This window comes from Amycolatopsis sp. SB7-3 (assembly GCF_041021335.1).
GTDB classification, from domain to species: Bacteria; Actinomycetota; Actinomycetes; order Mycobacteriales; family Pseudonocardiaceae; genus Amycolatopsis; species Amycolatopsis japonica.
Genome location: NZ_JBFPJQ010000002.1, coordinates 280,563 through 338,233, shown reverse-complemented (window position 1 = coordinate 338,233; position 57,671 = coordinate 280,563). Strand labels below are relative to the sequence as shown.

General features: G+C 70.1%; 46 protein-coding genes (1 of these 46 only partly in view). 28 read left to right on the top strand and 18 right to left on the bottom strand.

The features are described 5' to 3' along the window. Nucleotides 1-234: the beginning of an amidohydrolase gene (locus AB8M46_RS19765; protein WP_394361095.1), read on the bottom strand. It extends 1,377 nt beyond the left edge of the window; 234 of the gene's 1,611 nt are visible here — the first part of the coding sequence; it begins with the start codon at nucleotides 232-234; its stop codon lies off the left edge, out of view. 142 nt (nucleotides 235-376) lie between these two features. Here AB8M46_RS19765 and AB8M46_RS19760 point away from each other — a divergent pair, with 142 nt between their 5' ends. Both AB8M46_RS19760 and AB8M46_RS19755 read left to right on the top strand, forming a co-directional pair. Continuing rightward, complete coding sequence (locus AB8M46_RS19760; protein ID WP_394361094.1) at nucleotides 377-1,771, top strand: KamA family radical SAM protein; 1,395 nt, start codon at nucleotides 377-379, stop codon at nucleotides 1,769-1,771. 218 nt (nucleotides 1,772-1,989) lie between these two features. Further along, complete coding sequence (locus tag AB8M46_RS19755; RefSeq protein ID WP_394361093.1) at nucleotides 1,990-6,057, top strand: hypothetical protein; 4,068 nt, start codon at nucleotides 1,990-1,992, stop codon at nucleotides 6,055-6,057. Nucleotides 6,058-6,088: 31 nt separating this feature from the next. On the opposite strand, the gene AB8M46_RS19750 is transcribed toward AB8M46_RS19755, so the two are convergent. Next, nucleotides 6,089-6,637: a YceI family protein gene (locus tag AB8M46_RS19750; RefSeq protein WP_394361092.1), complete on the bottom strand. Its 549-nt coding sequence runs from the start codon at nucleotides 6,635-6,637 to the stop codon at nucleotides 6,089-6,091. 193 nt (nucleotides 6,638-6,830) lie between these two features. On the opposite strand from AB8M46_RS19750, the gene AB8M46_RS19745 reads away from it, so the two are divergent. From AB8M46_RS19745 to AB8M46_RS19685, 13 genes are all read left to right on the top strand, one after another. Next, a complete protein-coding gene (locus tag AB8M46_RS19745) occupies nucleotides 6,831-7,736 on the top strand; it encodes a LysR substrate-binding domain-containing protein (RefSeq protein ID WP_394361091.1) in 906 nt (301 codons plus the stop codon). Then, a complete protein-coding gene (locus AB8M46_RS19740; protein ID WP_394361090.1) occupies nucleotides 7,736-8,839 on the top strand; it encodes a mandelate racemase/muconate lactonizing enzyme family protein in 1,104 nt (367 codons plus the stop codon). The genes AB8M46_RS19745 and AB8M46_RS19740 overlap by 1 nt, the downstream gene beginning before the upstream one ends. Nucleotides 8,840-8,865: 26 nt before the next feature. Further along, a complete protein-coding gene (gene catA / locus AB8M46_RS19735; RefSeq protein ID WP_378416081.1) occupies nucleotides 8,866-9,717 on the top strand; it encodes a catechol 1,2-dioxygenase in 852 nt (283 codons plus the stop codon). Between the two features lie 26 nt (nucleotides 9,718-9,743). Beyond that, nucleotides 9,744-10,025, top strand: coding sequence for a muconolactone Delta-isomerase (gene catC, locus AB8M46_RS19730; protein WP_037337899.1), 282 nt, complete (start codon nucleotides 9,744-9,746; stop codon nucleotides 10,023-10,025). Nucleotides 10,026-10,114: 89 nt separating this feature from the next. After that, complete coding sequence (locus tag AB8M46_RS19725; protein WP_394361089.1) at nucleotides 10,115-12,553, top strand: ATP-binding protein; 2,439 nt, start codon at nucleotides 10,115-10,117, stop codon at nucleotides 12,551-12,553. A gap of 323 nt (nucleotides 12,554-12,876) precedes the next feature. Further along, complete coding sequence (locus tag AB8M46_RS19720; protein ID WP_394361088.1) at nucleotides 12,877-17,862, top strand: amino acid adenylation domain-containing protein; 4,986 nt, start codon at nucleotides 12,877-12,879, stop codon at nucleotides 17,860-17,862. Then, entirely contained in the window at nucleotides 17,859-24,692 is a 6,834-nt protein-coding gene (locus AB8M46_RS19715; RefSeq protein ID WP_394361087.1) for an amino acid adenylation domain-containing protein, read from the top strand. Before AB8M46_RS19720 ends, AB8M46_RS19715 begins: the two co-directional genes overlap by 4 nt. Further along, nucleotides 24,689-25,633: a threonine/serine dehydratase gene (locus AB8M46_RS19710; RefSeq protein ID WP_394361086.1), complete on the top strand. Its 945-nt coding sequence runs from the start codon at nucleotides 24,689-24,691 to the stop codon at nucleotides 25,631-25,633. The genes AB8M46_RS19715 and AB8M46_RS19710 overlap by 4 nt, the downstream gene beginning before the upstream one ends. Further along, the gene (sbnA, locus tag AB8M46_RS19705; protein WP_394361085.1) at nucleotides 25,620-26,615 is read left to right on the top strand and encodes a 2,3-diaminopropionate biosynthesis protein SbnA; all 996 of its coding nucleotides are present in this window, start codon (nucleotides 25,620-25,622) and stop codon (nucleotides 26,613-26,615) included. The genes AB8M46_RS19710 and sbnA overlap by 14 nt, the downstream gene beginning before the upstream one ends. Nucleotides 26,616-26,626: 11 nt before the next feature. Continuing rightward, entirely contained in the window at nucleotides 26,627-27,553 is a 927-nt protein-coding gene (locus AB8M46_RS19700) for an ornithine carbamoyltransferase (RefSeq protein WP_394361084.1), read from the top strand. After that, the gene (locus AB8M46_RS19695) at nucleotides 27,550-28,590 is read left to right on the top strand and encodes an ornithine cyclodeaminase (protein WP_394361083.1); all 1,041 of its coding nucleotides are present in this window, start codon (nucleotides 27,550-27,552) and stop codon (nucleotides 28,588-28,590) included. The genes AB8M46_RS19700 and AB8M46_RS19695 overlap by 4 nt, the downstream gene beginning before the upstream one ends. Nucleotides 28,591-28,606: 16 nt before the next feature. Continuing rightward, a complete protein-coding gene (locus tag AB8M46_RS19690) occupies nucleotides 28,607-28,969 on the top strand; it encodes a YrdB family protein (RefSeq protein ID WP_394361082.1) in 363 nt (120 codons plus the stop codon). Between the two features lie 12 nt (nucleotides 28,970-28,981). Continuing rightward, a complete protein-coding gene (locus AB8M46_RS19685; protein ID WP_394361081.1) occupies nucleotides 28,982-29,371 on the top strand; it encodes a nuclear transport factor 2 family protein in 390 nt (129 codons plus the stop codon). A gap of 12 nt (nucleotides 29,372-29,383) precedes the next feature. Here the strand turns inward: AB8M46_RS19685 and AB8M46_RS19680 are convergent, their stop codons facing one another. Together AB8M46_RS19680 and AB8M46_RS19675 are read right to left on the bottom strand one after the other, a co-directional pair. After that, a complete protein-coding gene (locus tag AB8M46_RS19680) occupies nucleotides 29,384-30,130 on the bottom strand; it encodes a dienelactone hydrolase family protein (RefSeq protein WP_394361729.1) in 747 nt (248 codons plus the stop codon). Nucleotides 30,131-30,173: 43 nt separating this feature from the next. Next, nucleotides 30,174-30,944: an MBL fold metallo-hydrolase gene (locus AB8M46_RS19675; RefSeq protein ID WP_394361080.1), complete on the bottom strand. Its 771-nt coding sequence runs from the start codon at nucleotides 30,942-30,944 to the stop codon at nucleotides 30,174-30,176. A 90-nt stretch (nucleotides 30,945-31,034) separates the two neighbouring features. Between AB8M46_RS19675 and AB8M46_RS19670 the strand changes: the two genes are divergently transcribed. After that, nucleotides 31,035-31,661 (top strand): CGNR zinc finger domain-containing protein, encoded by a 627-nt coding sequence (locus tag AB8M46_RS19670; protein WP_394361079.1) that lies wholly within the window; start codon nucleotides 31,035-31,037, stop codon nucleotides 31,659-31,661. On the opposite strand, the gene AB8M46_RS19665 is transcribed toward AB8M46_RS19670, so the two are convergent. Next, a complete protein-coding gene (locus AB8M46_RS19665; RefSeq protein ID WP_394361078.1) occupies nucleotides 31,652-32,785 on the bottom strand; it encodes an FAD-dependent oxidoreductase in 1,134 nt (377 codons plus the stop codon). The genes AB8M46_RS19670 and AB8M46_RS19665 overlap by 10 nt on opposite strands. Next, nucleotides 32,782-33,456: a TetR/AcrR family transcriptional regulator gene (locus tag AB8M46_RS19660; RefSeq protein ID WP_394361077.1), complete on the bottom strand. Its 675-nt coding sequence runs from the start codon at nucleotides 33,454-33,456 to the stop codon at nucleotides 32,782-32,784. The genes AB8M46_RS19665 and AB8M46_RS19660 overlap by 4 nt, the downstream gene beginning before the upstream one ends. A gap of 236 nt (nucleotides 33,457-33,692) precedes the next feature. On the opposite strand from AB8M46_RS19660, the gene rox reads away from it, so the two are divergent. Together rox and AB8M46_RS19650 are read left to right on the top strand one after the other, a co-directional pair. After that, nucleotides 33,693-35,120: a rifampin monooxygenase gene (rox, locus tag AB8M46_RS19655; RefSeq protein ID WP_394361076.1), complete on the top strand. Its 1,428-nt coding sequence runs from the start codon at nucleotides 33,693-33,695 to the stop codon at nucleotides 35,118-35,120. 68 nt (nucleotides 35,121-35,188) lie between these two features. Beyond that, on the top strand, nucleotides 35,189-35,569 hold the full coding sequence (locus AB8M46_RS19650) for a VOC family protein (RefSeq protein ID WP_394361075.1): 381 nt from the start codon (nucleotides 35,189-35,191) through the stop codon (nucleotides 35,567-35,569). Nucleotides 35,570-35,594: 25 nt separating this feature from the next. On the opposite strand, the gene AB8M46_RS19645 is transcribed toward AB8M46_RS19650, so the two are convergent. Continuing rightward, nucleotides 35,595-36,041 (bottom strand): Lrp/AsnC family transcriptional regulator, encoded by a 447-nt coding sequence (locus AB8M46_RS19645; protein WP_007034427.1) that lies wholly within the window; start codon nucleotides 36,039-36,041, stop codon nucleotides 35,595-35,597. Nucleotides 36,042-36,133: 92 nt separating this feature from the next. On the opposite strand from AB8M46_RS19645, the gene AB8M46_RS19640 reads away from it, so the two are divergent. After that, a complete protein-coding gene (locus AB8M46_RS19640) occupies nucleotides 36,134-36,997 on the top strand; it encodes a TIGR03619 family F420-dependent LLM class oxidoreductase (protein ID WP_394361074.1) in 864 nt (287 codons plus the stop codon). Nucleotides 36,998-36,999: 2 nt separating this feature from the next. Further along, nucleotides 37,000-37,425, top strand: a complete 426-nt coding sequence (locus tag AB8M46_RS19635; protein WP_378418947.1) for a nucleoside deaminase — start codon at nucleotides 37,000-37,002, stop codon at nucleotides 37,423-37,425. A gap of 254 nt (nucleotides 37,426-37,679) precedes the next feature. Here AB8M46_RS19635 and AB8M46_RS19630 read toward each other — a convergent pair whose 3' ends face one another. Further along, nucleotides 37,680-37,868, bottom strand: a complete 189-nt coding sequence (locus tag AB8M46_RS19630; protein WP_037337860.1) for a hypothetical protein — start codon at nucleotides 37,866-37,868, stop codon at nucleotides 37,680-37,682. A 25-nt stretch (nucleotides 37,869-37,893) separates the two neighbouring features. Between AB8M46_RS19630 and AB8M46_RS19625 the strand changes: the two genes are divergently transcribed. Continuing rightward, nucleotides 37,894-38,406 carry a CGNR zinc finger domain-containing protein gene (locus tag AB8M46_RS19625; protein ID WP_378428342.1) on the top strand — a complete coding sequence of 171 codons (513 nt, stop codon included), beginning with the start codon at nucleotides 37,894-37,896 and terminating at the stop codon, nucleotides 38,404-38,406. A gap of 160 nt (nucleotides 38,407-38,566) precedes the next feature. Here the strand turns inward: AB8M46_RS19625 and AB8M46_RS19620 are convergent, their stop codons facing one another. Further along, complete coding sequence (locus AB8M46_RS19620) at nucleotides 38,567-39,712, bottom strand: hypothetical protein (protein WP_394361073.1); 1,146 nt, start codon at nucleotides 39,710-39,712, stop codon at nucleotides 38,567-38,569. Nucleotides 39,713-39,938: 226 nt separating this feature from the next. Here AB8M46_RS19620 and AB8M46_RS19615 point away from each other — a divergent pair, with 226 nt between their 5' ends. Both AB8M46_RS19615 and AB8M46_RS19610 read left to right on the top strand, forming a co-directional pair. Then, nucleotides 39,939-40,694, top strand: a complete 756-nt coding sequence (locus AB8M46_RS19615) for an SDR family oxidoreductase (RefSeq protein ID WP_037337855.1) — start codon at nucleotides 39,939-39,941, stop codon at nucleotides 40,692-40,694. Between the two features lie 51 nt (nucleotides 40,695-40,745). Continuing rightward, entirely contained in the window at nucleotides 40,746-41,621 is an 876-nt protein-coding gene (locus AB8M46_RS19610) for a LysR substrate-binding domain-containing protein (protein ID WP_350598846.1), read from the top strand. Here the strand turns inward: AB8M46_RS19610 and AB8M46_RS19605 are convergent. Beyond that, nucleotides 41,618-42,082: a MarR family winged helix-turn-helix transcriptional regulator gene (locus tag AB8M46_RS19605; protein WP_394361072.1), complete on the bottom strand. Its 465-nt coding sequence runs from the start codon at nucleotides 42,080-42,082 to the stop codon at nucleotides 41,618-41,620. The two genes, AB8M46_RS19610 and AB8M46_RS19605, sit on opposite strands and share 4 nt — an antisense overlap. 94 nt (nucleotides 42,083-42,176) lie before the next feature. Between AB8M46_RS19605 and AB8M46_RS19600 the strand changes: the two genes are divergently transcribed. Further along, entirely contained in the window at nucleotides 42,177-43,259 is a 1,083-nt protein-coding gene (locus AB8M46_RS19600; RefSeq protein WP_394361071.1) for an epoxide hydrolase family protein, read from the top strand. 97 nt (nucleotides 43,260-43,356) lie between these two features. On the opposite strand, the gene AB8M46_RS19595 is transcribed toward AB8M46_RS19600, so the two are convergent. Then, nucleotides 43,357-44,082: a TetR family transcriptional regulator gene (locus AB8M46_RS19595; RefSeq protein ID WP_394361070.1), complete on the bottom strand. Its 726-nt coding sequence runs from the start codon at nucleotides 44,080-44,082 to the stop codon at nucleotides 43,357-43,359. A gap of 88 nt (nucleotides 44,083-44,170) precedes the next feature. Between AB8M46_RS19595 and AB8M46_RS19590 the strand changes: the two genes are divergently transcribed. Then, nucleotides 44,171-44,626: a glycogen operon protein GlgX gene (locus tag AB8M46_RS19590; protein WP_394361069.1), complete on the top strand. Its 456-nt coding sequence runs from the start codon at nucleotides 44,171-44,173 to the stop codon at nucleotides 44,624-44,626. A gap of 10 nt (nucleotides 44,627-44,636) precedes the next feature. On the opposite strand, the gene AB8M46_RS19585 is transcribed toward AB8M46_RS19590, so the two are convergent. The 7 genes from AB8M46_RS19585 to proB form a co-directional block, all read right to left on the bottom strand. After that, nucleotides 44,637-45,365 (bottom strand): VanZ family protein, encoded by a 729-nt coding sequence (locus AB8M46_RS19585; RefSeq protein WP_394361068.1) that lies wholly within the window; start codon nucleotides 45,363-45,365, stop codon nucleotides 44,637-44,639. Nucleotides 45,366-45,489: 124 nt separating this feature from the next. Continuing rightward, a complete protein-coding gene (locus AB8M46_RS19580) occupies nucleotides 45,490-46,095 on the bottom strand; it encodes a TetR/AcrR family transcriptional regulator (protein ID WP_394361067.1) in 606 nt (201 codons plus the stop codon). Nucleotides 46,096-46,123: 28 nt separating this feature from the next. Beyond that, nucleotides 46,124-47,167, bottom strand: a complete 1,044-nt coding sequence (locus tag AB8M46_RS19575; RefSeq protein WP_394361066.1) for a hypothetical protein — start codon at nucleotides 47,165-47,167, stop codon at nucleotides 46,124-46,126. Then, on the bottom strand, nucleotides 47,164-48,633 hold the full coding sequence (locus tag AB8M46_RS19570; RefSeq protein WP_394361065.1) for an FAD-dependent oxidoreductase: 1,470 nt from the start codon (nucleotides 48,631-48,633) through the stop codon (nucleotides 47,164-47,166). The genes AB8M46_RS19575 and AB8M46_RS19570 overlap by 4 nt, the downstream gene beginning before the upstream one ends. A 73-nt stretch (nucleotides 48,634-48,706) precedes the next feature. Continuing rightward, nucleotides 48,707-49,879: a pyridoxal phosphate-dependent aminotransferase gene (locus AB8M46_RS19565; protein ID WP_394361064.1), complete on the bottom strand. Its 1,173-nt coding sequence runs from the start codon at nucleotides 49,877-49,879 to the stop codon at nucleotides 48,707-48,709. A gap of 13 nt (nucleotides 49,880-49,892) precedes the next feature. After that, a complete protein-coding gene (locus AB8M46_RS19560) occupies nucleotides 49,893-51,143 on the bottom strand; it encodes a glutamate-5-semialdehyde dehydrogenase (RefSeq protein ID WP_394361063.1) in 1,251 nt (416 codons plus the stop codon). Next, a complete protein-coding gene (gene proB, locus AB8M46_RS19555) occupies nucleotides 51,134-52,246 on the bottom strand; it encodes a glutamate 5-kinase (RefSeq protein WP_394361062.1) in 1,113 nt (370 codons plus the stop codon). The genes AB8M46_RS19560 and proB overlap by 10 nt, the downstream gene beginning before the upstream one ends. Nucleotides 52,247-52,388: 142 nt before the next feature. Between proB and AB8M46_RS19550 the strand changes: the two genes are divergently transcribed. From AB8M46_RS19550 to AB8M46_RS19540, 3 genes are read left to right on the top strand one after another with little or no spacing between them, the layout of a single operon-like run. Then, the gene (locus AB8M46_RS19550) at nucleotides 52,389-55,532 is read left to right on the top strand and encodes an amino acid adenylation domain-containing protein (RefSeq protein ID WP_394361061.1); all 3,144 of its coding nucleotides are present in this window, start codon (nucleotides 52,389-52,391) and stop codon (nucleotides 55,530-55,532) included. Then, the gene (locus AB8M46_RS19545; RefSeq protein ID WP_394361060.1) at nucleotides 55,529-56,239 is read left to right on the top strand and encodes an alpha/beta fold hydrolase; all 711 of its coding nucleotides are present in this window, start codon (nucleotides 55,529-55,531) and stop codon (nucleotides 56,237-56,239) included. The genes AB8M46_RS19550 and AB8M46_RS19545 overlap by 4 nt, the downstream gene beginning before the upstream one ends. Further along, entirely contained in the window at nucleotides 56,236-57,330 is a 1,095-nt protein-coding gene (locus AB8M46_RS19540) for a hypothetical protein (RefSeq protein ID WP_394361059.1), read from the top strand. The genes AB8M46_RS19545 and AB8M46_RS19540 overlap by 4 nt, the downstream gene beginning before the upstream one ends. The last annotated feature ends 341 nt before the right edge of the window (nucleotides 57,331-57,671 follow it).

The window sequence follows — 57,671 nt, the reverse complement described above, 5'->3', positions numbered from 1 at the left end:
GCCGGTGAGGTGCAGGCCGGTCGCGGTGGCGTGTACGTGCGCGTCGACGAAGGCCGGGGCGACGAAGGCGCCGTCGAGGTCGACCGGTTCGGCGTCGGGATGCAGTGCTTCGGCCGGGCCGTCCTGTCCCACCCAGACCACGATGCCGTCGGTGATCGCCATGGCGGTGGCGTCGGGAGCCGAGGGGCTGTAGATGCGCCCGCCGAGCAGGAGCGTCGTTCGCGCGTTCGTCACCCTCCTGAGTTTGCAGCGTGCGGAAGCCCACGTGACCGGCGGGTCGGCAAGATTTCGACACACCACGCAGGACAGGAATATTTACGTCTTCCGAACGATGTGACAGGATATTTTCACGCGTTTCCGACGACGAGGAGTACAAGTGACTGCGATCCAGGAACCGACCTCGCCGGTGGCCGCCTACGATCAGCCCTACGACTACACCCGGGTCGAGCTGATCGAACCCGACTGGCGCCGCTTCCCCGGCTGGCACGACGTGACCGAGGCAGAGTGGCGCGACGCGCAGTGGCAGCGAGTGCACTGCATCCGTAACGCCAAGCAGCTGCGTGCCCTGATGGGCGATCAGCTCGAGGAGCGCTTCTACGAGGACATGCTCGCCGACCAGCGCGAGATGGCCACGATGTCGATGCTCCTGCCGCCGCAGATGATCAACACGATGGCGCCCAACGCGGGCACCGACCCGGCGAAGGTGACCGAGGCCTGGTACGACGACCCGATCCGCCGCTACATGCTCCCGGTGCGCAGCGACCGCGACACCGAATGGCCGAGCCATCCGCACTCCGAGCGGGACTCGCTGCACGAGGCGGAGATGTGGGTCGTGGAGGGGCTGACCCACCGCTACCCCACCAAGGTCCTCGCCGAGATGATCTCCACCTGCCCCCAGTACTGCGGGCACTGCACTCGGATGGACCTGGTCGGCAACTCCACCGAACAGGTCGAGAAGCACAAGCTCTCGCTCAAACCGGTCGACCGCCAGGACGCGATGATCGAGTACCTGAAGAAGACCCCCGGCGTCCGTGACGTCGTGGTCTCCGGCGGTGACGTCGCGAACGTGCCGTGGCCGCAGCTGGAATCGTTCCTGATGCGGCTGATGGACATCGACACCGTCCGCGACATCCGGCTCGCCACCAAGGCGCTCGCCGCCCTGCCTCAGCACTGGATCCAGCCGAAGGTTGTCGAAGGCCTCGAACGCGTCGCCGGCACCGCGCAGCGCCGCGGCGTCAACCTCGCGATCCACACCCACGTCAACCACGCCCAGTCGGTGACCCCGCTGGTCGCGGAAGCCGCCAGGACCGCGCTCGACGTCGGCGTCCGCGACGTGCGCAACCAGGGCGTGCTGATGAAGGGCGTGAACGCGACCCCGGCCGACCTGCTGGACCTGTGCTTCGCGCTGCAGGGCGAGGCGAACATCCTGCCGTACTACTTCTATATGTGCGACATGATCCCCAACGCCGAACACTGGCGGGTTTCCGTGCACGAGGCCCAGGAACTGCAGCATGCGATCATGGGCTACCTGCCTGGCTACGCGACCCCGCGGATCGTCTGCGACGTTCCCTACGTCGGGAAGCGCTGGGTCCACCAGCTCGCCGAGTACGACCGCGAGCTCGGGATCTCGTACTGGACCAAGAACTACCGGACCGGGATCGAGCACGAGGACCCGGAAGCCTTGCAGCGTCGGTACCCGTACTACGACCCGATCTCGACGCTGCCCGAAGCCGGCCAGCGCTGGTGGCGCGAGCAGCCTCCGATGGCCTGACCGGCCAGTTCATCAGGTAAGTCCCGGAGGGGGCGTTCAGGCTCATACGAGCTTGAACGCCCCCTTTGCTTTGCTGAACGTCGATCGGTTCACGCGAACGAGTGAAAGCTCGTCGGGCTCTGTGCGGCTGCGGGGACTATGGGCGGCATCTTTGGCCGAGTGACGTGATCTGCGGAGGTTTCGTGTCGCCCGATGCACTGCATCGCACGGTTCTGGTCGTGGACGTGGAGCGATTCAGCGGCCGGAAGAACCTGGAACAGAGGACCGTGCGCAGCGCCCTCTATGCGGCCTTGGCTCACGCGCTCGGCTCGCACTGGAACACCTGCCATCGCGAAGACCGGGGCGACGGTGTGCTTCTCCTGGCGCCGGCGGAGGTTCCGAAGCGGCTGTTCGTCGAGCAGGTGCCCGGTCGCCTGGTGAAGGCCTTGAACAGGCACAACCGGGCGCACGGGACCGGCGAGCAGATCCGGCTGAGGATGGCGGTGCACGCCGGGGAGGTTCTGCTCGACGCGCACGGCGCGACCGGCGTCGCGATCAACCACACGTTCCGGTTGCTCGACGCGTCGCCACTGAAAGACGCCCTCGCCGGGTCGGCCGGCGTGCTCGCGGTGATCACCTCCGACTGGCTGTTCCGTGAAGTGGTCTGGCACAGCGCCGCCGACGAGACCCGCTATCGGCCCAAACGCATCCGGGTCAAGGAAACGGAGGCGCTGGGGTGGATCTGCCTGCCGGACGACCCGTACCCGCCCGACGTCAGCCAGGCGGAGTGGCCGGCGGACGTCTGCCCCTATCCGGGTCTGCGTGCGTTCCAACCTGACCAAGCGCGGTGGTTCTTCGGCCGCGAAGCGACCTTGTCGGTGTTGATGGACAAGATCGATCACCGCGGCGGGCCGGTCTTCGTCGTCGCACCGTCCGGCGCCGGCAAGTCGTCGCTGCTTCGAGCGGGCGTGACGACCGCGGTGGCCGACAGTGGACGCCCGTGGCTGTTGCTCACCCCGGCGAAGAAGCCCTGCGAAACACTGGCACAGCAGGTCGCGCGGCTCATCGATGACAGCGTGGACACCGTGCTCTCGGCGGTCGGATCCGATCTCGCTCTCCTGGCGAGCATGCTGCCTGACGGGACCGTCGTCGTGGTGGACCAGTTCGAAGAAGTGTTCACTCTGTGCGCCGGCGAGGCGGAGCGGCGGCGTTTCATCGCCGCGCTGATCGCGATGCGTGCCGTTCTCGGGGTGCGAGGAGACTTCTACGACCACTGCCTCGCCGACGATCAGCTCGCGAAGTTCCTGCCGGCAAGCCAGTTCAACCTCCAGGCGATGACTCCGGCGGGGTTGCGCGCGGCCATCGAGCGGCCGGCTCGGCAAATCGGCGTCGACGTGGAGCCGAGTCTGGTCGAGGTCCTCCTGCACGAGGCCGGGACGGATGCGGGCGGGCTCCCCCTGCTGGCCCACGCGTTGGCCGTCACCTGGCAGCGGCGCACGGGCGACAAGCTGACCTTGGCGGACTACGACCGGACCGGGCGGATCCAAGGCGCGATCGCGGCTACCGCGGATGAGGCCTACGCGCGGTGTTCCACGGCCGAGCAGCGCGTGATCTTCCAGCACATCCTCATGCACTTGGTCGTGGTCAGGCACGACGCGCCGCCTGCCCGGCGGCGCGCGGATCCGGCCGACCTCGTCAAGGGTTTCGACGCACCGCGGACCGCCGAGACGGTTCTCGGCTGGCTGATCGAGAAACGTCTGGTCACGCTGGACGACAACGCCGTCGAGCTTTCCCACGAAGTGTTGCTGCGGGCGTGGCCGCGGCTCGGCACCTGGATCGAGACGGGCCGCAACGATCAGGTCATCCGGCAACAGCTGATCGAGGCCGCCGAACAATGGGAACGAGAAGGGAAACCGGTCGGATCGCTGTATCGCGGCGATCGGCTGGCCGTCGCGAGGGAATGGCAATCCAGGAGTGAGCACCGCGCCGCCCTCACGCCGCTCGGAGCGGCCTTCCTCGACGCGTCGACCCGGCACGAGAGCCGACGGACAAGAGTCCGTCGAACCGCGGTCGCCATGCTGGCCGTTCTCGGCCTCGTCGCGTCCGCTGCCGCCGTCTACGCCTTCCGGCAACGCGACATCGCCCACGAACAACGTGACGCCGCGATCTTCAACAAGGTCACCGCCGAGGCGAACCGGATACGGGCCATCGACGTGTCGCTCGCGGCCCAGCTCGATCTCGTCGCCCACCGGATGCGCCCGGACGATCCGGACACGGGCACCCACTTGATCGTCGACGCGAACGCGCCGCTGTCCGCCATGGTGCCCTCGGGCAGCAAGGGCGCCGGTGTCGTGGCGTACAGCCCCGACAAGCGAACGCTGGCCACCGGCAGCGGCAGCGGTGACAGACTCGTGCGGTTGTGGAACGTCGCTGATCCGGCCCGCCCGGTGCTGCTGAACGAAACCATCAGTCACGGCGAAGCGACCCGCGCGCTCGCGTTCAGCCCGGACGGACGCACTCTGGGCACCGGCGGCGCCGACAACACGGTGCGGCTGTGGAACGTCACCGACCCAGCCCGCCCCGAGGCGCTCGGCCCGCCGATCACGGGGCACACCAAGACGATCCGGTCGCTGGCGTTCAGCCCTGACGGGCGGACGCTGGCCAGCGCGGGCGACGATCGGACCGTCCGGCTGTGGAACGTCACCGACCCCGTTCGGCACGCGGGACTCGGCCCGCCGATGGCCGGGCACACCGACACCGTCTACTCCGTGGCGTTCAGTCCTGATGGCCGGACGCTGGCCACCGGCAGCGATGACCGGACCGTGCGACTGTGGGACATCGCCGCGCCGGACCGGGCCGAACCCTTCGGGCCACCGATGACCGGACACACCGGGGCCATTCATTCGGTGGCGTTCGGTCCCGATGGACGGACGCTGGCCAGTGCGAGCAACGACCGGACGGTGCGGCTGTGGAACGTCGCCGACCCGGCTCGCCCGGTGGTACTGGGCCGGCCGATCACGGGACATGCCGGCGCGATCTGGTCGGCGGCGTTCAGTCCTGATGGCCGAACGCTGGCGACCGGCGGCGACGACTACACCGTGCGGCTGTGGGACGTCGCCGATCCCGGCCACCCCACGCCCATCGGCGCGCCGATCACCGGGCACGCCGACGGCGTCCGATCGATGGCGTTCAGCCCGGACGGCCGCGTGCTGGCCAGCGCCAGTGGCGACCGGGCGGTAAGGCTGTGGAACATCCCCGACACCGTCCTGACCGGACATACGAGCGAAGTCAAAGCGTTGGCGTTCAGCCCGGACGGGCGCGTCCTCGCTACCGGCGGCGGCGACCGGACCGTCCGGTTGTGGACGACGGCCGATCGGCGGCAACTGGGCGGACCGCTCACCGGCCACCAGGGCGACATCAACGCCTTGGCATTCAGTCCGGATGGCCGTGTCCTGGCCACGGGCGGCGGCGACCGGACCGTGCGGCTGTGGAACGTCGCCGACCCAGCCCACCCCACGCCCATCGGCGCGCCGATCACCGGGCACGCCGACGGCGTCCGATCGATGGCGTTCAGCCCGGACGGCCGCATCCTGGTCACCGGCGGCGACGTGAAGGACGAGAACGCCGCGCGATTGTGGGACGTCACCGATCCGGCCAAACCCGTGCCGCTGGCCAGGATCGTGCTCGGACCGGACGCCAACGCCTTGGCGGTGGCAATCAGCCCAGACGGAAGAACCCTGGCGACGGGCACCGAATACAGCGACGTCGCGGTGTGGTTGTGGAACATTTCCGATCCGGCCAGGCCCACGTTGCTGACCGGACCCCTCAAAGGGCACCAGGACGACATCCGCCGGGTCGCGTTCAGCCCGGATGGGCGGACCTTGGCCAGCGGCAGCGACGACGAGCAGGTGCGGCTGTGGGACGTCACCGATCCCGCGCACGCCACACCGCTCGGCGAACCCCTCGTCGGCCACACCAACCCCGTCTCGGGGGTGGCGTTCAGCCCGGATGGACAGACGCTAGCCAGCAGCAGCAGCGACAACACCGTGCGGCTCTGGCGGACAACCGACCGGACGCAGACGGGTCAGCCGCTCACCGGCCACCAGGCCGACGTCGACACGGTGGCGTTCAGCCCCGATGGCGCCACCCTCGCCACCGGCGGCCGTGACCACACCGTGCGGCTGTGGGACATGACCGTGCCCCGGGCCATCCACAGCATCTGCGCCATCACGGGGAACACCCTCACTCGCGAGATGTGGGACGAGTTCGTGTCGGCCGAGTTGCCGTACAGCCCGCCGTGTTCCTGAGCAGGTTTCGGCCTGTTCGACTCCCGCGTGCTCAGCGCGCCGGACGACGGCTCGCGGCGACGGTCAGCTGCAGGGTCACCTTCGAGCCGACCATGAGCCGGGTGGCGAGGTTCTCGTTCACACCCCAGTGGAGGCGGTTAAGCGAAACGGCGCCGGTGAAGCCGGTCCGGACACCGTCCGGGCCCGGCCTGGCGTCGACCAGTTCGACGGCGATGCGGACCGGTTTCGTGACGCCTCGGATGGTCAGGTCGCCGATGACCTCGAACCCGCTGCCGCCGACGTGCCGGACGGCGGTCGATACGAAGGCGATGACGGGATGTCCTGCCACGTCGAAGAAAGCGGTGCGCAGATGGTCGTCGCGCTTCTCGTTGCCCGTGTCGATGCTCGCGGCCTTGATGGTGAGCCGGACGGAGGACCTGGCCGGATCGTCGCCGTCGAAGTGGGCGCTGCCCTCGAATTCGTCGAAATGGCCAGGCACCCGGCTTCCCATGGTGTGCCGGGCGATGAAGGCGAGCGTCGTACCGGCGGCGTCGAGCGTGTAGTCGCCGGTCAGTTCACCGAGTGGGGTCGTTGTCGTCACGCTGGGCTCCTGGCGGGTAAGGGAAGCGTTCTCGGCATTACGACGAAACCGCCCCGCCGGATGTGAGCCGCATCCGGCGGGCATGCTATTGATAATCGCTGTTTATCAATAGACCGCAATAAAGTCTTTGTCTTCGATGATTTTGCTTCCTACCGTGAACGAATCGGCGACAGAGGCAGGGAGGAGACGTCTCATGGAGCTTCGTCACCTGCGTTACTTCGTCACCGTCGCCGAGACATGTCACTTCGGCCGGGCGGCCGAGCAGTTGCACGTCGCGCAGCCCGCGCTCTCGCACACCATCCGGCAATTAGAGGACGAACTGGGTGTCGTCCTGCTGGCCCGGACCACCCGGCAGGTCCGGGTGACGCCGGCGGGTGAGTTCTTCCTCGCCGAAGCCCGGCGCGTGCTCGCGGGGCTGGACGTGGGTGTCCGCGGGGTCCGGCGCATCGGCGAAGGCATGCTGGGCCTGCTCCGGGTCGGGTTCACCGGAACGGCGGCGTCCTCGCATCTGCCGCATCTGGCCAGGGCGCTCGCGCGGCGGGTGCCACAGGTGGAGCTGGAGATCCGCGCCGATCTGCTCACGGCCGAGCAGTGCGAACGCCTGCGCACGGGCACGTTGGGGATCGGGGTGCTCCGTCCGCCGGTCACCGGGGACGACATCGACTTCCGGGTGATCGAGAGCGAACCGCTGATCCTCGCCGTCCCGGCCGACCACCGGCTGGCCGTCGAACCCGTCGTCGCGATGGCGGATCTGCGGACCGAACCGCTCGTGACCTACGACCGGCGCAACTCGGTCGTGTACGAAGCCGTCGCGCGCAGCTGCCGCGAGGCCGGGATCACGCCCCATCAGCTGCACGAAGCCTCCGGAACCGCGGTCCTGCTGGCGCTGGTCGCAGGCGGGCTGGGAGTCGGCGTGGTCCCCGCCTCGGCCCGTGCCCTCCCCCTGGCCGGTGTCGTGTTCCGCGATCTCGCGGGAGCGGCGACCGTGGAGCTGGCGCTGGCCTGGCACCGCGAGACCCCGTCCCCGCTCGTCACGACCGTCCTCGACGCGCTCGAGGACGTCTTTCCTTCCGTCGCACCGTCCACAGGGGGGACCTGATGAAGATCACGCGAGTCGAGGCGATCCCGTTCGCCATCCCGTACCGAAAGCCGTTGAAGTTCGCTTCGGGAGAGGTGCACGTCGCCGAGCACGTCCTCGTGCGGGTGCACGCCGACAACGGCATCGTCGGCGTGGCCGAAGCACCCCCGCGGCCGTTCACCTACGGCGAGACCCAGGCGGGCATCGTCGCGGTGATCGGCTCCCTGTTCGCCCCGCAGATCGTCGGCCTCAGCCTGCTCGACCGCGAAACGGTGCACACCCGGCTTGCCCGCACGGTCGGCAACCCGACCGCGAAATCCGCCATCGACATGGCCATCTGGGACGCGCTCGGCCGCAGCCTCGACGTGTCGGTGACCGAACTGCTCGGCGGCTACACCGATCGCATGCGCGTGTCCCACATGCTCGGCTTCGACGAGCCGTCCGCGATGGTCGCCGAAGCCGAGAAGATGCGCGACACCCACGGCATCAGCACCTTCAAGGTCAAGGTCGGCCGCCGTCCCGTGTCGCTCGACACCGCCGTCGTGCGCGCGCTGCGGGAGCATTTCGGCGACGGCGTCGACCTCTACGTCGACGGCAACCGCGGCTGGACCGCCGCCGAATCCGCCCGTGCGATGCGGGAGATGGCCGACCTCGACCTGCTCTTCGCCGAGGAACTGTGCCCGGCCGACGACGTTCTCGGCAGGCGCTGGCTCGTGGGGCAGATCGGCGTTCCGTTCATCGCCGACGAATCGGCGGTGACGCCGGCCGACGTCACCCGTGAGGTGCTCGGCGGCTCCGCCACCGCGATCAGCATCAAGACCGCCCGCACCGGCTTCACCCGTTCGCAGCGCACGCATCACCTCGCCGAGGGACTCGGCCTGGAGGTCGTGATGGGCAACCAGATCGACGGCCAGCTCGGCTCGCTGTGCACGGTCGCGTTCGGCTCGGCCTACGAGCTGACGTCCCGGCGTCCCGGCGAGCTGTCGAACTTCCTCGACATGAGCGACGACCTGCTCACCGAGCCGCTGCGCATCACCGACGGCGAACTCACCGTCCGTCCCGGTGCCGGCCTCGGTGCCGAGATCGATCCCGAAAAGCTCCGGCGTTACCGCCAGGACCACTGACGCCCACCACGAATCAAGGAGGATTCATGACCGCCATCCACGAGACGGCCACCGCGGCCGCGTCCGGCGCCAACGCGACCGAACGGTTCAAGAGCGACAAGTTCGCCGGGGTCGCCGGGACGCCCAAGGAACGGGTCAGCCTGCTGGCTCGCGAGGTGCTGGAGGCCGTGCACGGCACGATCCGGAAGCACAAGGTCACCTACGACGAGTACAACGCGCTCAAAGCGTGGCTGATCAGCGTGGGCGAGGACGGCGAGTGGCCGCTGTTCCTCGACGTGTGGGTGGAGCACGTCGTCGAAGAGGTCGCGACCGAGCACCGTGAGGGCAACAAGGGCACCATCGAAGGTCCGTACTACGTGCCCGACGCGCCCGAGCAGGGCGCCCGCGGTTCGGTCCCGATGCGCGAGGACGAGTCCGGTACGCCGCTCGTCTGGACCGGCCGGGTCACCTCGACCGACGGATCCGCGCTCGCGGGAGCGAAGGTCGAGCTGTGGCACGCCGACGCCGACGGCTTCTACTCCCAGTTCGCGCCGAACATCCCGGAGTGGAACCTGCGCGCGAGCTTCACCGCCGATGACGACGGCCGGTTCGAGATCCACACCGTGCGCCCCGCCCCGTACCAGATCCCGACCGACGGCGCCTGCGGCAAGCTCATCGCCGCGGCGGGCTGGCACGCGTGGCGTCCGGCGCATCTGCACGTCAAGGTTTCCGCGCCCGGCCACGAACTGCTCACCGCGCAGCTGTACTTCCCCGGCGACGAGCACAACGACGACGACATCGCTTCGGCGGTCAAACCGGAACTGGTGCTGGACCCGCGTCCGTCGGGCGACGGCGAGGCCATCGAGTACGGCTTCGTCCTCGACCCCGAACGTTCCTGACCCGAATGTCCTTTTTGGAGTGATCGATGCTTTACCACGTTCGCATGGACGTTCGCCTGCCGCCGGACCTCGATCCGGCGGAACGGACCGACATCATCGCGCGGGAAAAGGCGTACAGCCAGCGGCTGCAACGCGAAGGAAAGTGGCCGCAGATCTGGCGGATCGCGGGCGAATACGCGAACTTCTCGATCCTCGACGTCGCGGATCACGACGAGCTGCATACGCTTTTGTCCGGTTTGCCGTTGTTTCCCTATATGGACATCGAAGTCACGCCCTTGGCAGCGCATCCGTCGAAAGTCACGGGCTGAGGGTGCCGGACCGGCTGCGGACGGTCACGCGGCGGCCGGATCGGCCCGTTTTCCCCTGTCTCGCAGCGAAAGCGGATTAGCCTGCCGCAGTGGACGGTCAGCCTGGGACGAACCTGCTCGGAGAACTGCGGCGTGTGGCCGGACTGACGCAGGAGGAGCTGGCGGAACGCACCGGGCTGACGGTGCGCGGGATCAGCAACATCGAACGCGGCCGTGTCGCCCGGCCGCGGCGACGGTCGCTGGAGGCCCTGGCCCGCGGGCTGGGGCTGCGGAACGACCAGATCGCCGGATTCGTGCGGCATTACCTGCCGGACGCCGACCCCGCTCCGCGACCGGCCAGTGCGCCGTCTTCGGCTTCCGTGCCCGCCCAACTGCCGTCCGGCAGCACGTCGTTCACCGGACGGCGTGACGAGCTCGCGACACTCGACGACCTGGCCGCCGGCCGTGACCGGGCCGTGGTCGTCGCCGTCCTCGAAGGTATGGGCGGGGTGGGCAAGACGTCGCTGGCCGTGCACTGGGCGCAGTCGGTGCGCGCGGAGTTCCCGGACGGTCAGCTGTTCGCGAACCTGCGTGGCTACGGCCCGGGCGCGCCTGCCGACCCGGCCGAGGTGCTGCATTCGTTCCTGCGCGCGTTCGGCGTGCCGGGCGCGGAGGTGCCGGCGGATCTCGACGGCCGTTCGGCATTGCTGCGCAGCGTGCTGGCAACACGTTCGGTGCTCGTCGTCCTCGACAACGCGCGGTCCGCGGACCAGGTCCGGCCGCTGCTGCCCGGGCACACCGGCTGCGTCGTGGTCGTGACGACCCGCTCGACGTTGCAGGGGCTGGCGGTCAGCGACGACGCTCACCGGGTCACCGTGCCACCGCTCGACGAACACGAGTCGGTCGCGCTGCTCGGCCGGTTCACCGGCAGGGCCCGGCTCGGCGCCGACGAGACCGCGCTCGCCGAGGTCGTGTCCGGCTGCAGCGGGCTGCCGCTCGCGCTGCGGATCGTCGGCGAACGGCTGGCGCACGACCGCGGCCTGGCGGAGGTGGCCGCGGCGATGCGGTCGACGAACGACCGGCTCGACGCGTTCACCACGGAGGAGGCGAGGACGTCGCTGCCGGCGGTGTTGTCGTGGTCGTACGAAGCACTGCCTGGCGACGTCGCGAGTGCGTTGCGGCTGCTGGGTCTGCACCCCGGGCAGCACTGGGACGCGACCGCCGCGGAGGTGTTGCTGGACGCCGACGCGGCCGAGACGCGGCGGTTGCTGCGGGCGCTGGTGGCAGGGCATCTTCTGGAGCACCGGGTGGACGGCCGTCACGAGTTCCACGACCTGGTCCGCGACTACGCGCGCAGCCTCGCCGATCGTCGGCGGCCGGCCGCGATGCGCCGTCTCGCCGGGCATTACCTGTCCGGCGCGGCCGCCGCCGCGGACGCGATCGCGGCGAGGGATCCGAACCGGCGGCCGCTTCTGACCCCGGAGGTCGGCGGCCGGACGTTCGAGAGTCCCGAGGAGGCGGCTGCCTGGCTGGCCCTTGAGCTGCCCACGCTGCTCGCGATCGCCGAGGAGTCGGCGGGCGCGGGCGGCACCGCGTACGCCCGCGACCTGTCCACCGTGCTGTGGCAGGCACTGCGGCTCCACGGCCACTACGACGCCTTGCACACGCTGCACGGCTTCGCGCTCGCCGAGGCACGACGGGCCGGGGACCCGTTCGGCGAACAGCAGGCGCTGACCGACGTGGCCGCCATCTGCGCCCGCGTCGGCCGGTACGACGAAGCCGTCGAGAGGCTCACCGCCTGCCTCGAAGTACCGGGCAGCCGGACCGCGACCGCCCGCGCGCTCACCACGTTGGGCACGGTGTACGCCCAACTGGGCCGGTACCCGGAAGCGGCCCGGCACCTCCGGGAGGCCGTCGAACTGGCCCGCGAGGTCGGCGACACGCTCAACGAAGGCCGGGCGTACGGCAATCTCGGGTTCGTCCACGAGCATCTGGGCGAGCTGGACGCCGCCTTGGGGAGTTATCAGCGGGGGCTGGACATCGCGGAGCGGATCGGCGACAACGCGGCCGTCGCGATCTCCCTGCACAACCTCGGCGACGTCTACCGGGCGCTCGGCCGCTACGAGGAAGCACGTGAGCACCTCGACCGGTCGCTGATCGTGAGCCGGGCGGCGGGCCACCGCGAGGCCGAGGGCTACGCGCTGGTGTATCTCGGGCTGGTGCACCTGCACCTCGGCGACCCGGTGACCGGGCGCGAGTACGAGGAGCAGGCGCTCGAAATCGCCGCCGCGACCGGTATCCGTCCGCTGGAAACGCTGGCGCACAACGGCTTGGGCGACAACGCCCGGGCAGGCGGCGACCGTGCGGCGGCTTTGGCGCACTACCTGCGGGCCCGCGACGTCGCCCAGCTGACCAGCGAGCAGCACGAGGAAGCGCGGGCGCTGGACGGCATCGCGGCGACCTACGAGGACGCCGGCGAGACCGAAAAGGCCCGTCCGTACCGCCATCGCGCACGGGCCCTCTACGACGCCATGGGCATCCCCGGCTGAGCGATGAGCGATCACGCGTGATCAGAAAGCGCACACGCGTGATTGGAAGCGGAACTCGCGTGATTAGACGGCGAACACGATGATCGCTGCCCAATCACGCGAGATCGCCGTCTGATCACGGATGATCGCCGTTCAATCACGCGAGTCACGTCTTCGATCGCGGTCCGTGTGCCTGTGGTTCCGGTTGGTGAGCGGGGTTCGCCGACCGGAACTTCCGGCGTCGAAGTTCCGGTCGGTTGTTCATGGACCGTGCCGGTCCGGCCCCAGTTGAATCGGCCGAGGTCCACTTCGGACCGACTGGGGCGTAAAGGAGTTCGGCGGAGTTGCGGGCAGAACTGGGCAGGGCCGGCCGGGTACACGAGGCGTTCGAGGACCAGGCGGGCCGGACCCCGCACCGCGTGGCGGTCGTCGCCGGAGACCGGCGGACGACTTACCGGGAACTGGACGAGGCCGCGAACGCCGTGGCGCACGCGCTGCTGGAACGCGGGATGTCGCGCGGCGCCCTGGTCGGTGTGCGCCTGCGTCGCGGACCGTGGCTGGTGCCGGTACTGCTCGGCGTGCTGAAGGCGGGTTGCGCGTACGTGCCGCTCGACCCGGCCGCCCCGCGTGCGGCGGTCGCCGACATCGTCGAGGACTCTGGGCTGCGGCTGGTCGTGGTGGACGAACCCGGCGCGGACGAACCGGTTCCGGTCCTCGCCGTCGCGGACATCGACGTCACGCGCACCACCTCCCCCGGCGTCACCGGCGCGGATTCGGACCTCGCTTACGTGATCTACACGTCCGGCTCGACCGGACGGCCCAAGGGCGTCGAAGTCGAGCACCGCAACGTGCTCGCGTTGCTGCGCTGGGCGGCCGCCACCTACTCCGACGACGAACTGCGGGGCGTGCTCGGCGCCGCCTCGGTGTGTTTCGACGCGTCGGTCGCCGAGTTGTTCCCGCCGTTGGTCACCGGCGGGAGCCTCGTCCTCGCCGAGAATCTGCTGGCGCTGCCCGGTCTTCGCGACGAAGTCACGTTCGTGCAAGGCGTCCCGTCCGTGCTCGCCGTCCTGGCCCGCACGCCGCTGCCGCCTTCGGTTCGGACCGTCGCCATCGCCGGCGAACCGCTGAGCCGCGCGCTCGTCGACCGGATCCACCGCAACGACGGTGTCCGGCGGATCGTCAACTGCTACGGCCCGACCGAGGCAACCGTCAACTGTTCGTCGTACGAGGTCGGCCGCGGCGAACGGACCGACCCGCCGATCGGGACCCCGTTGCCCGGCGCGGAATTCTCCGTACGCGACCGGGACGGCCGTCCACTCGGTGACGGCGAAACCGGCGAGCTCTGGGTCAGCGGCGCGCTCGTGACCCGGGGTTACCTCGGACGGCCCGAGCTCACCGCGAGCAAGTACGTGACCGAGGACGGCGTCCGGCACTATCGCACCGGCGACCTCGTCCGGCGGCAGGACGGCGTCTACCACTTCGCGGGCCGTGTCGACGACCAGGTGAAGGTCCGCGGGTTCCGGGTCGAACCCGGCCAGGTGCAGGCCGTGCTGCTGACCCATCCCGCGGTCGGCAACGCGGTCGTACTCGCGCCGGCCGACGAATCCGGGGAACGACGGCTGATCGGGTTCGCCGAACCGGACGGCGATCGGCCGACCGAAGCGGAATTGCTCGCCTGGCTGCGCGCACGACTGCCCAGACACCTCGTCCCGTCCCGGATCGCCGTACTCGACGCGATCCCGCTCGGCACCACCGGAAAGGCCAACCGGGTGGCACTGGCGGCCTGGGTGTTCGATCGCGACGCCTCGGCCGAGTTCGTCGCTCCCCGCACCGACACCGAGCGCCTGGTCGCCGAAGCCGTCACGGCGGCCTTCGGGCTGGCGGACATCGGCGTGCACGACCGGTTCACCGATTCCGGCGGTCACTCGCTCGCCGCGGCGCGAGCGGTGGCGCGGCTGCGCGAAACCACCCACCGTGTGATCAGCCTGGAGGACTTCCTCACCGACGGCACGGTGGCCACCGTCGCGCGGCGGCTCGACGAAGCCCCGGTCGTCGAACCGGCGGCGGAACCGGTCAGCGACCCGCGTCGCGAGGTCTTCCCGCTCACCCACACGCAACGCGACCTGTGGACCCTCGCCCAGCTCAGCCCGACGGGCACCGCCACGACGGCCGCCTGGCGCCTGCGTCACCAGGGCCCGTTCTCACGCGAGGCGATCCAGAGCGCGGCGGACGCGCTGGTGGCCCGGCATCACGCGCTGCGCGGCACGGTCCAGGATCACGACGGCGAGCCGCGGTTCGTCATCGGCCCTCCGGCCCCGGTTCCTCTCGAGGTCCTCCAGGCAGGTGAGGAATCGGCCGCGGCGCGGCACGCGTTCGACCTGCGCACCGAATCCCCGTTGCTGCGGATCACGGCGCTCCGGGTCGCCGACGAAGTCACCGAGCTGATCGTCGTTTCCGACCACATCGCCACCGACGGCGTCTCGATCGGTGAGCTCATGACCGGTCTGGCGGGGGCGGACGCGCCGGAGCCGGGGGCGCAGATCGGCGACGTCGCCCTCCGCGAACAGGCACTCGTGCGGGATGACCGGCTGACGCGGTACTGGTCGGCCGAACTGGCGGGAGCGGTCCCTCCCGACGCGCTCTTCGACCGGCCCGTCCCCGGAACGCAGCGGTTCCTCGGCGAGCGGGTGACCGTTCCCTTGCCCGAAACCCTGCGCACGGCGGTGGACCGGCTCGCCTCGACCTCGGGGGTCACGCCCTTCGCGGTCTATCTGTCCGCGCTGGGCGTGCTGACCGGTTCGCTGGTGAACGGCTCGGACGTCCTTCTCGGGACGGCCGCGGCGCGGCGGGATTCCGCCGATCTCACCCATACGGTCGGCCCGCTGGTGGAGGTGCTCCCCGTCCGGCTGCGCCCGGATCCGGCTGGTTCGTTCCGCGACCTGCTGCGCTCCGCCATGACGACCACCGTGCGGGCCATCGACCACCGCGGCCTGTCATCGGGCGAGCTCACCGAACTCTGGGGCGGCGACCGTCCGGCCGGGATGCCGCTCACCCCGGTGTCGCTTTCCGTGCAGCCCGCCGGGCTGCCGGTGTCGGTACACGGGCCGGGCACCCGGCTCGACCTGCTCGGCGAACTGCCCACCGGCGGCAGCCACGCCCCGCTGACGGTCTTCGTCAACGAGCACGTCGACGGCGGTGAGCTGATCCTCGAGCACGATCCGGCGTTGCTCTCCCCCGCCCGTGCGCAGTGGTTCACCCGGTCCCTGTTGCACATCCTGCGGTCCGCACTGTCCACTCCGGACGCCGAATTGTCCACTTTGGACCTGATCAGCGACGACGAACGCGCGGAGCTCACGGAATGGGGCACCGGCGCCCCGCTGCCACCGTCCGACGCGGTCAGCGTCCCGGACGCGGTCCTGCGCCACGCCGAACGCGCACCGGACGCGCTCGCGGTGTCCACGCTGACCTACCGCGAGCTGGTCGCCCATGCCGACCGGGTCGCCCGTGCCCTGGTCGCGGCGGGCGTCCGGCGAGGAGACGCGGTCGGGGTTTGCCTGCCCCGCGACGAACTGCTCCCCGCGATGCTGCTGGCCGTGTGGCGGGCGGGTGCCGGGTATCTGCCGCTGGACCCCGACCTGCCGCCCGCACGGCTCGCCCAGCTCGTCACCGAGGCGGGTGTGGAGGTCGTCCTCACGCGCGGAAGCACCCGCGACGTCGCCTTGCCGGGCACGGTGCTCGACGCCGATTCGGTCCCCGACGCCGAGGCGGAGCTGGTCGTGCCGAGCGGTGACTCGCTGGCCTACGTGCTCTACACGTCCGGCTCGACCGGACGGCCGAAGGGCGTCGAGGTGACGCATGCGAACCTGCACGCCTTCGTCCGATCGCGCCGGCTGTCCCACGGCATCGCGCCGGGCGACACCGTGGCGGCGATCGCACCCTTGGCGTTCGACGTCTCCGTGGAAGAACTGTGGTGGCCGCTCGCCTCGGGCGCACGGTGCGTGATCGCCGACCGCGACCAGGCCGTCGACGGCCATCAGCTCGCCCGGTGGATCACCGAAAACGGCGTCACCGTCGCCGATCTGACGCCGACGAGCCTGCGGATGCTGCTCGCGGCGGACTGGCCGGGCGACCCGTCCTTGCGGCTGCTGCTCGGCGGTGAAGCGCTCGACACCGACCTCGCCGCACGGGTGTTGCCGCTGGTGGGCGAGCTGTGGAACGGGTACGGCCCGACGGAAGCGACGGTGGCGGCGACCGCGCACCGCGTCACGCCCGGCGACACCTGGGTGCCGATCGGCGGACCGACGCCCGGCGCCCGCCTGTCCGTACGCGACGTCGGTGGCAGACCCGTTCCGGCGGGTGCGATCGGCGAGCTGTGGATCGGTGGGAGCGGCGTCGCGCGCGGCTACCGCGGGCACCCGGAGCCGGCCGCGTTCGTCACCGAGGAGGACGGCCGCTGGTACCGGACGGGCGACCTCGTCCGATGGCGGCCGGAGGGCACGTTGGAGTTCCTCGGTCGCGCCGACGATCAGGTGAAGGTGCGCGGCAACCGCTTCGAGCTCGGCGAGATCGAGGCCGCCCTGCGGTCACTGTCCGATGTGGACGACGCGGCGGTCGCGGTGATCGCGGACGGCGTCGACGCCCACCTGGCCGGGTACCTCACGCCGGCGTCAGCGGACCCGTCGGCCGCCCAGCGACACGTCGGGCGGCTGCTGCCGGGATACATGGTGCCGAGCCGCTGGCTGACGCTCGATGCGCTTCCGTTGCTGCCCAACGGGAAGCTTGACCGGCGTGGGTTGCCTTCGGTGCCGTCCGCCACGGCCGCCGCGGCGGCTCCGCTCTCGGCGGACGAGGAAGTGGTCGCCGAGGTCTGGCGATCCTGCCTGGACGTCGGCGAGATCGGCCCGGACAGCGATTTCTTCGCCCTCGGCGGCCGGTCCCTGGCGGCGACGCGGGTGGTGGGGACGCTGCGTGAGCGGGCGGTCCGCCGGATCACCGTGCGGACGCTGTTCGACCATCCGGTGCTGTCGGACTTCACCGCCCAGCTGGGCGGCCTGCGCGCGGAACCGGCGGGTCCGGTCGAAGAACTGGTGGCGGTCGTCTGGGCCCAGACGCTGGGCCACGACCGGGTCGGCGCGCTGGACGACTTCCCGTCACTCGGCGGCGATGCGGCGAAGGCCGCCCAGGTGGCGGACCGCCTGTCGGCGGCGCTCGGTTTCCCGATCCCGGCGGGGAGCGTGCTGGAGCACCCGGTCTTGCGCGAGTTCGCCAAGGCATTGAACGCCATGGCCATGACGGCCCTCGAATCCGTGCCCACGGGCGGCACGGCATGACCATCGACCAAAGGCACCACATGACCGCGGCACCGCACCTTCCCAGCCTTCTCGCGCAGCGCGCCGCAGCCGCCTTGCGCGGCGACACCACTGAGCGCCCCACGCCGCTCTCCCCCGCGCAAGCCCGGCTGTGGTTCCTCGCCCGCTTCGAACCCGACGGGCACGCCTACAACATCCCCGTCACCCTCGAACTCACCGGGCCCGTCGACACCACCGCGCTCCTCGCCGCCGTCCGGGACGTCGCACGGCGGCACGTCGTCCTCCGCAGTGTCCATCGGGAGATCGACGGCGAACCCCGCGCCGTTCCCCGGTCCGCCGACGACGTTCCAGTGTCCACTGTGGACGTCCTTGGCACGGAAGCCGACCGGCCATTCGCCCTCGCCGACGAGCCGCCCATGCGGGCCACGCTCTTCCAGGCCGCGGAAGACCGCCACCTGCTGGAACTGACCTTCCACCACATCGCCATGGACGCCGCCTCGGTCGACGTCGTGCTCGAAGATCTCGCCGCCTGCTATGCCGCCAGGCTCGGCCTCCGTCCCGCGCCCGAGCCGCCGGACCGCCAGTACGCGGACTTCACGCCTCCCCAGCCGCACGAGGACGACCTGGCCTGGTGGTGCCGGCAGCTCGCCGGGACCGGGGTGCTGGAACTACCCGTCGACCGGCCGCGTCCCGTCGTCGCCTCCGGCGAGGGCGCCGAGGTGCCCGTCGAGATCCCGCCGGCGCTCACCGACCGGATCCAGGACGTCGCCAGGGAGACCGGCTGCACGCCTTTCGCCGTCCTGCTCGCCTGCTGGCAGGCACTGCTCGGACGTCTCGCGGGCACAGACGACGTCGCGGTCGGCGTTCCGGAATCGGGACGGCGGCAGCCCGGGTCGGAACGAGTCGTCGGCTGCTTCGTCGACACCCTCGTGCTGCGCACCGATCTCTCCGGCGTCACCACCGGCCGCAGCCTGCTCTCCGCCGTCCGCGACACCGTGCTCGACGCCTTCTCGCACCCGGACGTGCCCTTCGAGCGCATCGTCGAACGGCTCGCGCCCGAGCGGAGCCTCGACGCCTCGCCGATCTTCCAGGTCATGCTCAACGTCCTCGACGACCCGCCGGGTACGCCCGAGTGGCCCGGGCTCGACGCGCGGGTGCTCCCGGCGCCGGTGCGCGGCGTCAAATTCGATCTGAATCTCGCACTGTCCCAAGTGGACGGTGTCTACCGCGGTGGGCTGTCCTTCCGCACGGACCTGTTCGATCCTGGCACGGCCGAACGGATCGCCCGGTGGTTCGTCGCGCTCCTCGACGGCGTCACCGCCGACCTCGACCGGCCGGTCGCCGGCGTCCCCCTCGAAACGGTGACCGGTCCCGTGCTCGCCGGGCCCGCACCGGAAACCGCCGAGTACCCGCCGGTGCACGTGCTCATCGAGCGGACCGCCGACCGCGTCCCGGACGCCGTCGCCGTGGTCGGCGGGAGCGGTTCGCTGACCTACCGGCAGCTCGACGAGCGGGCCAACCGGCTCGCGCATCGGCTCCGTGAACTGGGGGTGACCGCGGACGAACCGGTCGGGATGTTGCTGGAGCAGGGCACCGACGTCGCGGTCGCGGTGCTCGGCATCATGAAGGCGGGCGGGGCGTACCTGCCGATGGACACCACCTACCCGCCGTCGCGCGTGGCCGCCATCCTTCGCACCGCGAAGGCCCGGATCCTGCTCGTCCAGCCAGGTCTGGACGTCACCGTTCCCGACGTCACCGTCCTGACCGTCGACGACGCCGTCGCGGGGCAGCCCGCCACACGGCCGGACGTCGCAGTGGCGGGACACGATCTGATCCACGTGATCTTCACTTCCGGTTCGACCGGCTCTCCCAAGGGCGTCGCGGTCGAGCACCGCAATGTCGCGCACTACCTCGCCGGGATGCTGCCCCGGCTCGGCGACGTGGCGGGCGCGTCGTTCGCAGTGGTCTCCACGCCTGCGGCCGACTTCGGCCTGACCTGCGTGTACGGCGCGCTCACCACCGGCGGCACGGTGCATCTGGTCGAGCGGGACACCGCGATGGATCCGGAGGCGTTCGCCGGCTATCTGGCGGAGCATCCGGTCGACGTGCTCAAGTGCGTGCCCAGTCACCTGGAACTCCTGGCGCGTCACGGAGATCTGGCCTCGGTGCTGCCGCGCGCGTTGCTCATCCTGGCGGGCGAGGCCTGCCCCTGGTCACTGGTCGAACGTGCCGAAGCGGCCCGTCCCGGGCTGCGCGTGCAGAGCCACTACGGGCACACCGAGAGCACGATGATCTCGATGACCTGCGACGTGGCCGCCATCCCCGGCCACGACCGCCACGGCTACGTACCGCTCGGCACGCCGCTGCCCGGCGTGGTCGGCTACCTCGTCGACCGCACCGGTGCGGTGGTGCCGCCCGGGATGACCGGCGAGCTGGTGATCGGCGGTCCGCAGATCACGCGTGGCTATCTCGGCGACGACACCCAGACCGCCGACCGGTTCCGGCCGGATCCGCTCGGCGCGGGTGTCCGGTGCTTCCGCAGCGGGGATCTGCTGCGTGTGCGCGCCGACGGCACCGTGCAGTTCCGCGGCCGGGCCGACGACCAGGTGAAGGTCCGCGGCAACCGGGTCGAGCTCGGCGAGGTCACCGCGGCACTGCGGGACGTCGACGGCGTTGCCGAGGCCGTCGTGCTGCCGATGGGCGACGGCCTCGACCGGCGCCTGGCCGCTTGGCTCGTCGGACCAGGGCTCGACGTGGCGACCGTACGCCGGACACTGCGGGAACGGCTGCCGGACTACATGGTTCCCGCCTCGCTGACCGTGCTGGATCGCTTGCCGCTCAACGCGAACGGCAAGATCGACCGCGCCGCGCTGCCCCAGGCATCCGCGCCCGCCCCGGCGGTGCGCCGCCCGGTCGCCACCCCGGCGGAACGGCTGGTCGCCCGCGTCTGGACGGAGGTCCTCGACCGGTCCGATGTCGGCGCGGACGACGATTTCTTCGCCGTGGGCGGCCATTCGTTCGCCGCGGTCCGGGTCGCCGGACGGCTCGGTGAGGCGTTGCACCGGGAGGTGTCGGTGCGGACGCTGTTCGAGTACCCGGTGCTCGCGGATCTGGCCGCGGTGCTGGAGGCCGACACCGGCGGGGTGTCCGGCGGCGCGCCGATCCCCGTGCGCCCCGATCCCGAGGCTCCGGCTCCGCTGTCTTCGGCGCAGGCCCGGCTATGGTTCCTCGATTTGTTGGAGCCCGGATCCGCCTACAACAGGGACATCGTGCTGCGCCTGCGCGGCGAACTGGACACCGACGCCCTGGCCCGCGCGGTGCGTGAGGTCGCGACCAGGCACGTGGTGCTGCGCAGCGTGATCGAAGACCGCGACGGCACCCCGATGGCCGTCCCGCTGCCGTCAGACGCGATCGAACTGTCCATTGTGGATGTAGATGACGTCGTGGCCGCGTATCGGGCCGAGGTGGAACGGCCCTTCGCGCTCGACCGTGAGCCACCATGGCGGGCGAAGCTGTTCCGCGTCGCCGACGACGACCACGTCCTGGCGATCACCATCCACCACATCGCCACCGACAACTGGTCGCGGGGCATCATCGGCACCGACCTCGCGGACGCCTACAGCGGCCGGACGCAGAAGCCGGTTCCCGTGCAGTACGCGGATTACGCGGCCTGGCAGGCCACGCGGCAACGTCCGGAAGACCTCGACTGGTGGTGCGAACGTCTCGCCGGGCTTCCGCCCCTGCTCACTCTGCCCACCGACCGGCTGCGGCCGCCGGTGGCCGCCTGGTCCGGCGGGCACGTCCGCTACACGCTCTCCGCCGGTCTCACCGCGACGCTCCGCCGTGTCGCCGGCGAGACGGGCACGACCCCGTTCATGGTGCTGCTCGCCGGCTGGCAGGTCCTGCTCGGCAGGCTCGCAGGCGCCGACGACGTCGCCATCGGTGTGCCGGAGGCCGGACGCCACCATTCGGGCGTCGAAGCCACGGTCGGCTGCTTCGTCAACACGCTCGTGCTGCGCACCGATCTGGGTGGCGATCCGACCGTGCGCGAACTCCTCGGCCGGGTCCGGGAGACCGTGCTCGGCGCGTTCGCGCACGCGGAAACGCCATTGGAAGCGATCATCGAGCGGCTCAGACCGGACCGCACGATGTCCGCGACGCCGCTGTTCCAGGTGCTGCTCAACGTCCTCGACCAGCCCGCGCCGGAACCGGTCATCCCCGGTCTCGACGTCACGCCGCTGCCCTCGGCCACCGAACGCGTGAAATTCGACCTCAGCATGGCGCTGGTCAACGACGGCGACACCTACTCGGGCGAACTCGCCTACCGGACCGATCTGTTCGACGCCTCGACCGCCGAACGGATCGTCGCGGACTTCCAGGACCTGCTCGAAGTCCTTCTGTCCGATGTGGACGCCACGGTCGGCGTCACGGTCGTCCCCGGCGAAACGGTCGTCCCCGCCGCGGCGAAGCGAGGAGGCGGCGTCCCGGCGACACCGTCCGAGCGGCGGGTCGCCCAGGTGTGGGCGCAGGTGCTCGAGGTGCCCGAGGTCGGCGTCGACGACGACTTCTTCGCACTCGGCGGGCATTCGTTCACCGCGGTGCGCGCGGTGCGGTTGCTCGACGAGCGGTTGCGCGTCATCGACCTGTTCCTGCGCCCGACCGTCCGCGAACTGGCCGCCTACCTCGACGCGGGCGAGGAGACCGGCGGCATGCTCCACCGTCTTTCCCCGGCGCGGGCGGACGCGGCGGAGGTGACGTTGATCTGCGTGCCGTACGGCGGCGCCTCGGCCGCGGTGTTCCAGCCCCTGGCCAACGAACTGGACGGCGTCGACGTCCGCGCGGTCGAACTGCCCGGCCACGACGTCGCCCGTCCGGACGAGGAATTCGGCACGATCGACGAGATCGTGGCCGCCCTCGCGGACGAGATCGGCCGGACGGTCACCGGGCCCGTCGCGGTCTACGGGCACTGCGTCGGCTCGGCGGTCGCCACGGCGCTGGCCGCGCGGCTGGAGGCCGACGGCCGGACCGTCCTGGGCGTGGTAGTCGCGGGCAGCTTCCCGGCCGCCCGTCTGCCGGGCCGTCTCTCCGCCTGGCTGCAACGGAAGTTCCCGCGCGAGCGGTGGGTGTCCGACCGGCTCTACCGCGACACGCTCCGCGCGGGCGGTGGCCTTCTCGACGACATGGACGAGAAGGCGAGCACCGCGATGCTGCGGGGCCTGCGGCACGACGCCGCGCAGGCCCAGGCCTGGTTCGGCCGCGAACTCGGCACCGAGACCCGGCTGTCCGCGCCGATCCTGTGCGTGGTCGGGGCGAGCGACCCGGCGACCGAGCTGTACCGGGAACGCCACCGGGAATGGGGTGCCTTCGCCGACCGCGTCGACCTCGCCGTCCTCCCGAAGGCGGGCCACTACTTCCTTCGCCACCAGGCCGCGGAGGTGGCCGCCATTCTGCGGACGCGGCTCACCCAGTGGGCCGCAGGGGAACTGCCGCCGCGGGTGGACGACGTCCCGGTGGCCGCCGGCCGCCGCGGGCTGCGGGCCTTCTACACGGTCGCCGGTGGCCAGGCGATGTCGATGATCGGCAACGAACTCAGCTCGTTCGCCCTCGGTGTCTGGGCCTACCAACGCAGCGGGCGGGTGTTCGACCTCGCGCTCGTGGTGCTATTGGCCCGGCTGCCGAGCATGCTGCTGACCCCGGTCGGCGGCGCGCTGGCCGACCGGTTCGACCGCCGCCGGATCATGCTGGCCTGCGATCTGGTGAGCGGGGCGGCGATGGTCGCGCTCGCCGTCCTCGTCGCGCTCGGGCGGTTGGACCTGCCGACGGTCTGCGTGATCGTCGGGGTGACGTCGCTGGCGTCGGCGTTCCACCGGCCCGCGTACCTCGCCGCGATCGCCCAGCTGGTGCCGAAGCCGTACCTGCCGCAGGCGAACGCGCTGGCCGATATCGGGATCGGGCTCGGCACCGTGCTCGGCCCGATCCTCGGCGGTGTCCTCATGGGACTGTCCGGCCTGACGTCGGTCGTCGTGGTCGACGCCGCGACCTTCGCCGTCGGTGTGGTGACGCTCCTGGCCGTGCGCTTCCCCGACCGGCTCTTCTTCACCCGGCAGGAACCGTTCCGCAAGGCGCTCACCGGCGGCTTCCTGTTCGTGCTGCGCCGCAAACCCCTGCTGGCGATGGTCGGCTATTTCGCCGTGGTCAACTACTTCACCGCGCTGATGTGGGTGGTCATCACGCCGCTGGTGCTGTCGATCGGGACACCCGGCGAGCTCGGGTTCGTCAGCGCCGCCGGTGGTGTCGGTGCCGCGGTGGGAGCCGTGGTGGTGATCTGGTGGGGCGGAACGAAACGCCGGGCCACCGGGATGATCGGGTTCGTCATCGGCTCCGGTCTCGGGGTGCTGCTGATGGGGGTCTGGCCGTCGGCGCTGGTCATCGCGGCGGGCCTGTTCATCCGGCTGGCCTGTATGAGCATCGGCAACGCGCACTGGCTGTCGATCATCCAGACGAAGGTCGGCCAGCATCTGCAGGGCCGGGTGCTCGCGATCAACGTCATGCTGGCCACGGCCATGTCGCCGCTCGGGTTCCTCACCGCCGGCGCGCTGTCCGACTGGTTCGGCCCGCTCGCCCGCGGGTTCGGCGCGCTGGATCCGGTCACGGCCAACGATGCCCACGCCGGGGTCGCCGCGCTGATGGTGTTCTCCGGGATCGCCCTGGTCGTCTGGGGTGTGCTCGGGCTGCGGTACCGGCGGCTGCGGGACATCGAGGATCTCCTGCCGGACGCCGCCCCGCCCACCGAGGTCGACGCCGACCTCGACCGCGTTCAGGCGCTGGCCGACCGGGCGGTGGCCCGATGACGCGTCTGGTGACCGGGGACGACGTCGCGTGGGCGGCCGACCGGATCCGGTACTCCGTGCGCCGCACCCCCGTACTCGGGCCGGTCGACGGTCTGTGGATCAAACCGGAGAACCGGCAGCGGACCGGTTCGTTCAAGGTCCGCGGAGCGCTCAACGCGGTCGCCGGGCTGACCGGTCACGTCCTGGCCCAGTCGTCCGGCAACCACGGCCGCGCGGTCGCCTACGCCGCGGCACGCCAAGGCGTGAGGGCCACGGTGGTGCTGCCCGAAACGGCGCCCGCGTTGAAGGTCGACGCGGTCCGCGCGCTCGGCGCCGAGGTGGTCGTCGTGCCACCGGGCGAACGGGAATCCGCGACGGCCGAACTGCTGGCCCACACCGGCGCCACCCTGATCACGTCGGCCGATTTCGCGGTGATCGCCGGCCACGGCACGGTCGGCGCGGAGATCGTCACGGATCTGCCGGACGCGGGCACGGTCCTGGTCCCGGTCTGCAACGGCGGCCTGCTCGCGGGCGTCGCCGTCGCGGTCAAGGCGTACTCGCCGGGCACGCGGGTCGTCGGCGTGGAGCCCGAACTCGCCGCGGACGCCGCCGACTCGTTCCGCACCGGCCGCCTGACGCGCTGGCCGGTCTCGCGGACCTACCGGACGATCGCCGACGGCCTGCGTGCCCCGGTGCTCGGCGAGCTGGCGTGGGAGCACGTCAAGACACTCGTGGACGACGTCGTCACGGTCGAGGAGGAGAGCATCGTCGCCGCGCAGGCGTTCTTGTTCGACCGGTTCGGCGTGGTCGCCGAACCGAGCGGTGCGGTGGCGACCGCCGCCCATCTGACCGGGCGCGCCGGGGCGTCGGGAAGGGCGACGGTCGCCGTCGTCTCCGGCGGGAACGTCGCCGCGCCACCACTGGGGGCGAGGAGAGAGCAGGTGTCCGTTGAGCACGGCTGAAATCGGCGGTGTGCTCGCCACGATCGGGAACACTCCCTTGGTCGCCCTGGACCGGGTCGTCCCACTGGCGGGTTCCCGGGTGTTCGCGAAACTGGAGAAGTTCAACCCGGGCGGCAGCGTGAAGGACCGGACCGCGCTGAACATGCTGCGCGGTGAGATCGGCTCCGGCAGGCTCGTGCCGGGCAGATCGGTGGTCGTCGAGTCCACGTCGGGCAATCTCGGTGTCGGCCTCGCCCAGATGTGCGCGTACTTCGGGCTCGACCTGGTGTGCGTGGTCGACACCCGCACGACCGCGCAGACCCTCGCGCTGCTGCGGGCCTACGGTGCCACGGTCGAGGTCGTCACCGCCCCGGTGGACGGCGATCTGCTCGGTGCCCGGATCGCCCGGGTGCGGGAGCTTCTCGCGCTGCTGCCGGACGCGTTCTGGCCCGATCAGTACGCGAATCCGCTCAACCCGGCGGCGCACGAGCACACGATGCGCGAGATCGTCGACGCGCTCGACGGCCGCGTCGACTATCTGTTCTGCGCGGTCAGCACCGGCGGCACGATGCGCGGCTGCGCCGACCACATCCGGCGGGAAGGGCTGAGCACGAAGCTGATCGCGGTCGACGCCGCCGGCAGCGCGATCTTCCACGTGCCGACGGAGGAACGCCGGATCCCAGGCCACGGCGCCGGACGGCGGCCGCCGCTGGTCGACACGTCCGCGGCGGCCGAGGTCGTGCACGTGACCGATCTTGAATGCGTGCGGGCCTGCCGGACGCTCGTCGCGCGCGAAGCCATCCTCGCGGGCGGTTCGTCCGGCGCGACCGTGGCGGCGCTCGCGAAGCTGCGTGACCGCATCCCGCCCGGCTCCCGGTGCGTGCTCGTCTTCCCCGACGACGGCAACCGCTATCTCGACACCATCTACTCCGACGCGTGGGTCCGCGGTCACTTCGGCGAAGTGCCCGACGTGACCGCCCGCGCCCTGGCCACCATCTCCTGAGGAGCCTTCCCTTGCGTCACCTCATCTCACTCGACGACCTCACCGACGACGACCTGCGCGCCATCGTCCGCCGGGCGGTCGTGCTGGCGGAACGGCCGCGCGCGACGTATTCCACTTTGGACGGTGCGGTCGTCGGCATCCACTTCCGCAAGACCTCCACCCGCACGCGTACCGCGTTCTCCGCGGGCGCGCTGCGGCTGGGCGCCCGGATCATCGCGTACGGTCCGAACGATCTGCAGACCAACACCGGGGAATCGATCGAGGACACCGGACGCGTGCTGTCGTCGATGCTGGACTTCCTGGTGGCGCGCACCGCGGCCGATCCGGCGGAGCTGCGGGCCATCGCGGCGCAGGACCGGATGGCGGTCGTCAACGCGATGAGCGCCGACGAGCATCCGACCCAGGCGCTGGCGGATCTGACGACGATCGTCCAGCGCTTCGGCCGCGTCGACGGCGTCCGCATGCTGTACGTCGGTGAAGGAAACAACACGGCGGCGGCTTTGGCGCTGGCGCTCAGCCGGTTCCCCGGCACCGAACTGCACCTTCGCACCCCGCCGGGCTACGGCGTCGACCCGGACGTCCTGGAGCGCGCGGGCAAGCACGCCGCCCGGCATGGTTCGTCCCTTGTGGAGCGACACGACGTCCTCGACCTGCCCGGCGGCGTCGACATCGTCTACACCACCCGATGGCAGACCACGGGAACGGCCAAACCGGACCCCGATTGGCGCACGGTGTTCGCGCCGTTCCAGGTGACCGCGGACCTGTGGCGGACCAGCCCGGACGCGGTGTTCCTGCACGACCTGCCCGCGCACCGGGGCGAGGAGGTCACGGTCGACGTGCTCGACGGGCCGCGTTCCATCGCCTTCGCCCAGGCGGAGAACAAGTTGTACAGCGCGATGGCCGCGCTCGAGTGGTGTGGCGGGGAGGATCTGGCATGAGCTGGTTCGACGTGGCCGACAGCGGCCTGTCCGGTGCGGGCGAGGTGACGATGCTATCCCGCGAAGAGGTACGTAAGTGCCTGACGAACCTCGACCCGGTCGGCGTCGTCCGCGAGACACTGACCGATCACGACCGCGGCGTCGGTCTCCTGCCCGCCGAGGCGTACTTGCGCTGGGAGAACTCGCAGGGCGCCTACACCCGGTCGATCGGGATGCCGGGCGCGGTGCGGTCGTCGTACGGCATGAAGATCATCAACGCCAGCGTCTCGAACCCTGCCAGCGGGCTGGAACGCGCGGGCGGAATCGGCCTGTGCTTCGACGCGGAGACCGCCCGTATCACCACGATCATGGAAGCCGGTCTGCTGAGCGCGGTCCGGACGGCGGCGGTGAGCGCCGTGGGGGTGGACGCGCTGGGCTACGGCGGCGCGGTTTCGCTCGCCGTCGTCGGATGCGGCGCGCAGGGCCGGATGCACGCGGCGCTGCTCGCCGAACGGCTGCCGTCACTGCGCGAGGTCACGCTGTACGACCGGTCTCCGGAGGCCGCGCGGGCCTTGGCCGCCACCCTGCCGGCGGGGATTTCGGCGCGGGTCTGCCCGACCGCGCGGGAGGCGGTGTCCGCGGCCGGGATCGCCGTGTTCACCACCACGATGGACGTGGGTTACGTCGAGCCGGATTGGGCGTCGCCGAGCGCGTTGCTGATCAACGTCTCCCTCGGCGACCTGACGGACGCGGCGTTCCGTGACGCGGCGGCGGTGTACGTCGACGACGTGGACCTGGTCGCCGACAACCCGCGCCGGCCGCTGGGCCGCCTGATGGCGGAAGGCATGTTCGGGCGCCCGCGTTCCGGCGGGTCCGCACGTCCCCTCGACGGCACGCTGGGCGGAATCCTCACGGGACGGCACAGCGCGGACGGGGTCGCGTCGCCGTATGTGGTGCTGAACCCGTTCGGCATGGGAGTCCTCGACGTCGCGCTGTACGCGGCGGTCTCCGCGCAGGCCCGGGCGGAAGGTCTCGGTACCGTTGTCCACCTCGGCTGAGGACACGGGGGAAGCCATGAGCGAGCAGCTGTCCGAACCACTCCACGGTGTGCGCGGTGCCGCGCTGCTCGTGCGGTTCCTCCTCGAACTCGCCCTGCTGACCGGTGCGGCGGTCGTCGCCTGGCGGCTGGGGCCGGACGGATGGCGGTGGGCGGCCGTGGTCCTCGCACCGCTCGCCGTCGCGGTGTTCTGGGGACTGTTCCTCGCCGAGAAGGCACGCGTCGTGCTGGCCGAGCCGGTCCGGTTCGTCCTGGAAACGGCGCTGTTCCTGGGCGTCGGAGCCGGGTTGATCGCCGTCGGGCTGACCTGGCCCGCCGTCGTCGGCGCCGCACTGTGGGCCGCCGACCGGATTATCCTCGCCGTCACCGGGAACGAGTGAACAGGAGCGGGTGTGACCGACGACGTGGCCGGCCGGGTGATCAAGGCCGAGCAGGACCGGATCCGATGTCTTCTCGACGTGGATCGCGACACCTACGACCGTTTGCACGCCGAGGAGTACCGGTTGTGCAACCCGACCGGCACCGTGTGGACGAAGGCCGAGTACCTGGATCTCCTCACCACCGGGCGGGTCGTCTACCGGGAACTGAGGCTGATCGGTGACGTGGACGCCATCGTCGGCACCGACGTCGTCGTCCTCCGCTACCGGTGCGTCATCGAACTCACCGTCGACGGCGCGGACATCCCACCGCACGAGGCGTGGCACAGCGACGTGTACACCGATGCCGGCGGCACGTGGCGTTGTGTCTGGTCGCAGGCCACCGGCATCTTGGATCTCCCTTGAGACCCGAAGAACTCAGGCCTTGAAGGTGCTTTCAAGGAGTGCGAGCAGCCGCTCCCAATGGCGCCGCGATCCGGCGGCGTCGAAGGCGTCGGTGTCGGACATGGTGTAGCCGTGGACGGTGCCGAGGTAGATCTCGCAGCTGTAGTCGACTCCGGCGGCGTCGAACGCGTGGCTGATCTCGGTGATCGCCTCGGGTGTCATGTCGCCCTCGGCGAGGCCGAGGTGGACTTTCGCGGCGAGGTCCGGGATCCGCCGGTGCGGGCTGTCGGGTTGGTCGGTGACGAGGGCGCCGGGATGGAATCCGGCGACGGCGGCGACCAGGTCGGGGTGGGCCGTCGCGGTGCGCATCGCGAGGACCGCGCCCATGCAGTAACCGATCGCGGCGACGGGCCCGGCGCCGACCTCGGGCTGAGCGGTGAGGAAGTCGAGGTAGGCGCCGGCGTCGCTCAGGGCGCGTTCGGTGGTGTGCGCCTCGATGAGCGGCATGATCTGGCCGAACAACGTGGGCCGGTGTTCGGCGGTGATGTGCTCGGGAAGGTCGAACACCGGCGCCGGGCGGTGCCGGTAAAAGACATTGGGAACGAGGACGTAGTAGCCGTGATCGGCCAGTTCGCGGGCCATGTCCCAGAGGACGGGGCGTGGCCCGAACGCGTCCGGGTACAGGAGGACACCCGGATGCGTTCCGCCTTCCTCGGGGTAGGCGGCGAAGGCGTCGGACCGGCCGTCGGGTGTGGGGATGCTCAGTGTGGTGGCGGGAATGGCGGTGCTCGCTTTCTCGTCGGCTTACCCCGAACGTAGACGATCAAGCCCGGCTCAGGCGCAGCCGATCGGCCAGCCCGGCCGAGGTGAACGCGGCCACCAGCTCGTCGCGGCCTTCGGTGAAGTGGTTCCAGCTGTCGATGTGCACGGGGACGACCGTGCGGGCGCCGAGGATGCGTGTCGCCTCGGCGGCGAGCTCGCTGTCGAGGACGAGCAGGGCGCCGTCGAAGACCGGCTTCAGACGCGGGGCCCCGGCGAAGAGCACGGCGGTGTCGACCGGCCCGAATCGTTCCGCGACCTGCCGGACGACGTCGAGTGAGGCGTTGTCGCCGCTGACGTAGACCGTCGGCAGGCCGTCGCCGGTGAGCACGAAGCCGACGACGTCACTGCTGACCTTGTCCGCCGAAGGTCCGTGGACCGCGGGTGCGGCGGTCACGGTCACGACTCCCCCGCCGGGCCGGTCCAGTTCGACGGTCTCCCAGTTCTCCAGCCCTTTCGCGGTGCCGCCAAGCCTTCCCGCACCGCTGGCCGTGGTGAGTGTCAGCGGTACGTCGGCGAGCAGTTTCCGGCCGGAGTGGTCGAGGTTGTCCGGGTGCTCGTCGTGAGACAGCAGGACGGCGTCGAGGTGGCCGAGGTCCGCGGGGTTCGCCGACGACGGCGCCGTCTTGGTGAGGCCGGGTCTCCCGTTGGGCCTCGGGTAGTAGCCGGGCTCGTCGAAGGTCGGGTCGGTCAGGAACCGCAGACCGCCGTACTCGATCAGGGCGGTCGGCCCGCCGAAGACCTGGACGGAGAGCTGGTCGCTGATCTGGTTCATCATCCACCTCACGGATAGGTACTGTTCTTTCCGTGAGTGACCTTATCCAGTTGTCACGGAAGACCGCAACTACTTCCATGAGAGTTTCTCATGGATGAAGTCAGCGCCTACCATGAGAACGTGGACGACACCGCTGCCCTTCCTCCTGCCCCGGGCGCCGAGCAGTACGTCGCGCTGGCGCTCGCCAACACCACGATCGCACTACCCGGCGGCCAGCTCACCGATTTGCTCGGCACTCCGGCCGCCGCGACGGACTGGCTCGCCGAACAGGGCCTCGCCCCGGTCGACGCCGGTCTTCAGGAGCTGTGCGCCGGCCTGGTCCGCTCGTTGCGTGAACAGGTGCGGATCCTGCTCGCGTCGCGCGCCTGTTCGGATCCGGCTCCGCAGAGCGCCCTCAACGCCGTCAACGAGGCGCTGAGCAAGGCGCCCACCGCCGAACTCCTGCGCTGGGACCCGGCGCGGGGGCTGTACCGCACCGCGTCGCATCCGATCACCCAGATCGTCGAGCACGCGTTGGCGACCCTCGCCGCCAACGCCGCGGATCTGCTGACCGGGCCGGACGCGGAGCGGATCGCGGCCTGCGGTTCCCCGCCGTGCACGCGGTTCTTCCTGCGCAACGGACGGCGCCAGTGGTGTTCCGTGCGCTGCGGCGACCGGGCCCGTGCCGCCCGCGCCTACGCCAGGCGCTCGCAACCGGCGGCGTCGGCTCAGCGGTAGGACGCGAAGCGCTCCAGCAACGGCTTCGGGGAGTCTTCGGCGAAGCACAGGACGAGGCTTTCGGCAGACTCCGCCGCCGACGCCTCACTACGCGGGAACAATTCCGTCTCATAGGCCTTCAGTGCGGCTTCGACGTCGCCGGGATGCGCGACGAGAGCGAGGCCGAGTTCGGCACCGTCGAGCATCGCGAGGTTGGCCCCCTCGCCGGCGAACGGCGACATCAGGTGGGCGGCGTCCCCGAGAAGGGTGACACCGGGCACCCGATCCCAGCGGTGACCGATGGGCAGCGCGTGGATCAGCCGAGGGACCAGTTCGCCGTCGGCGTTGGCGATCAGCGCGCGCAGAGCGGGGTCCCAGCCATCGAAGTGGTCCAGCACGGCGGCCTTCGCGGCCGTGGTGTCGCGGAAATCGATGGTGGAGATCCAGTCCTCGGCGATCTTGAGCGCGATGTACACGTGGAGGCTGCCGGTGCTGTCGTGATGCCCCAGAAGTCCTTTGCCCGCACCGAGTGCGAAGAACATGCCGTCGCCGGCGAGCGCGGCGCTCGCGGGGTGGCGTTCCCTGGCGTCGTGAAGGTGGATGTCGACGAAGGAGATGCCCTCGTAGGCCGGTTCGGCGTCGGAGAGCAGGCGGCGGACCTTGGACCACGCGCCGTCTGCACCGATCAGCAGGTCCGTCGTGAACGACGTGCCGTCGGCCAGGGTCACCTCGTGCCTGCCGTCGCCGAGCGGGCGTGCCCCGGTGCTTTTGGCGTTCCAGCGCACGGTGCCGTCGGGCAAGGAGCCGAGCAGCAGGTCGCGGAGGTCGCCTCGGGCGACTTCGGGGCGGCCGCCGTCTCCGTCGTCGGTCTCGTCGAGGTGCACGACCGCGTGCCGGTCGAGGATGCGCATGGCCTCGCCGCCGGTGTGCACGAGCGCGCGGAACTCGTCGTGGAGCCCGGCGGCCCGCAGCGCGGCCTGTCCGGAATCCTCGTGGATGTCGAGCATGCCGCCCTGCGTGCGGGCGGACGGCGACGCGTCGAGGTCGAAGACCGCGGCTTCGATGCCGTTGACGTGCAGGACGCGGGCCAGGATGAGTCCGCCGAGGCCGGCGCCGATGATCGCGATGGGGTGGTGTGTGGTCATGTCGGGTTCCTTTCCGGCGGCAGGCCGGTGTGCGTGATTCCGGTGATCAGCACCCGCAGTCCCCACGACATCCGCTGCTCGGGCCGTCCGGTGAGCAGGTCGGCCGCGTGGGCGGCGATCTGGGGGTGGGTCGTCTCGTCGGCGTCCCGCACGGCGCGGGCCAGTGCGTCCCAGTCGTCCGGCGAGTCCTGCTCGGCGTGCTCGGCGGCGGTCGATGTCGCGTGCTGCAGGAGGATGTCGATCCCCCAGGCGCGCCGCTCGGCGGGCACGTCGCCCTCGGCGAGCAGGGCGAGCAGGTTCTCGACCAGGCCGAGGTAGTTCTCGCCGCTCGGGCGGGCCACCAGCGCGGACAGGGCGAGACCGGGGTACTCCAGCAGCGTCGTGGTGTAGGCCGTGAGCAGCCGTTCGAGCCGGTCGCGCCAGGAGCCTTCGGCCGGCGGCGGGGTGATGGTGCCGAGGAGTTCGTCCAGGATCGCCGCGTGCAGTTCCGCGGTGTTGCGGACGTAGACGTAGAGCGAGGCTGCGCCGGTGTCGAGTTCCTGCGCCAGCCGTCGCATCGTGACCTTCCGCAGGCCTTCCTCGCGCAGGATCGCGACCGCGGCGGCGACGATGCCGTCGCGGGTCAGCGCGGGTTTGGCCGGTCGTTCCCGGCGGCTCTTCGAAGGTGCCATGTCTCCATACTAACGAACATGTTCGTTACGAACAAGTTCGTCACTGGTCACAGCGGTGCCCTGCTGCCTCTAACGGGGGTTTGTCCGTCCACCGCGGACTGAAAACGACAACGGCAGAGAGATCGACTCTCCCTGCCACTTCTAACGTATAACGCACCTGGGGGCTTGCGGCAAGACCCCGGTCATGCCGCAGAATCCCCCGCCGGACCACACGAGCTCGACAATCGGGGGAACTTTTGATCGACGTGATCATCGCCGGCGGCGGACCGACCGGCATGATGCTGGGCGCCGAACTGCGGCTGCACGGCGTGCGGGTCGTCGTCCTGGAAAAGGATCTGGAACAGTCCAAGGTCGTCCGTTCGATGGGCCTGCACGCGCGCAGTATCGAGGTGATGGACCAGCGCGGTCTGCTGGAGCGCTTCCTCGAACACGGCAAGAAGTATCCAATCGGCGGCTCCTTCGCGGGCATCATCAAGCCGGCGCCGGTGCTGGACAGCGCGCACGCCTACATCCTCGGCATCCCCCAGACCGTGACCGACCGCCTGCTCATCGAGCACGCCGCCGAGGTCGGCGTCGACATCCGGCGCGGCTGCGAAGTGGTCGGCCTGGCACAGGACGAGGACGGCGTGGACGTCGAACTGGCCGACGGGACGAGGCTGCGTTCGCGCTACCTCGTCGGCTGCGACGGCGGCCGCAGCACGGTGCGCAAGCTCCTCGGGATCGACTTCCCCGGCGAGCCCGCCACCGCGGAGACACTGCTCGGCGAGATGGAACTGACCGAGGACTGGGAAACGGTGCTCGCCGTGATGACCGAGGTCCGCAAGACCCAGCTCCGGTTCGGCCTCTCCCCCATCGGCGACGGGGTGTACCGGGTCGGCGTGCCCGCCGAAGGCCTCGCCGAGGACCCGCGGATCCCGCCGACCTTCGACGAGATCAAACGACAGCTCAAAGCGGTGGCCGGAAGCGACTTCGGCGTGCACTCGCCGCGCTGGCTCTCCCGCTTCGGTGACGCGACGCGGCTGGCCGAGCGCTACCGGGTGGGACGCGCGTTCCTGGCGGGCGACGCGGCGCACATCCACCCGCCGGTCGGCGGGCAGGGACTGAACCTCGGCGTGCAGGACGCCTTCAACCTCGGCTGGAAACTCGCGGGCGCGGTCAACGGCTGGGCGCCGGACGACCTGCTGGACACCTACCACACCGAACGGCATCCCGTTGCCGCCGCGGTCTTGGACAACACCCGCGCGCAGATGCAGCTGATGTCGCTCGATCCGGGTTCGCAGGCGGTCCGGCGGCTGCTGGCGGAACTGATGGACTTCGAGGACGTCAGCCGGTACCTGACCGAGAAGATCACCGCGACCGCGATCCGCTACGACTTCGGCGAGGGACACGAACTGCTCGGCCGCCGCATGCGCGATCTGGAGCTCAAGCAGGGCCATCTCTACGGCCTGACCCGCGGCGGCCGCGGCCTGCTGCTCGACCAGACCGGCTCGCTCTCGGTGCGGGGCTGGGCGGACCGGGTCGACCACGTCGTCGACACCAGCGAGGAACTCGACGTACCGGCGGCACTGCTGCGCCCGGACGGACACGTGGCCTGGGTGGGCGAAGACCAGGACGAGCTGGCCGAGGCGTTGCGCCGGTGGTTCGGAGAGGGCGAAGTCCTCTAGCGCGCCCGGTCCGGCGGTTATTGGCTGGTGGCGTTCCGAATCCGACGCCACGACAGGAGTTGATGACCATGGCCGGACGGGTCGTGCATTTCGAGATTCCGTTCGAGGACGGCGAACGCGCACGCGGCTTCTACCGGGAGGTCTTCGGCTGGAAGGCCGACACGATGCCCGGGATGGACTACACGATGGTCGCTTCGGGGCCGACCGCCGAGACCGGCATGCCCTCGGAGCCGGGCTACATCAACGGCGGCATGCTGGCGAAGGAGTTCAGCCCCGCGTCGGGCCCGGTGATCGTGCTCGACGTCGACAGCGTCGACGACACGCTCGCGATCATCGAGAAGCAGGGCGGCTCGACGCTCGTCGGCCGGACCGCGGTCGGCGACATGGGTTTCTCCGCGTACTTCAAGGACACGGAAGGCAACGTCATCGGGCTCTGGGAGACCGCGTGAGCTCAGGGGCCCGTGGCCGATACGGTCACGGGCCCTGCGGCCCGCGATAGGGCAATGTCTGGTTGTAGACGATGTTGGTGTTCGTGCTCCCGAACAGCGCGAGCTCGTTGACGATCTCCTCCAGCCGCCCCATCGACGGAGCCGCGATCTTCAGCGAATAGCAGTCGTCACCGGTCGTGCGGAGGCATTCGAGGATCTCCGTGCGCTCGGCCAGGAGCTTGTGCAACGGCGCGTGCTTGCTGCCCGGATACTTCAACCGCACCACCGCCAGCACCACGTATCCGGCCTTCTCCAGGTCGACCTCGGCGCGATAGCCGGTGATCACCCCGGCCGACTCCAGCCGCTTGACCCGTTCCGTCGTCGCCGACGCGCTCAAACTGACCCGCTTCCCCAGTTCGGTGAGCGGAAGGCGTCCGTCCTTCTGAAGCTCCACCAGGATCGCCCAGTCCGTCGCGTCGAGAGTCTCGGCCATCCGGGGAGAATACCGGCAGATCCACGGCGGAAGCCGTCATACGCCGGGAAAGATCCCTTCCCGGTCTTCCGCCTCGTCGATAGCCTTGACCTGTGCGAATAGGTGTCAACGTCCCGAACTTCGGCCCGGGGACCGACCCCGGGATCCTCCGCGGCTGGGCCACCACGGTCGAAGGCCTCGGCTACGACCTGCTCATGGTGTCCGACCACGTCGCCATCACCCCCGACGTCGCCGAGCAGTATCCGGCGCCGTTCTACGAACCGTTCACGACGCTGTCGTGGCTCGCCGGCGTGACGACCCGGATCCGGCTGGGCACCACCGTGCTCATCGTCCCGTACCGGCATCCGCTGCTGATCGCCCGCATGGCCGCGAATCTGAACCAGCTCAGCGGTGGACGGCTCGTGCTCGGCGTCGCTTCCGGCTGGGCACGTCAGGAGTTCGAGGCACTCGACGTCCCGTTCGAGAAACGGGGACGGCTGACCGACGATCACCTCGACGCCGTGCGGAAAGCCTGGGCCGACGACGCCGACTACCGCGCCGGCGAGATACCGATCTGGGTCGGCGGCAACAGTGACGCCGGCATCCGCCGCGCCGTCCGGGTCGGGGACGCCTGGCATCCGCTGCGGGCCACCCTCCCCTGGCTCACCGAAGCGCTCACCAGGGTCAAGACCATCGCCGACGCGCACGACCGGCCGGTCCCCGCGTTCGCGCCGCGGATCCTGCTGAACGTCACCGAACACCCGGTCACCACACCCGATCGCGCGGCCGGGGAAGGCACGATCGAGCAGATCATCGACGACCTCGACCGGCTTCGCCACCTCGGCGCCGAGACGGTCGTACTCGACCCGTTCTCCGGCGATCCCGAAGAGACCCTGCGGCCGGAATCCGCGTGGCAGGCTTTGGCGACCGTCGCCGCCCACTGGGAACTGGGCCGATACCGAACCGAACAGGACTGATCATGACCGACGAAGACGAGAAGTTCCTCCGCCGCGCCATCGAGCTGGCCGCGAAGTCCCGCGCCGACGGCGATCCGCCCTTCGGCTCACTGCTCGTCGGCCCCGACGGAGCGGTGCTGGCCGAGGACCACAACACCACGGTGTCCCAATCGGACATCAGCCTGCACCCGGAGCTGAAACTCGCCGTGTGGGCCGCGCGCGAACTCGAACCCGCCGTCGCCGCGGCGACCACGATGTACACCAGCTGCCAGCCGTGCGGGATGTGCCAGGGCGCCATCGAACGCTCCGGCCTGGGTCGCGTCGTGTTCGCCCTTTCCGGCGAACAGGTCACCGCGCTCAAACCGCCGGCCACGGCGCCGCCGGTTCGGCTGGAGGGTCCTGCGTTGTACGACGAGGCGCGCGTCCCTGTCGAGGGCTACTACACCTAGAGCCGGGCGGTTAGGGCCGAGGCTGTCTTAGGCGCCTAGTGAATGTGGGTGGCCGTTGGCCGCAGGTCCGTGAAGGCCTCCTTCCCTACCCTGAAGGTAGGCAAGGAGGCCTTCACGGACTACACGATCGCCACCGCAGCCACAGTGGCACCACCGGCCCTAGCAGATTCGCGTGAAGGCCCCCTTCCCTCGGCTGAGCCGAGGAAAGGGGGCCTTCACGCGCTGCAGGCGGCGCGTCTCGTGAGTGGTCACCGTCAAAGCCGAGCCGACCCCAGCTGCGACCTCGTCGCCCCGATCACCACACCGTCCACCCGCGCGAGCCAGCTCCCGCACAGACACCGGACGTACTCCAGCCTCCCCTGGGAGACCCGCTGGGACGTCGTCGCGCTTCCAGGCAGTTCGGCCAGCGGCCAGCCGCACCGCGGGCACTTGTTCGCTTCCATACCCCGATCGTGCTGTAATGAGTCAATGCACTTCAACCCTTACGGCGGGGCGGCCGCGCAGATCGCCGCCGAGCTGGTCAACCTGGGCGACGCCGCCGACCCGGCCACGCTCACCGCGATCTTCAAAGACCGCATGACCGTCTCCGCCGTGAAGGACCACGAAGCGACCGAAATCGTCGCCTGGACCAAGAGACTCCGACGAGTCTTCGAAGCCGACCCGGCCACCCGCGTCGACCTGGTCAACGCCCTGCTCCACGACTCCGCGTCCAAGCCCTACATCTCCACCCACGACGGCAAAGCACCCCACCTGCACTACGTCGACGCACAGGCCGGCACCGCACCCCGGGTCCGGGCCTACACCGCCGGCGGACTCGCACACCTTGTCTGCGACGCCCCGGACCGCTTCGGCGTCTGCTCACGCGAAGGCTGCGACACCGTCTACGTCGACGTCTCCCGCAACGGCCGCCGACGGTTCTGCTCGACCCGCTGCGCCACCAGGGTCCACGTAGCCGACCATCGCACCCGGCAGGCAAGCTAGGGCGTGTTTCACGAGCCAAGTTCGCGGTCTTCGCGCCCAGGCGGTCCCTGACGGCACGGGCGGATGCGGCCGAGTACGACCCGGTACGAGGCCGATCCGCCCGCACCGTCAGGAACCACCTGGATCACGAAGCCCATCGAACAGACTCGTGAAACACGCCCTAGATCGCGTACCGCCACGCAGTCAGCGCGTGCGCCGAGAACCACGCCCCCAGCACCACCCATGCCACCGCAGCCGCCACCGCCGTCACCGTCCGCCGCTTCGACAACCCGATCGCGATCGGCACCAGCACCGGGAAAGCGGGCAGGATGAACCGGATCTTCGCGTCCGGCAGCCCCCGCGTGCCGATCGCCAGCAACAACACCCCGGCACCGTAGAGCGTCAACGGCCATGGCACCCGGATGAACGCCGCCACCAGCACCAACGCCACCGCACCCAGCAGCAGCAACACCGTCAGCGTGCTGAACACCGACTCGTCACCGGTCAACCGCGCCAGCACCGAATCCGCGGTCTCCGCACCGAAGTCGAACTCGGTGTTCCAACCCCGCAACTCGATGTCCTGCCAACCGGTCCAACTCCCCGTCCGGTACACGACGAACCCCAGATACCCCGCCACCCCCATCGGAGCGATCACCGCACCCGCGAGCGCCCACCAGCGCTTCTCCCCACGCCGGAAGACCTCGATCAACGCCGCCGCGACCACCACCGCGACCAGCACCACCGCCGTCGACCTCGACAACCCGGCCCCGAAAGCACAGAAGCCGGCCAGCAACCAACGCCGTTCCAGCACCCCCACCAGCGCCCATACGGCGAGCGCACAGAACACCGCCTCCGTGTAAGCCATCGAGAACACGATCGCCATCGGCGCACCGGCCCACAACGCCACCAGCAGCAACCCGGTCCGATCACCCCGATCCGGCGACACCGCCCGCCCGATCCGGATCAACCCGCACGCCAGCACCAGCCCCGCCAGCACCGACACCGTCAGCGCCGCCGTCACGACATCGGCACCGAGCCACATGACCGCACCGACGAGCTTCGGATACAACGGGAAGAACGCCATCGGCGCGTCCGGATACGGCTGCCGCGCCGCGTCCAGCGTCCCCGGCAGATCCGCGTACCCGTGCACCGCCAGCCGCAGATACCACTGCCCGTCCCACGCCGTCAGCCGATCGGTCAACGTCGCACCGCGCCGGGCGGCCAGCAGATCGAGCAACTGGACACTCGCCGTGCGGATCACGAGATACAGCAGGATCGCCCTCGGATAAGGCGACCGCGCCAGTCTGTCGAGGACTCTCTCGAACACACGCGCCGGACGCCCCCGCCGGGACGCCTCCTCGGGGGCAACGGGCTGATCAAGGTCGTCGACTTCTCGGAGCACGATCAGAGTGTCCACAATGTGAAGTCAGCTCGCCGTTCGATCACGAAGATTCCCGGCTCCACGCAGGTGGGAAAGCCCACAAGCCCCGCTTGTGACCCCACCTCGATCTTGTGTTTCCCAGCCCCCGCCCCCGGCTCCTACGTTCGAAGTCATGAGCGAACAGAACCTGAACGGAACAGTGGCGATCATCGCCGGCGGCGCGAAGAACCTCGGCGGACTCCTGTCCACCACCCTCGGCGAAGCCGGCGCCAAGGTCGTCGTCCACTACCACGGCGACGCCTCCGCCGCCGACGCCGACAAGACCGTCGAGGCCGTCCGCGGTTCCGGCTCCGAAGCCGTCGCCGTCCAAGGCGACCTCACCAAGGTCGCCGACGTCCGCCGCCTCTTCGACACCGCCGTCGACACCTTCGGCGGCGCCGACATCGCGGTCAACACCACCGGCATGGTCCTGCGCAAACCGATCCTCGAAACCACCGAAGAGGACTACGACCGCATGTTCGCGGTCAACGCGAAAGCCGCCTACTTCTTCATCCAGGAAGCCGGACGGCGCCTCGCCGACAACGGCAAGATCATCAGCCTCGGCACCTCACTGCTCGCGGCCTTCACGGACGGCTACTCCACCTACGCCGGCGGCAAAGCCCCGCTGGAACACTTCACCAGGGCCGCCGCCAAGGAGTTCGCCGACCGCGGCATCTCGGTCAACGTCGTCGCCCCCGGCCCGATGGACACCCCGTTCTTCTACCCGCAGGAAACCCCCGAGCGGGTCGAATTCCACAAGTCCCAGGCCAAGGGCGGACGACTGACGAAGATCGAGGACATCGTGCCGATCATCCGCTTCCTCGCCACCGACGGCGGCTGGTTCACCGGCCAAACGATGTTCCCGAACGGCGGCTACACCACGCGCTGACCCTTACCCTGACCAAGACGCCGTGGACCGGAAACGAGGGGGAACATCGGGGTGGGCCTGGACCTGTACAAGCTGAACCACCTCATCGCCGTCGCGGAAGAAGGCAGCTTCACCCGCGCGGCGACCCGGCTGCACCTGAGCCAGCAGGCGCTGTCGACCTCGGTGCGCACGCTCGAGCGGGAAGTCGGCGTCCCCCTGCTCGAGCGAAGCGCCACCGGGGTCACCGTGCTCCCCGCCGGCCAGGCACTGATCGCCGACGCCCACCTGCTGCACGGTATCGCCGACTCCGCCGTCCAGCGCGCCCGCCGTATCGGCCGGAGCGAACCGGAACGACTCCGCGTCGGCCACACCCCCGCCGTCACCGGCGACGAGGTCACCGCCCTGTTGCGCAAACACCAGCCCGACCCCGACCTCGTCATCGACGTCAACCAGCGCTACCCCGACGAACTCGTCGCGCAGCTGCTCGGCGGACAACTGGACCTCGGCCTCGGCCGCGCGCTGACCCTCGCGCACGGCCTGGTCGGGACCACGCTGATCCGGCAGCGGCTCAACGTCGCCGTCGCCGCCGGTCACCGCCTCGCCGACCGCGAGAATCTCGGGCTGAGCGACCTCGACGGCGAAGAGATCACCGTCTGGGGCCATCCCGGCCGGTCCGGTTACACCGACCTGCTCGTCAACCTCTGCCGCGACGCAGGATTCGAACCACGCGTCCGCCGCAACCCCATCCAAGGGACACCACCGGTCACCGCCGTCCTCGACAGCGACGCGGTCGCCTTCGTGACCGCGCCACCAGGCCCCGCGGCGGGCGGCGCCGTCCTCGTCCGGGAGTTGCTTCCGGCCGTCCACGTACCGCTACAGGCCCTTTGGCCCCAGCACAGCACTTCTGACGCCCGTCAGGCGTTTTTGGCTTCCGCTCAGGGGTTCTAGCCGGCCTCACCGCTCCGCCGGTCGTGGTGATCCAGCAGCTTCGACAGCAGCTCGGTGAACCGCTTCCGCTCGTCGGACGAAAGCGGTGCCAGCAGTTCTTCCTGGCGTTCGGCCAGCTGTTTCTCCAGCCGTCGCAGCTGCCGCTTGCCCGCCGTGGTCAGCGAGACGACGTTGCGCCGCCGATCAGCCGGATCCGGGGCACGCTCGACCAGTTCGCGCTCGGCCAGCTCGTTGATGGTCGCGACCATCTCGCTCACGTGGATGCCGCTCCGCCGGCCCAGCGCAGCCTGGCTGGCTGGCCCGAACTCGTCCAGCGTCGCCAGCACGCGGTAGTGGTAGCCGCGGGCGTCGGCCGCGGAGAACCCGTCGGTCACCAGGCGATGCGCGTGGTTCGCGGTCTGGGTGAGCAGCCAGCTGGGCAGGTTTCGCCAGCCGCCACGCGGTTCCGAGGGGTCGTCCATGTGACGAGCATAACGAATCGTTGGGCGCCCGAACGATTGCGGTATCGTTGGGTCACCAAACGTTTAGCGCCCCAACGAACCGAGGAGATCCGCCGTGATCAAGCCCTTCCGCATCGACATCCCCCAGGCCGACCTCGACGACCTGGCCGACCGGCTCGCCCGCACCCGCTGGCCCAACGAGGTCGCCGACGCGGGCTCGGACTACGGATTCCCGCTCGCCCGGCTCAGAGAACTCGCCGAATACTGGCGAACCGGCTACGACTGGCGCGCCCACGAAGCCGAACTCAACAAGCTGCCGCACTTCACCACCGAGATCGAAGGCCAGAACGTCCACTTCGTACACGTCCGATCGGAGAACCCGGACGCCCTCGCATTGGTCCTCACCCACGGATGGCCCGGATCGTTCCTCGAGTTCCTGGGCATGATCGAGCCGCTGGCGCGCGATTTCCACCTGGTGATCCCCTCGATTCCGGGTTACGGCTTCTCGGGGCCGACCCGGGAACGCGACTGGAGCGTCGAGCGGATCGCCCGGGCCTGGGCCGAGTTGATGCGCCGCCTCGGCTACGAGCGCTACGGCGCCCAAGGCGGCGACTTCGGCTCAGGTATCTCGACAGCGCTCGGCGCGGTGGCACCGGAGCACGTCGTCGGCGTGCACGTGAACTACCTGCCGACCCGACCGGATCCCGAAGCCGGCATCGAACTGTCCGAAGAGGACGAAGCACGCCTCGACAAGGTCAAGCAGCTCATGGCGAATCGGCCGCCGTATCAGGCCCTGCAGGTCGCCACCCCGCAGACCATCGGCTACGCGTTGACCGACTCGCCGGTCGGCCAGCTGGCTTGGATCGCCGAGCGTTTCGCGCAATGGACGGACCCGCGCACGCCGGTCGACGACGACCGCATGCTCACCGACATCTCGCTGTACTGGCTGACCGCCACCGCGGCTTCGTCCGCACGCCTGCACCACGACGCCGGCAAGGTGGCTCTCCCCTGCCGCGTGCCGCTCGGCGTCGCCGTGCTCCCGCATGACATCACGCGCTCGGTTCGTCCACTCGCCGAGCGATTGTTCGACATCAGGCACTGGTCGGAATTCGACCGTGGCGGCCACTTCGCGGCCATGGAGGTTCCGGATCTGCTGGCCGCCGACATCAAAGATTTTTTCCTCGGCTTTGCCGAGTAGCTGGGGTTTTAACGTCGCCCAGCCGTATAGGTCGTTATACACTTAGAGGAAACCCTCAGGTACATCTCTATCGATGGCACTGAGTGCCAGATAGGAGCTACGACTCGTTCAGGGCGGCGTTGACCTTCGCGATGACGGCGTGCAGCGGTGTCGCCGTGGTCATCACCGCCACCACCGTCGTTTCGGCCGCGGGCTCCTCTCCCCTGAACGCGTCGATCACCAGCGCGAAGGCCTCCCCCGCGCTGGCGGTGATGTCGTCCTGTCCGCCACTACGCAGCCAACGCCGCAGCACATGGTTGTTGGCCGCCGCGATCGCCGCGGCGGCCACCGCCGCCCTCAGGCTCGCCGTCTCGTCACCCTGCTCGGTGAACCGCGCCCGCAGGTAGCGGGCGAGCACGCGCTGATAGCGGTCGACGGTCGCGACCTCCTTGTCCCGCAGGGACGGCACCGTCCGGGTCAGGGTGAACCGTTTGAGCGACACGTCGAGTTCGGCGGCGTAGGAGTCGAGGACCAGACCGACGGCCTCGCAGGCCACCTCCACCGGATCGCGATCCGGGTCCGCGGCGGCGAACGTCTCCTCCATCTCGGCCACGATCTCGTCGTGGTTGGCGAAGAGCACGTCGTCCTTCGCGTCGAAGTACCGGAAGAACGTCCGGCGGCCCACTCCCGCGGCGGCCGCGATCTCGTCCACCGTGGTGGCCTCGTAGCCCTTGGCCACGAACAGGTCCACGGCCGCCGCGGCGAGCGCACGACGCAGTTTGCGCCTCCCCGCGGGGGTGGCGCCGGCTCGGGTCACCGGCGCTCGGCGCGGCGAATCGGTCATAGCGGGACGGTAGCAGCCACTTGCTAGTGGCACTGAGTGCCGTTAGGCTGTGCCGAGCCCCCACTCCCCCGCTCGGAAGGCGCCGATGATGTCGCTGGACCACCAAGTGCTTCCGGTCGAGTCACGCTCGATCCGCCCCCGCGGCGACGCCTTCTACGGCCGTCTCTTCGGCTGGTCGCTGAAATGGCGGGGCCCGCAGCCGTTCCTGGCGCTGGAAGGCGGGATCTGCGCGGTCACGCTGCCCAAGATCAACGGCGCCCAGGTCCTCTCCCGGCTCGCCGACACCGGCTGCGGAGGTCCCGCCTTGGCGGTGCTGACCCAGCAAGGCCCGCGCGTGGCCATCCTCGCGGAGACCGACGGCTTGATTCCCCCGCGGATCTCCCTGCCGCAGCACGTCGAAGTACTCGCCTGGGGCACGCTGCTCCCCTTGCCCACCGACTCCGGGCGCGCCGAGGCCCACGCCGAATGGCTCTCGGCGCCGGACCCTCGGCAGCGCTGGCTTCCCAGCCTGGACGCGGTCCTCGCCGCCGTCCGGCCGCGGTAGCGCCCGCTGTTCACGCCGCCACCGACGCCTGCGCGGAAACGAGAAGTGCTCCACCGTCCGATTCGGACAAGGTGATCTCGAGGGTCGCGCCTTCGGCCAGCGGCGGCAGGTCGCTCAAGGTCACGCGGCCGATCAGCCGCTGGCCGCGGCGCGCGTGCACCACACCGGAACGCCGGACCTCGATCCCCGACCGATGCCATACGCGGACGCTGCCCGCCGTCGTCGTCCGGCCGCGCCACCGGCTCGCACACCAGGCCGCGAGCGCGGCCCCCGCCGTGTTGCACAGGACGTCGTCCAGCGAGCCCACGCGGCCGGCGTCCTGCCAGACCTGAAGACATTCGATCGACACGGACACCAGGAAAGCCGACAGAACGACCCGTGACACGGGCTTCGCCCAGCCGAAGCGCACCGGCACCAGGATCGCGAGCGGCATCAGCAGGAAGACGTTGCCCGCCAACTGGAACAAGGCGAGTTGCGGACGGTCGCTGAAGACGGGCAGGACGTCCGCCAGCAGGTGAAGACTCACCGACGAACCGCGCGCCGCCGTCGGTGCGGGCACGAAGACGATCAGAAGTACCGCCGAAAGCGCTGCCAGCAAAGCGAAGTCCAGTGCGATCACGAACGGGCCGCGCCGTTTTCCGCCTAGGCGTGCGATGAATTCGGCGACGCCCGCACCGGCCGCGGCGACGAGCAGCGACCACGGTGCGGCGGCCGAGAACGCCTGCCACCACCATCCCATGCACTCCCCTTTCGCCGATGATCGTCTTCGGCGAGGGTGGCAGCATCGTGAAGGCCAGACAAGAACCCCGGCTATTGTCGGTGAATAACTACCATCCGCGTTGATAGTTCACGGGCTTCGATTGTCACGGCCGTGCGGTCAGCGCGGGGCCGATCCAGCGGCGGACCCTGGCGCGCAACCCCTCGTCGGTGTGCGCCGGCGTCGACGGGAACTGCAGGAACGACAGGAACAGCCGCATCAGCATTTCGGCGAGCCCCTCGAAGTCGTCGTCGGTCGTGACGCCCACCGCCGCCCAGTCGACCGGCACGTTCCGGAGGATCCGCGCGCCGAGCGCGAACGACTGCGCCGAAGTGACCGCGACAGTGAAGACGTCGGCTTCGCCCGCTTTCAGGAGCAGCCCCAGATACGGCTCGTCGGGGACCGCGCGGACGCCGAACACCACCGATTCGACGGCGACCTCGGCGGGGTCGGCGAACGTGGCCAGATGCCGTTCCATCCGCCCGGCGAACTCCTCGACCCGGTCCAGCGCGACCGCGCTGAGGATATCCGCGAGGCTCGGGAAGTAGCGATAGACGGTCTGCCGGGTCACGCCCGCTTCCGCGGCGACGTCCGAGAGGCTGGTCTTGGCGAGACCGACCCGGTCGATGCACGCCGTCGCCGCCTCGACGATCCGGCGGCGCGCCTCGCGCTCGGTTCCGGGCGGGTTCCCCCGCCATCCGTGGTGCCCCATGCGGCTCATCTTCCCCGAACAGGGAATCTCAGACGGTGGCAGGTGCCGCACGGCGCACACGGTACAGCGCGGTCAGCATCAGTCCGGCGGCCACGAAGCAGGCCAGCGCGTACAAGCCACTCCCGGTCGAGGTGCCGTTTTCGACGACGCCGCCTATCCAGAACACGGCCATCCCGCCCAAATAGACGGCGGGATAGAACCGGGCGAAGGGCGCCAAGGGCCCTTCGGGACGGCTGTACCGGACGAAGATCCAGATACCGGCCAGCCACAGCAGGGCCAGCTCGACGGCGAGAACCCAAGCCTGCGCGGTCACGTTCCCGTCGAGCAGGCTCGACGGGAGCCCGGCGATCGCCATGCTCGGCGGGGTGAGGACCCCGGCGAGCCCGATGCGGGCCGCCAGTGACCACCCTCGCCGCGCTCCGCCGGCCAACCGCACCACCAGATACGTCATGGCGCCCATCGACACGGACGCGAAGAGCAGCATGCTGGTCATGGGGACCGAATCCAGCGCCGGATGGTTGACGATCCGGTTGTCGTCGTTCCAGGCCCACCATTTCAGCCGCGGGCCGAGATGGTCGAAGACCTCGTAGAAGACATGGCAGGCGAAGGCAACGGCCACCGACCCGATCAAGGCTCCGCGGGCGCGGAAGATCCCGAGCGATCGGACGAGTTCGTAGCCGAGCTGACTGATCATCGGGTAGAACGCCACGATGTAGAGCGGCAGCCGATCCCACATGAACTGCACGGTGAACCGGTTGTGGGCGAAGATGAACCCGTACTGGCGCTCCAGGCCGAACCACTCCGGGAAGTACAGCGGCGGTTCGATGACGAAGAGGTAGACCAGCGAAGCGCACCAGAGCGCCAGATTCGTCGAGTCACCTTGGCGGTGCCGCCGGACGGCGTGCACCAGCGCGAACACGGCTCCACCGAGGACGAGCAGTTCCAGCAGCGGCATCGTCCAGTGAGCCTCCGCCCACGGTGCACGGACCGAGAGCCACGGGGAGACGTCATGGCAGTCGAAGCCGAGTCCACGAGTGACGGCTTCCGCGTCCGGCCCGCATACGGCGCTCATCGGGAGACCGCCTGCTGCGCGGCGCCTTTCGGCGAGTAGTCCGTGACCGGCGGTTCGGCACGGGCGTCGAAGTCGAACGGGACCCGGTGCCGTCCCAGCGCGGCCCGGATCCGGTAGCGCACGAGTCCCGCGATCACCCGCGGGTTCGTCATCATGTCGCGCAGCGATTCGTCGAGGTTGAACACCTTCGCGAAATGCTCGTCGACGACGTCGTCTTCGCGGGCGGCACCGACGATGAGCCTGAACGCCGGGCCGGACACGGCTTCGAGCAGCCGCCGCCTCCACTCCGGCGCCTTTTCGGTGCCCACCGCGCAGGCGTAGCCCTGATCCCTCGCCATCGCCAGGCTCCACGGCACGTTGAGCAGCTTTCGTTGTGCCGCCAGGAACCGTGCGGAGAACTCGGGCCCCAGCCGCTCGGCGCGGGAGAGATGCTCGCGCAACAGCAGCGCCGAACCCGCGGCGGAGCTGATGCCCTGCGCGTAGAACGGATTGAACGCGCAGATCGAGTCGCCGACGAACGCCAGGCGCCGCGGCGGGGTGCGTAGCCGGTCGTAGCGGCGCCATTTGTTCCCGGTCGAGCGGGTCAGATGCACCTCGGAGGTCGGGGTGGACCGGTCCATCGCGGCCGCGAACAACGGCGCCCGCACGCGGCGGGCCGACTCGACGAACGCCTCGGTGGTGCGCGGCATTTCGAGTCCCCACGAGCCCATGCACGCGATGACCCGGTTGTCCTCGATCGGGAAGAAGTTCACCAGGAACTCGTGCTCGTCCGGGTGGGCGCCCTTGTCGGAGGTCGGCATGATCACCAGATGCCGCCACCACCAGGACGGGGGCCGTTCCTCGGGAGACGGCAGGTCGTACCAGCGCGAGGTGTAGGTGACTTTGGCGTCGAGGGTCCGGACTTCCGGCTCCGGCCAGCCGGCCGCCACCAGCCAGGCGGAGACGGAGGAACCGCGGCCCATCGCGTCGACCACGAAGTCGGCGTCGATGCGCTCGTCGCGCTTGGAGAGGGTCACCCCGGTGACTTCGCCGTCCCGGGTGGTCAAGCCGCTCACCGCGACACCGTCGCGAATCAGGACGTTGGGCAGCTCCCGGACCTTGTCGCGCAGCACGCGTTCGATGAGGATCCGGGAGCCGTAGATCATCGTCATCGCGCTGCGTTTCCGCGCCGACCAGCCCTTTCCGTCGAGATACGCCGCGTCCATGGACGGCATCAGATGGAGTCCGCCTGCCGCGATGAGGTCGTCCTCGAAGCTGGGGAACAGCGCACCGATCGCGCGGCGGCCCGAGTTCAGCAGGAAATGCGGATGCTTGCTCTGCGGCACCCCGCGCCGATGTTCGGCCTCGGCGGGCAGTTCGTCGCGTTCGAGCACCACCACCTCGTCGAAGTACGGGGCGAGCGCTCCCGCGGTGCAGAGACCGGCGGCGCTGCCACCGAGGACGACGGCGGTCTTGCCGAGTCGCATGCGGACCAACTCCCGGCGTCATTCATACAGATTGACATTGGCTGTATGAATGTATGAACGACGCCGGGAACTGTCAAGAAGTGGTCGCGTCGATCAGGTCCCGGATCGCGGCGATACCCCGCGCCACCCGGTACGGCGACTCCGTGCCCACGGAGACGCGGATGTGCCGGTCGCACGAATCGCCGTACGCGATGCCCGCGACCACGCTGACGGAGCTTTCCCTCAGCAGCCGGGTGGCGAACTCCATGGAGTCCAAAGTGGACCCGCCGAGCGAGGCGAACAGGTAGAACGTCGCCGAGCCCGGCAAGGTCTCGATGCCGATGTCGGCGAGCTGCCCGGCGACCTCGCGGCGAAGGTCCACGACCCGGCGGATCTGAGGCCGGGTGACGGCCAGGATGTCGTCGAAGTGTTCGGCGAGGTACCAGGACAGGATGGTCGGCGCGCAGGTGATCAGATGCTGGTTGATCTTCAGCACCTGATCGATCAGCGTGCGGTGTGCGATGAGATAGCCGATCCGCCAGCCGGAAACCCCGTAGTTCTTGGACATCGAGTTGATCGTGACGGTGTGCCGCAGTTCAGGGTCGAACGAACCGCAGGCCCGGAACGGGGTCTCCTGCGGCACGAACTCGTGGTACGCCTCGTCGGCGATCACCACCAGGCCCCGCGCGTCCGCCAGATCGTGCACGAACTCCAGCTCGGCGTCCGTGTGCACCCGGCCGGACGGGTTGTTCGGATTGTTGATCACGATGGCCCTGGTCCGCGGCGTGACGTAACGAGCGAGGTCGAACACGCTCACGTCGTGCGGCACCATCACCGGAACGCCACGGCAGAGCCGCACCTGTTCGGGGTAGCTCAGCCAGAACGGCTCCGGGACGATCACCTCGTCCCCCGGTTCCAGCAGCGCGAGCAGCACCATGTAGATCGCCACCTTGGAACCGGCGGTGACGACGATCTCCGTGTCCGGGTCGACCGGGACGTCGAAATCGGCCCAGTACCCGGCGAGTCGCTGCCTCAGCTCCGGCAGGCCCCGCGAATGCGAGTAGTGATGCAGGCCGTGCGCGGCCAGATCGTCGAAGCGGGGCAGCGGCAGGCCGAAGAACGCCTCGCCGAGCGAGAGCGTGATGATGTCCCGCCCGGCCGCGCTCAGCTCGTAGACCAGGTTGTTGTACTTGATGGACAGCGCCTGCGCCGTACTGTCCACAAGGGACGACGGGCGGATCGGCGACTCGGTTCGGACACTGGACACTGGACTCGCTCCCCTACACGACCCTCGTCTGTCCGGTACCCCAGACGACGTTCTTCACGGTGGTCAGCGCGGTCAGCCCGATCGGACCGCGGATATGCAGTTTCTGGGTGGACACGCCGATCTCGACGCCGTAGCCGAACTCGCCGCCGTCGGAGTAGCGGGTCGAGGTGTTGACGAACACGCTGCCGGAATCCACTTCACGGGCGAACCGGCGCGCCACGTCGATGTCGCGCGCGACGATCGCCTCGGCGTTGGACGTGCCCCATCGGTCGATATGCGCGATCGCCGCGCCCACGTCCGCCACCACCCGGACGGCCAGCACCAGATCGAGGTATTCGGTTCCCCAGTCCTCTTCGCTCGCGGCCACCGCCTTGGGCCAGACCTCGCGGACGGTCGCGTCACCGCGGATCTCCACGCCGGCGGCGGCCAGCTCGTCGAGTACGCCGGGCAGCCAGTCCTGGGCGAGTTCTTCGTGGACCAGCAGGGTTTCCATGGCGTTGCACACGCTGGGCCGGGACGTCTTGGCGTTGATCGTGACCGCCGTGGCCATCGCCGGATCGGCCGAACGATCGATGTAGACGTGGCAGTTGCCCGCACCGTCGATCACCGTGGGCACCGTGGCGTGACGTTCGACGGACGCGATCAGCTCCGGGCCCCCTCGCGGCACCAGCAGATCGACGAACTCCTTGGCACGCATCAGTTCCTGGGCGGCATCGCGGGACGGATCGGTGACCAGCTGGACAGCTCCCGCGGGCACCGCGTCGTGCCGGGCGATCGCGCTGTCCAGCGCGGCCATGACCGCCGTGTTCGTCGCCATGGCCATCGAGGAACCGCGCAGGACCGCGCAGTTGCCCGACTTCACGCAGAGTGCGGCGACCTCGGCGGTGACGTTCGGACGCGCCTCGTAGATCACCGCGACCACGCCGATCGGCTCGCGGACGCGCTCGATGAGCAGGCCGTTGGGCCTGGTCCAGCCGTCGACCACCTGACCGACCGGATCGGGCAGATCCGCGATGGTCCGGATGGCCGAGACCAGGCCGGCCATCCGCCGGTCGGTCAAGGTCAGCCTGTCGACCAGCGTCGCCGAGACGCCGTTCTCACGGGCCGCGGCGACATCCGCCTCGTTCGCTGCGATGATCCGGTCGCGGTGCTCCTCGATCGCGCCTGCCATGTCCAGCAGCAGCGCGTTCTTCCGTTCGGTCGTCAGCCCTTTGAGCTCGGTCCACGCCTCGGCCGCGGCGCGGCAGACGTCGGTCACTGACATGGCAGATCCTCCATGATCTGTACGTAGTCGCCGCCTTCGACGACGGGCGCGGCCGGTGCGCCGCCGGGCTCGACCGCGCGGCTCAGCGGGCCGCGGGCGAGCGGGCGTCCTTGCCGGTCACAGATGTCGACCACGTCGCCCGGCGCGGCGGCCCCGTGTACCGCCGCGACGTGGTGATGGCATACGGGCTCCCCGCGGAGGACGGCCTCCCGGCCGTCCGGGGTGCAGTAAAGCGCCCCGGACGGCGGGGTCCGGAACGCGCGCCAGAGCGTTCCGATGCCGGGAGTCGCGCCGGTGACCGCACGCGGATGGAACACCGTGCCGGTGGGACGGCCACCGTGCGCGGAGATCAGCACGTCGGGGTCCGCGCTCTCCGCGATGACCGTGCGGACCCCGCTGAACGTGGCGATCCAGCAGGCGCCGAGTTTCGTCAGCATGCCGCCGGTGCCGCCGTCGCCGATCGCGCCGCCCGCCTGCCGCTCGGTCTCGGCCGTGAGCACGGGTACTTCCTGGATGTGCCGGGCGCCCGGGGCCAGTTTCGGGTTGCTGTCGTAGAGCCCGGGCACGTTGGTCAGCAACAGCAGCAGTTCGGCCTGGAGACAACCGCCGAGCAGCGCGGCGAGCACGTCGTTGTTGCGCACGCCGAGCGCGTCGTTCTCGTTGACCACCGGCACCATGCCCAGCGCCAGCATCGTGTGCAGGGTGTGCCGGACACCGCCGCCCCGGTCGTCGTCGACGAGGTCGGGCGGCGTGAGCAGGAGCTGACCGGTCTGCACGCCGCGTTCGGCGAACGCGGCGTGGATGGCCGAATAGAGCTGTGACTGGCCCAGCGCGGCGGAAACCTGGAGTGCCACCGGATCGTCCACGGCCAGCGCGGGGTGCAGGTGACGGCCGATCGCGATGGCCCCGGAAGCGAGCAGCACCGGGCGCAGGCCCACGAGGAGTCCTCTGTGGACGGTCTCGCACAGCCTGTCGAGCTTGACCGGGTCCAGTCCGCCGTCGGTGATCAGCGAGGACGTGCCTATTTTGAGCACCACCCGGCCCTCCTGCGGCACCAGGTCTTCGGCAGGTGTCGCGGTGACGGGCAAGCTGTTGGTCGACATGGGGAAGATGCTCACCGCCGCCGATGTAGTACCGATGTGTTCGCGATACGCCGCCGGTGTACCGCCCCGTGGCGTGTCGCGGCACAGCACGGCTGCATCCCCGGAACATCGCCGGTACATCGGATCCGGCGACTCTCACGGCATGACAGCAGAACTCCAGCTGGCCGACACGGCGACCCTGCCGCTCACCGAGTCCCAGAAGGGACTGCTGGTGGTGGACAGCTTGGTGCCGACGAAGCAGATCTACAACCAGGTCATCCAATTCGATCTCGATCCGGCCAAATGCGTCGCCCCGCTGGCCGAAACGGTGACCCGGGCGCTGGTCGCCCTGGTCACCGTCCAACCGGCGTTGCGCCAGGTCTTCCGGCTGCATCCCGAGATGCACGCCGTGCTGCGTCCCCCGCCCACCGCCGACGAGCTGCCCCTGGAGTCGGTCTCCGTGCCGCCCGCCGAGTACGCCGCGACCCTCGCCGCGCTCGGCCGCGACATCGGCCGGGCGCCGTTCGATCTGGAGACCGGGCCGGTGCACCGGTTCGGCTTCGTGCGCGCGGACGACGACAGCGCCGCGGCGATCCTGATCTGCGGGCACCATCTCGTCGGCGACGGGGTGTCCATGGGCCCCATCGTGCGCGATCTCGACCGCGCCCTCGCCGGCCCGATCGACGTCGACACGATGCGGGTGAGCCGGGAAGCCGCGCTGGTCAAGGAACTCAAGGCCCAGAACCGGGCGGCGGGCTCGACGCGGACGGCCGACCAGGTGACCGCGTGGGCCGAAAGCCTGCGTGAAGTCCCGCCGCTCGTGCTGTACCCGCGCCCCGACCGTCCACATCAGACCGAATTCGCCGGGCAGCGGATCTCCTGGACGCTCGGAGCGGTGGAATCCGAGCGGTTCCAGGCCACCTGCAAACGTCTCGGGGTCAGCCCGTTCGTGCTGCTTTCCGCCGTGTACGGCACGGTGCTGGCGCGGCACGGCGGGGTACCGCGGGTGCTGATCGGCAGCCCGTTCACCGCGCGCCGGACGATCGGGTCGTACGACCTGTGCGGCTTCTTCGTCAACACGCTGCCGGTCACCGTCGACGTGGACTGGACCCGCACCGTCGACGAGCATCTCGACAAGACCGTCCGCGCGGCGGTGGACCACTGCCGTGCCGCGGTCGACGTTCCGTTCAATCAGCTGGTGGCGCAGGTGCAGCCGGACCGGCCGAGTGACCGCAACCCCCTGTTCTCCTGCATGCTCGCCATGCAGGACACGTTCGATCCGGCGACCGGGACCGGCGCGGTGGTCGGCGCGTACGAGCCGGGGAACGGCACGGCCAAGTTCGACCTCTGGCTCGGTGCGACCCTGGTCGACAGCCGGTGGCTGCTCGAACTCGAGTACGACAGCGCGCTGATCCCGCCCGCGGTGGCCGACGGACTGCTGAAATCGCTGCGGACAGCCCTGTCCCGCGCGGTCACCGACGGCTCCCTGACCCTGGCCGAGCTGTTCGACGACGCCTCGGCCGTCCCGAGCAGACGTCACGACGGGTATCCGGCGCACGTACCGGCCCCGACGCTGTACGAATGGTTCACCGAAACCGCGCGCCGGACCCCGGAAGCGGTCGCGGTCACCGAACCCGGCCGCACGCTCACCTATGCCGAACTTTCCCTGACCGCCGAGCGCATCGCCTCGGGGCTGGCGGGCCGGGGAGTCGGCCCGGGGGACGTCGTCGGGCTGCGGCTGGACTCGCTCACCGAGACCGTCACGTCGATCCTGGCGATTCTGCGGCGTGGCGCCACTTACCTGCCGCTCGAACCGAATCTGCCCGCCGACCGGATGTCGTACATGGTGCGGCAGTCCCGCTGCCGGGTCGTGATCGGCTCCGGGGTCACGCTGCACGGGGTCGAGGTCGCACCGGCCGCCGATTTCGAGTCCGATGTGGACACCGAACGCGCCGCGACGGCCGACGCCCCCGTGTACGTCATGTTCACTTCCGGCTCGACCGGCCTGCCCAAGGGCGTGCTCATGGGTCACCGGCCGCTGCTGAACCTCGCCGCCTGGCAGATCTCCGCGCTCGACATGACCGCGGACAGCCGGTTCCTGCAGTACGCGCCCGCCGGTTTCGACGTGTCGTTCCAGGAGATCCTGCCGACGCTGCTGGCGGGCGGGACCGTGGTGTCCAGGGAACCCGCCGACCGGCGCGACTTCCCCGAACTGGTGCGCCGGGTCGCCGACACCGAGGTGACCCACCTCTATCTCCCGGTCGCGGCGCTGCGCCCGTTCGTGTTGTCCGTGCGCGCCAGAAGGGAACATCTCCCGGCGTTGCGGTTCCTGTGCGTGTCCGGCGAGCAGTTGCTGGCGGACGACGAGATCCGCGCGTTCGTCGACGACCATCCACAGTGCACCCTGGTCAATCACTACGGTCCGACCGAGACCAACGCCGCGACCACCTGGCGGCTGACCGCGGCCGACCCGCCGTGGGCACGCCATGTGCCGATCGGTCTCCCGTTGCCGAACGTGACGGCGTACGTCGTCGACGGCACCGGCCATCTCGCGCCGGCGGGGGTGCCGGGTGAGCTGCTGCTCGGCGGCCACGCCCCTGCGGCTGGCTACGTCAACGATCCTGATCGCACCGCCGAACGGTTCCAGCCCGGCACGTTCACGCCGGGCGAGACCGTCTATCGCACCGGCGATCACGTGGTGCGGGACGAACACGGCGCCCTGATCTTCCTCGGCCGGAACGACACGCAGGTCAAGATCCGCGGCTACCGGGTCGAACTCGGTGAACTGGAGGCCGTGGCGGCCGGCCTGCCGGACGTCCGGCAGGCGGTGGCCGCGGTGCGCGGCGACGGGATCGATCGGCGTCCGCTGTTGTTCCTCCTGCCCGAACCGGGCGTGACACCGGACCACGAGCGGGTGCGGACCGTGCTCGCCGAACGGCTGCCGTCGTACATGGCGCCCGCGGACATCGTCGACATCGATTCGGTGCCGACCTCCCGCAGCGGCAAGACCGACCGGGCGGCGCTGGTGGCGCTGGCCGAGCAGGTGAGCGCGCGGCGCGCGGAGTCGCCCGCTCCCGCCGCGGAGTACGCCGACGACCTGGAGCGGGAGCTGGCCGCGATCTGGGCCGAGGTGCTCGGCGTTCCCCAGGTCGAGCGGGACCGCCCGGTGCTGGAGTACGGCGCGCACTCGCTGAACATCTTCACCGTCGTGGGTCAGGTGCAGGAGCGGTACGGAGTGGCCGTGCAGTTGGTCGAGTTCTTCCGCTCGCCGACCGTCGCGACCCTGGCGACGCTGGTGCGGCGATGAGCGCGCCGGTACGCGAACGGCTGGTCACCCTGGTGCGCCGCAAGGACCGGCCGGTGTGCGTGATGCTGCCCGGAGCGGGCGGTGGCCTGAACCCGTATCTGCGGCTGGCTTCCCACCTGGGCAAGCATTACAGCGTCTACGCCGTGCGGGCGGCCGGGCTGGTACCCGGGGACACGCCGGAGGACAGCGTCGCGGAGATGGCCGACTCCGCGCTGGCGGCGCTCGACGGCCGCTCCCCCGCCCTCGTCTTCGGCTGGTCGCTGGGCGGCACCGTGGGCTGGGAGCTGTGCGTGCGCCTGGCCGACCGGGGGCAGCGGCCCGATCTGGTGATCGTGGACAGTTCGCCGTTGCCCCGGCACGCCTCGTCCGACGAGGACGAACGGATCAGGAAGCTCATCCTGGCGGGTCTCGGGCCCCGGCCGGACGAACAGACCGTCGCCCGCGTGGAGCGCGCGTTCCAGGCGCAGGTGCGCGCGCTTGCCGAGTACGCCACCGAACGCGAATACCCGGGCCGGGCACTGCTGCTGATGTGCGCGGACGCCGACGACGGTATCTCGGGCCGGGCCGCCGCCCTGCGGCGGTGGGAAGAACTCGCACCGGACCTGCGGACGGCGGAATTGGACGCCGGGCACTACGAGGTGTTCGAGCCGCGGCACCTCGACCGGCTCACCAACGAGATCGACGTGTTCCTCGGCAGGGAATCGTGACCGCCGCGGCTGAGACGTACGACCGGGTCTGGTCGCCGTTGCTGGAGACCGTCCGCGCGGACGCGCTGGACTGCGTGCAAGCCAACCTCGCTGTGCTGGCCGACCGGCACGGCGGGGAGGGCGCGCACCTGGCCCTCGGCGCCCCGCTGCGCTTCGACCTCGAACCGGGACCGCGGGTGGCCGCGTCGCTCGCCTATCGGCTGGCCGCCGCGCAGGAGCAACTGGGCCTGCGGGTCGCGGGCCGATGGGAGGACGTCAACGGCGCCCGTTTGCGTGAGCTCGCCGAAGGGGCCGATCCGCTGTACGTGATCGCCGACGCCTATGACCTGGCATGGACGCCGTACGCCGGCCGCCGTCACACCGAGCACACGTTTCTTCTGTCCACATCGGACACCGTCGTCGACGCCTACCACGACGAGACCCCGTGGGGTCCGTGCCGTCCCGGCGTATGGCGGCTCTCCCCCGCCGAACTGGACGCCCTGCCGGCCTCGGCCACCGCGCTGCGGTTCACCACCGAGCCGGTCGCCGAACCGCCGGACGTGCTCACCGCCAACGCGCGGGCGATGGCCGACGCCGTCCCGGCGATCGACGACTACCTTTCGGCGGACCACGGCGAAGATCTGGTGCTCGACATCTGGTTGCTCGGCCGGTCACGCCTGCTGCACGCCGCCTGGCTCGCCCGGCACGACCGGCCTGGCGCCGAGGTCGACGCGCACGTCCAAGCCTGGCTCACGCTGGCCTCGAAAAGTTTCGTGGCCGCCCGCCGGTCCCCTGACGGCGCACCGACCGCGGCCGTGCTGGCGGACCTCGGCCGCCTGCTCCACGAGGACGTCGCCCTCGCCGCCCGGCTCGCCGCACGGGCGGCGGTGCTCGCCGCGATCCAGGAGGTGCTGCGGATCGACGACGCCACCGTCCGCGGCGCCGGCAGCCTGCGCGAGCTCCCGAACTACAACTCCTTCGGGCTGGTCGAGATCATCGAACGGGCCGAGACGCGGCTGGGGGTGGTGCTCGGCGATGAGGATCTGACTGCGGAAGTGTTGCGGGACATCGACTCGCTGTGTGCGACCTTCGCCCGGCGATTCGCTGGTTGAGGGTGCTCGTGAGTGGCCAGGACGGTTATTGATGGGCAAGGCAAACCTGGTGTGCTCGTTGGCTGGATTGAAGCTCCCTCTCGCTATCCACAAAGGACACATAAGGTGCCCTGCGCGTCCGATATGGGAGATTTGTTCGGAGGTCGTGAGTGATTTTGGTGGTTCTAACCCTCATTATCACTCACGACCTCCGAACAGAACGGATATATCAGGATCAATCGGGCATCTGATCGACGCGAGATGTCCCTTGTGGACACTCAGGATCGGCCTGCCCACATCGCCAGTTCAAAACTCACACCTCATAGGCATTCCTTCCCACCTGCAGGTGAAGAAGGCAAGGC

Excerpts from the sequence above, each read along its gene's own strand:
- AB8M46_RS19745 (WP_394361091.1), top strand. The coding sequence starts at position 6,831 with ATGGAGCTTCGTCACCTGCGTTACTTCGTCACCGTCGCCGAGACATGT.
- AB8M46_RS19740 (WP_394361090.1), top strand. The coding sequence starts at position 7,736 with ATGAAGATCACGCGAGTCGAGGCGATCCCGTTCGCCATCCCGTACCGA.
- catA (WP_378416081.1), top strand. The coding sequence starts at position 8,866 with ATGACCGCCATCCACGAGACGGCCACCGCGGCCGCGTCCGGCGCCAAC.
- catC (WP_037337899.1), top strand. The coding sequence starts at position 9,744 with ATGCTTTACCACGTTCGCATGGACGTTCGCCTGCCGCCGGACCTCGAT.
- AB8M46_RS19715 (WP_394361087.1), top strand. The coding sequence starts at position 17,859 with ATGACCATCGACCAAAGGCACCACATGACCGCGGCACCGCACCTTCCC.
- AB8M46_RS19710 (WP_394361086.1), top strand. The coding sequence starts at position 24,689 with ATGACGCGTCTGGTGACCGGGGACGACGTCGCGTGGGCGGCCGACCGG.
- AB8M46_RS19695 (WP_394361083.1), top strand. The coding sequence starts at position 27,550 with ATGAGCTGGTTCGACGTGGCCGACAGCGGCCTGTCCGGTGCGGGCGAG.
- AB8M46_RS19690 (WP_394361082.1), top strand. The coding sequence starts at position 28,607 with ATGAGCGAGCAGCTGTCCGAACCACTCCACGGTGTGCGCGGTGCCGCG.
- AB8M46_RS19675 (WP_394361080.1), bottom strand. The coding sequence starts at position 30,944 with ATGAACCAGATCAGCGACCAGCTCTCCGTCCAGGTCTTCGGCGGGCCG.
- AB8M46_RS19670 (WP_394361079.1), top strand. The coding sequence starts at position 31,035 with ATGGATGAAGTCAGCGCCTACCATGAGAACGTGGACGACACCGCTGCC.
- AB8M46_RS19665 (WP_394361078.1), bottom strand. The coding sequence starts at position 32,785 with ATGACCACACACCACCCCATCGCGATCATCGGCGCCGGCCTCGGCGGA.
- AB8M46_RS19660 (WP_394361077.1), bottom strand. The coding sequence starts at position 33,456 with ATGGCACCTTCGAAGAGCCGCCGGGAACGACCGGCCAAACCCGCGCTG.
- AB8M46_RS19650 (WP_394361075.1), top strand. The coding sequence starts at position 35,189 with ATGGCCGGACGGGTCGTGCATTTCGAGATTCCGTTCGAGGACGGCGAA.
- AB8M46_RS19645 (WP_007034427.1), bottom strand. The coding sequence starts at position 36,041 with ATGGCCGAGACTCTCGACGCGACGGACTGGGCGATCCTGGTGGAGCTT.
- AB8M46_RS19635 (WP_378418947.1), top strand. The coding sequence starts at position 37,000 with ATGACCGACGAAGACGAGAAGTTCCTCCGCCGCGCCATCGAGCTGGCC.
- AB8M46_RS19630 (WP_037337860.1), bottom strand. The coding sequence starts at position 37,868 with ATGGAAGCGAACAAGTGCCCGCGGTGCGGCTGGCCGCTGGCCGAACTG.
- AB8M46_RS19625 (WP_378428342.1), top strand. The coding sequence starts at position 37,894 with ATGCACTTCAACCCTTACGGCGGGGCGGCCGCGCAGATCGCCGCCGAG.
- AB8M46_RS19615 (WP_037337855.1), top strand. The coding sequence starts at position 39,939 with ATGAGCGAACAGAACCTGAACGGAACAGTGGCGATCATCGCCGGCGGC.
- AB8M46_RS19605 (WP_394361072.1), bottom strand. The coding sequence starts at position 42,082 with ATGGACGACCCCTCGGAACCGCGTGGCGGCTGGCGAAACCTGCCCAGC.
- AB8M46_RS19595 (WP_394361070.1), bottom strand. The coding sequence starts at position 44,082 with ATGACCGATTCGCCGCGCCGAGCGCCGGTGACCCGAGCCGGCGCCACC.
- AB8M46_RS19590 (WP_394361069.1), top strand. The coding sequence starts at position 44,171 with ATGTCGCTGGACCACCAAGTGCTTCCGGTCGAGTCACGCTCGATCCGC.
- AB8M46_RS19585 (WP_394361068.1), bottom strand. The coding sequence starts at position 45,365 with ATGGGATGGTGGTGGCAGGCGTTCTCGGCCGCCGCACCGTGGTCGCTG.
- AB8M46_RS19580 (WP_394361067.1), bottom strand. The coding sequence starts at position 46,095 with ATGGGGCACCACGGATGGCGGGGGAACCCGCCCGGAACCGAGCGCGAG.
- AB8M46_RS19575 (WP_394361066.1), bottom strand. The coding sequence starts at position 47,167 with ATGAGCGCCGTATGCGGGCCGGACGCGGAAGCCGTCACTCGTGGACTC.
- AB8M46_RS19570 (WP_394361065.1), bottom strand. The coding sequence starts at position 48,633 with ATGCGACTCGGCAAGACCGCCGTCGTCCTCGGTGGCAGCGCCGCCGGT.
- AB8M46_RS19560 (WP_394361063.1), bottom strand. The coding sequence starts at position 51,143 with ATGTCAGTGACCGACGTCTGCCGCGCCGCGGCCGAGGCGTGGACCGAG.
- proB (WP_394361062.1), bottom strand. The coding sequence starts at position 52,246 with ATGTCGACCAACAGCTTGCCCGTCACCGCGACACCTGCCGAAGACCTG.
- AB8M46_RS19550 (WP_394361061.1), top strand. The coding sequence starts at position 52,389 with ATGACAGCAGAACTCCAGCTGGCCGACACGGCGACCCTGCCGCTCACC.
- AB8M46_RS19545 (WP_394361060.1), top strand. The coding sequence starts at position 55,529 with ATGAGCGCGCCGGTACGCGAACGGCTGGTCACCCTGGTGCGCCGCAAG.